Raw genomic sequence first — 55,832 nt, 5'->3', positions numbered from 1 at the left:
GGCCGTCTTGCGGGTGTGTTCGAACCGCAGGCGATGAACGGCGTTCGCTATGCACTTCTCGACTCCGGCAAGCGGCTATTGTGTGGTGTGCCAATCCCGGCGGCTGGTAACCAGACGCTCACCCACGGCGGCACCGCCGTGTACCTGCTCCCAGGTTCCGGCGCGCAGCTCGAGGTGACCGGGCAGACGGGCTATATCGCTCGCGCCTTCTTCCCTACCCAATTCCTCGCAGCATCCGCAGAACCAAGCGGCGTGACGCGCGACTACGGCCTCTCTATCGCGGCCGGTGAAACCTCGCTGGAGTTGCGGAAGCTCGGCGGCAACAGCGCGCTCAACCGACGCGAGTCGCAGCGGGTTGATCTCGGCGTACAGGGACTGTCGCTTGAGATGACGGTGGCCAGCGCACCAATCACCTCGTCGATGGTCATCGCCGCGCTCTCTCCCTTCCTGATGTGGCTGCTGGCCGCGGGAATCGCGTGGTTCGTGGTCGATCGCCTGCTGATCCGTCCGCTCCGCCGTCTGAGGCGAACAGTCAGCGCCTATCAGCCCGGCGAGATCATCGACCCGCAGGCGGGCAGCGATATTCCCGCGCAGGAAATCCGTGAGCTGGGCGAAACCTTCCGCGGCCTCAGCCGCACCGTACAGGCACACGAGCTCGATCTCGCCGAAGGTCTGGCCCGCCAGACCAAGCTAACGCGTGAGGTGCATCACCGGGTCAAGAACAACCTCCAGGTGATCGCGAGCCTGATCAACTTCCACGCCCGGGGTGCCAAATCGAGCGAAGCACTCGGCGCCTATGCATCGATTCAGCGTCGCGTCGATGCGCTCGCAGTGGTCCATCGGCACCATTACGCCGGATTCGAGGAAACGCTGGGCATCGAGATTCGTCCGGTGATTGGCGAGCTGGCATCGAACCTGCGGGCGACCGCGCCTGAAGACTCACGGATCGGCATCGTGCTCGACGTCGACCCTTGGCTGGTGTCACAGGATAATGCCGTGGCGATCGCGTTCCTCATCACCGAGATCGTCGAGCTGGCGATGAACGTCAGCCCGTCGGCGCAAATCCACATCGCGATGAAGGATGCCGAGGACCCCGGCCAGGCACTCTTGCAGATCAGCTCACCGGCGCTAACCGACAGCGCCAATTTCTCGGGCCTGTTCGACAATCGCTATGGCCGCGTGATCGCCGGACTCGTCCGCCAACTTCGTTCACGCCTCCATCACGACACGCTGGCCGGGATGTTCGAACTTCCGATCGCGGTAGCAGGTCGTCACTAAAATAATTCCAAAAAAGTTGCGCGGGCACGGAACCGGCGGGTTTCGACCGCGTTCTGCACCTCGGATAGCGACCTTTTGCCCCCCCGCTCTCGCTATCCACGAAACAGGCCCGGACGCATCCACCTCCCCCCCCCCCGGTGATGCGTCCGGGCCTAATTCGTTCTGAGGGCAAGCGGGTTCGACATGCGGCGATTGTGGAACGAAGCAGCTTGCCGCACATTGATCCCCAGCAATCCAAGACGGAGACTGAAGATGCGTAAGCTGCTTGCGATGGCGCTGGTCGGGCTGGCCCTGTCGGCGTGCAACACGATCGAGGGCGTGGGCAAGGACGTCAAATCGGCGGGCGATACCGTCGCCAAGACCGCCGACGGCGCCAAGTAACTCAGGCCGAGAGGCCTATTCTCCAGCGGCGGCTTCGGTCGCCGCTTCCTTTTCGTCTTCCTTCTGACGGCGGCGGCGCGTGAACCAGATCGCGACCAGCGAGAGGAAGTAGAGCCCGCACAGCGGGATCGCGAGCAGCAGTTGCGACCCGATATCGGGCGGAGTCAGCACCGCGGCGATCGCGAACGCCGCCACCACCGAATAGCGCCACGCTCCCTTGAGCTGTTCATAGGTGACGATGCCTCCGCGCTCGAGCAGCATCAGCAGCACCGGCAGCAGGAACGAGATGCCGAACGCGAACAGGAACTGCATCACGAAGCCGAGATATTTCTCGGCATCCGGCAGGGCGATCTGCTCGACCCCTCCACCCAGCTGACCCTGATAGCCCAGCAGGAAATGCAGCGCGGTGGGGATGGTCACCCAATAGGCCAGCGAGGCGCCCGCAATGAACAAGGCCGGCGTTGCCAGCAGGAAGGGCAGCAGCGCCTTCTTTTCCTTGCGGTACAGGCCCGGCGCGACGAACTGCCACAGCTGCACCGCGACGATCGGGAACGCCACCATCACCGCGGCGAAGAACGCCACCTTCAGCTCGACGAAGAATCCGCCCATGATGCTGGTGAACACCAGCTTGTCCTGTCCCGCCTGTGCAAGCGGATGGACCAGGAAGCCGTAGATCGGCTTCACGAAGTAGAAGCAGACCGCGAAGGCCGCCACCAACGCGAGGACACAATAGAGCAACCGGCGGCGCAGCTCGATCAGATGTTCGAGCAACGGCGCTTCGGTGCCTTCGAGTTCGTTGTCGCTCACGATGCGGCCTTTTTGCGCGGTGCGCGCGGCTTGCGGGCGGGCTTGGCTTCGGCAGGCGCCTCGAGCGCGGCGTCCGCCGCTTCGGGCTTCAGCGCGGGCGGCTCGACCGTCGCGGGCAGCGCATCCTCGGGCTCCACCACCGCGGGCGCCGTGCCCTCGGCATTGGGGTCATAGACCGGCGCGGGCAGTGCCTTTTCGGGCGGATAGTCGCGCATGATCCGCGCATTCTCTTCCGCCCATTTCTTTTCCATCTCGGCCAGCTCGGCCTCGCGGACCATGTTGTCGAAGCCGCTGCGGAACTGGCGCGCCACGCCGCGCGCCTTGCCGACCCAGTGGCCGACGAAGCGCATCGCCTTCGGAAGATCCTTCGGCCCGATCACCAGCAGGGCGACGATCGCCACCACCAGGAATTCAGGCGCGTTGAAATCGAGCATCTATCGACCGGCCCGGAAGGCCGCGGCACCAGGCCGCGGCGTTGAACTCAACGCTCTTCCGGAGTCGAGCGCGTTTCGGCCTGAGCCTGCGGCTGCGGGTCGGCGACACGCTTCGCCTCGATCTCGGCGGGCTTGGCCGGCGTCTCTTCCTCTTCCGCCATGCCCTTCTTGAACTGCTTGATGCCCTTGGCCACGTCACCCATCATGTTCGAGAAGCGGCTGCCCCCGAACAGAAGGATCACGAGAACACCGACGATCAGCCAGTGCATCAGACTCATACCACCCATCGGAACTCTCCGTTGATTCCCGGCCCATCTAGTCTTCTTCGTCGGCGGTTACCATGGTTTCCGCACCGGAATGCGCGGCCTCGAACGCCAGATCGACCGGGTCGAGCAGGCCCGCCGCGCGCAGATCGTCGATTCCGGGCAGGTCACGACGGCTGGAAAGCCCGAAATGCGTGAGAAATTCGGGGGTTGTCGCGAACATCAGTGGCCGACCCGGCACCTCGCGACGGCCCGCCGGTCGAATCCAGCCCGCCTCCATCAGCACGTCGAGCGTGCCCTTGCTGATCTGCACGCCCCGGATCGCCTCGATCTCCGCGCGCGTCACCGGCTCGTGATAGGCGATGATCGCCAGCGTCTCGATCCCGGCACGGGACAGCTTTCGGCTGTCCTCGCGGTCGCGGCGCAGGAAATTGGCGAGATCGGCGGCGGTCTGGAAATGCCAGCGCCCGCCGCGCTCGACCAGTTCGATCCCGCGCCCGGCATAATGGTCGGCCAGTGCCGACAGTGCCGCCGCGAGATCGACCTCCTCACCGACATAGGCGCTGATGTCCGCCAGCGTCATCGGCTGCTCGGCGGCGAACAATACCGCTTCCACCGCGCGCATCGTTTCGTCGGGCCGGGTCATATCTGCGCAGCCTTAAGATAGAGCGGCGCGAACGCCGATTTCTGCTTGAGTTCCACCCGCCCCTGCCGCGCCAGCTCAAGCGCCGCGACGAAGGACGAAGCCAGTGCCGACTTGCGGTACAGCCCCTTGGCCTCGGCGGGGAGAAAGCTTTCGATCGTGCTCCAGTCGATCCGCTCACCGACCAGCTCGGAAACCCGCGAGATCGCATCCTCCAGCGTCATCACCGGGCGTACCGCAACGACGTGGAATACCGGCCGGGTCCGCGCGCTGATCTGGCCATAGGCGGAAATCAGGTCGTAGATTTCCGCCTGCCAACGTGACTTGCGGACGACCTTCAGCCCCTCGGGCGCGCCGCGCGGAAACACGTCACGGCCCATCCGGTCGCGCGCCACCAGCCGCGCGCCCGCCTCGCGCATCGCGTTCAAGCGCTCGAGCCGCAACTGCAGCCGCAGCGCGAGGTCCTCGGGACTCGGCTCGATCTCCGGGTCGCGCGGCAGCAGCAGCGCCGATTTGAGATAGGCGAGCCAGGCGGCCATCACGAGATAGTCGGCCGCGACCTCCAGCTTCAGCTCGCGCGCCTCATTCACATAGGTGAGATACTGGTCGACCAGTTGCAGGATCGACAGCTGGCGCAGGTCAACCTTCTGGTTCCGCGCCAGCGCGAGCAGCAGGTCGAGCGGCCCTTCCCAACCGTCGATATCGATCGTCAGGGCTTCGGCCGCGTCGCTCATCGGACGACGCCAAAAGTCCCAAAAGTCACGCTCCTACGCGCGCGCGAGTCCCGGAAGCGCGCTTGCGGCCTCCCGACGCGCGAAGGACTAAGCGAGCGCAAGCAGTTCGTCCCGCTTGGCGATCAGCGCGTCCATCGGCGTTCCCTCGGGCCGGATGCTGGCCATCGCGCGTTCGAGGCGCGCGAGCGTCGCGGCGGAGGCGTCGCCCAGCCGCCCGACGATCTCGACCATCTCGTCCATCCGCGCCCAGCAATCGAGCGCGACGTCGCAGCCCGCGGCGATCGCCGCCGCCGCCTTCTCTCCGGCCGTGCCCGACAGCGCCTTCATGTCGATATCGTCGGTCATCAACAGGCCGTCGAAACCGATGCGACCGCGAATGACGTCCGCGATCACCGTTGGCGACAGGGTCGCGGGATGCTCGGCATCCCATGCCTCGAACACGACATGGCAGGTCATGCCCATCGGCGCATTGGCGAGGGTGCGGAACGGTTCGATATCGCGCTCCAGCTCGGCATCGGACGCCTTGACCACCGGCAGTTCGTAATGGCTGTCGACCACGCCGCGACCATGGCCGGGCATATGCTTGACCACGCCGACCACACCGCCCTTCGCCATGCCATCGAGCATCGCGCGACCGAGCGCCGCGACCTGCATCGGGTTCGAGCCGAAGGTCCGCTCACCCACCGCAGGGGTTGTTTCGGGCTGGCGCACGTCGAGCAGGGGCGCGCAGTTCACGTTGACGCCGACCTCGGCCAGCATCAGCGCGAGCGCATGGCCATTGGCGCGCGCCGCCTCGATCGCCGAGGACGGGGCTAGATCATAGAGCTTGTCGAACGCCGGCCCCGCCGGGAAGGCGGGCCATTCGGGCGGCTGCATCCGTGCGACGCGTCCACCCTCCTGATCGATCAGGATCGGCACATCGGCGCGTCCCGACAGGTCGCGCAGGCTGTCCGTGAGCGCCAGCATCTGCGCGCGCGTCTCGCAGTTGCGCTTGAACAGGATGTAGCCGAGCGGATCGGCGTCGCGGAAAAAGGCGCGCTCGTCAGCGGTGAGTTCGGTGCCGGAGAGGCCGAAGATAACGGGCTTCATGCCGCACCTCCGACGTGACGGGCGGTTGACATGGTTGACACAAAGGCGCGGTTTTTCGCGCGGACACCGGAACAGCTAAGCATCCGCCGACTAGATCAGGCGAAGTCCAACATTTCCAGCGGAAAAGGGTAACGGGCCGACGCGTCGAGGTCATTCGAGGCGGTGTCTGTGCCTCAAGGGCTCAACCCGAGAACTTTCTTCCGTCGCCCCGGCTCTGTGCCGGGTTCCCCCGCAAAGCAGGGGCAGGACAAGAGGCTCCAGCTTCTGCCGGCGACGCAGAGTGGACCCCGGCACAAGGCCGGGGTGACGACGACGGGTTATGCCCTCAATTCGGCGCGAGGAAGCAGGCTTCGCCGGCCGCGCGCAGCTTGCCGCACAGTTCGCTCGCCTGGCTGTTGCTGCCGGTGTTGACGCGCAGGCGATAGACGGTCTTGCCGTTCACCTCCGCCTTCTCGACCGACTTGCCCAGCGGGGCAAGATAGTTGAACCGCTTCGACAGGCGCGCCCAGGCGGCGTTCGCGCCGCCTTCCGCCGGGAAGGATCCGAGCTGGATGATCGAGCTGCCCGCCGACGGCCCCGGCGCGCGCTGCGACGATGCGGCGGCTTTCGCGGCTGCCGGTGCCGTCGGCACCGTGGCGGTGACGCGGCTCGATCCGGTGACCGGCGCCGGCGTCGCCTTGGGCGCCGCCTTGCCCGCGACCGGTGCCTCGGGCATCGCGCCGACATTGATCGATCCGTTGGTGGTCGCGCCTTCGCTCGCCGCGAAGACGGTATCACCCTCGCCATCGACCTTCATGCCGCCGGGATCGTCGGGCTTGACCTTATAGTCGCCCTCGGCGGCGTTGATCAGCGCGCCGCTGCCTTCGCCACCACCGCCCTGGCGTTCGAGCAGCCACCAGCCGCCGCCGACCGCCGCGGCGATGACCGCGAGTCCGGCGGCGACGGGCAGAAGCTTGCCCAGGATCGCCGGCTTTTCCTCATAATCGTCATCGGCCGTTTCCAGCCACGGCAACCGGTCGCCGGTCTCGACGCCTTCCACCGCGGTCTCATCGACCTCGACCGACTTATCCTCTCCTGCGTTCATCAGTTCAGCTCCTGAACCGCCTCCACGCCCATGATGCTGAGGCCATTGCGGATAACCTGCCCGATCGCGTCGGCGAGGGAAAGCCGTGCGCATGTTACGGGTTGATTGTCGGTCAGCAGGAAGCGGCGCGACGGATCGTCATTGCCCATGTTCCACAGCGAATGGAATTCGGCCGCGAGATCATAGAGATAGAAAGCGATCCGGTGCGGCTCGCGCGCCGCCGCCGCGCCCTCGACCGTGCGCGGGAACTGTGCCGCGAGCTTCACCAGCGCGAGCTCGCGTGTATCAAGCAGGGACAGATCGGGGGTGCCGCAGGCGATCCCGGCCTCCGCCGCGCGCCGATGGAGCGAGGCGATTCGCGCATGCGCGTACTGGACGTAGAACACCGGATTGTCCTTCGACGCCTCGACCACCTTGGCGAAATCGAAGTCCATCTGGGCGTCGGCTTTCCGCGTGAGCATGGTGAAGCGGACGACGTCCTTGCCGACTTCGCTCACCATGTCGGCGAGCGTGATGAAATTGCCCGAGCGCTTGGACATCTTCACCGGCTCACCCGCGCGGAGCAGGCGGACCATCTGGACCAGCTTGACGTCGAAGCGGGTCTTGCCTTCGGTCAGCGCGGCGACCGCCGCGACGATGCGCTTGACCGTGCCGGCATGGTCGGCGCCCCAGATGTCGATCAGCTGGTCGGCCGCCTGTGCCTTCTGGAAATGATAGGCGAGGTCGGCGCCGAAATAGGTCCATTGCCCGTTCGACTTCTTGATCGGGCGATCCTGATCGTCGCCGAACCGGGTCGAGCGGAACAGCGGCAGCTCGACCGGCTCCCAATCCTCGGGCGTCTCGCCCTTGGGGGCTTCGAGCACGCCATCATAGACCAGGTCGTGCGCGCGCAGCCACGCCTCGGCCGCCTCGGGCTTGCCCGCCGCCTGAAGCTCGGCTTCCGAGGAGAACAGGTCGTGATGGATGCCGAGCTGGGCGAGATCGTCCTTGATCATCACCAGCATCGCGGCGACCGCCTCCTTGCGGAACAGCGCGAGCCACGCTTCCTCGGGCTGGCCGACGAACTGGTCGCCATATTCGGCGGCGAGCTTCGCGCCGACGGGCTTCAAATACTCGCCGGGGTAGAGGCCTTCGGGGATCTCGATGCTCTCGCCCAGCGCCTCGCGGTAGCGCAGATGCGCCGAACGGGCGAGGACGTCGACCTGGCCGCCCGCGTCATTGACATAATATTCGCGGACGACCTTGTGCCCGATCGCCTCGAGCAGGCTGGCGAGCGCATCGCCCACCACCGCGCCCCGGCAATGGCCCATATGCATGGGGCCGGTCGGGTTGGCCGAGACATATTCGACGTTGACGGTGATGCCGGCGCCGGTGTCCGAGCGGCCGTACTGGTCACCATCGGCGTTGATCGCGGCAAGCTCGTCGCGCCAGGTGGCGTCGGTGAGGCTCATGTTGATGAAGCCGGGGCCGGCGACCGACACTGCGGAGACCTCGTCGAGCTTCTCAAGCTCGACGGCGATCTTCTCGGCCAGGGCGCGCGGGTTGGTGCCGGCGGGCTTGGCGAGGACCATCGCGGCGTTGGTCGCGAGATCGCCATGGCTGGCGTCGCGCGGCGGCTCCACGGTCACCGCGCGTCGCTCCAGCCCCGCCGGCAGGTCGCCCGACGCGACGAGCGCATCGAGGGCAGCATCCAGATGGGCGGCGAAACGGGTGTAGAGCGTCATTTGCTAGTCCGGTGATTGAAGGAGGCGGGCGCTCTAGCGCAACGCCACGCGTTCGTCACGCGGCGCGGGATTCCGCGAGACGGCGGCGGCGCGCGGTGATCGTGCCGTGCGCGCCGAAGATGATCAGCCCGGTCCAGATGAAGGCGAAGCAGATCATGTGCGCGGTGGTCATCTTCTCGCCGAAGAAGGTGATGGCGAGGATGAAGCCGATCGTCGGCGCGAGATATTGGAGCAGGCCCAGCGTCGAGTAAGGCAGGCGGCGCGCGGCGGCGGCGAACAGCAGCAGCGGGACGGCGGTGACCACGCCCGAGGCGATCATCAGCAGCGTCGGCGCCCAGCCGGTGCCGAAGGTCAGCCCCTGCCCGCCGCCCAGCCAGAAGAGATAGCCGAGCGCGAGTGGCGCCAGGATCAGCGTCTCGAGCGTCAGCCCCTCGAGCGCGCCGACCGGCGCGACCTTGCGGACGAGGCCGTAGAAACCGAAGGTGAAGGCGAGCGTCAGGCTGATCCAGATGCCGCCGCCCGCACCGACCGCGAGGACGGACACGCCGACCGCGGCGAGCGCGACCGCCGCGATCTGGGCCGTGTTGAGCTTCTCACGCAATACCACCACGCCGATCAGGACGTTGACCAGCGGGTTGAGGAAATAGCCGAGGCTCGATTCGAGGACGTGATGGTTCTGGATCGCCCAGATATAGACCAGCCAGTTGGTCGAGATCAGCAGCGAGCTGGTGGCGAGGTAGAGCATCGTGCGCGGGGTGCGCAGCACCTGCAGGATCGCCGGGCCGCGCCGCAGCGCGACGATGACGGCGGCAAGGAACGCCACCGACCACAGCACGCGCATCGCCACGACTTCGCCGACATCGCTGCCGGCGAGCAGCCAGTAGAACAGCGGGAGCACGCCCCAGATGCCGTAGGCGCCCAGCCCCTGGATCAGCCCGGTGCGGTCGAGGCGCTCGGGCGCTGGGGCGGGATCGGCACGGGCCATAACCGGGAAGTAAGTACGATGCTGCGCTGCGCCAAGGCGTTGCGCGCCGCTATTTCGCCAATCGAAACTGTTGTCGCAGAAAGCTTACTTGCCCTTGCGCGCGGCCTCGACCTCTGCCGGGGTGACGCCAAGCAGCTTGGCCCAGTCGACGCGGACCAGCGCGATCAGCGCGGCGAGCATCGTCACCTGCAGCAGAATCCCCCAGGGGCTGGAGAGCGTCTCCATGAAGGCGTCTCCGATACTCGACTGCTGGATCTTGCGCGCGGTCCAGCCATAGAGGCTGTAGGTGATCAGCCGCCCGACGAAGAAGGCCGCGGTGAAACCGAGCAGAGGCACCCTCGCCAACCCGACCGCCATGAACAGCTGCGCCGACGGCAAGGGCGAGAGCAGGAACAGGCCGAGCGCGAGGATGACGTTATGGCTGCGACGGTGCAACGCGATCCGTGCCGCCTCCAGATTGTCGCGCAGATGCTGCGGCAGGCGCGAGGCGAAGATGCGACAGCCCCAGGCGAGCGTGAACCGTCCCAGCGATGCCGCGACCGCCGCCGTCACCACCAGCGCCCACAGCGGAAGCTGGCCGTTGAGGCCGTAGAGCACGACGATCGACCAGGTCGGCGGCGCGAAGGCCGGCAACAGGTTCAGGCCGAAGACGAGGAAGAACAGGCCCACATAGGTCATGCCCCCTGCGTGACGCCGGAGCGGCGCTCACGCAAGCGGAAGCTTCAGGCGCGGATGAGGCCGCCGATCGGCTTGGCGGACTGGCCGGGGAACAAGGCGGGCATCGCGCGCTGCGGATCGATCCCGAAATGCATCGCCACCGCCCCGCCGATCACGCTGTCGAGACCGGCCGTCGGTTTGAGATCGCGGCCTTCGTACAGCGCGGCATCGCCGAGGCCCGGCCAGTCGGCGGCGACCCGCCCGCCCTGCGCCGCGCCGCCGAGCAGCCAGGCGACCGAGGCGGTTCCGTGATCCGTGCCCTGGGTGCCGTTGATCTTGACCGTGCGGCCGAACTCGGTCGCGACCAGCACCAACGTCTTGCTCCACAGCGGCCCCAGCCCGGTCTTGAGCGACGCGATCATCTGGTCGAGGCCGTTCAATTGCCCGGCGAGCCGCCCGCGCTGCTGGGCGTGCGTGTCCCAGCCGCCGGTCTCGATCATCGCGATGCGCGCGCCATTGTCGGGTGCGAGCAATTTGGCCGCGAGCGCACCGGTCGCGGCGGCGTTGCGGCCATTGTCGCCGGCAAGATCGCTGGTCAGCGCGCGCGTCGCCGTCGCCTGCTGCCAGATCGCATGAAGCTGCGGATCCTCGGCATAGAGACCCGTCACCCGCGCGAGCAGATCGTCCGACGCGTCGGGCAGGTTGGACGGGGCATAGGACGACACCTCGACCCGCCCGCGCATCGCCATCGGGATGCTCGCCGCGACCGCGATCGCCTTGCGCTCGTCGTCGGGCAGTACGACGAGCAACCGGTTGAGCCAGCCGTCCTTGAGCTGGTAGGCCGCCGTGCCGCCGCTTTCGAGCACGTTCTGCGCATCGAAATGCGAGCGGTCGCGATAGGGCGAGGCGACCGCGTGGACGAACATCGCCTCCTTCGCCGCATACAGCTGGGCCACATTCTTGAGACTGGGATGCAGCGCGAACATGCCGTCGAGCTTCACCGCATCCGCAAAGTCCTGTGCCAGCACGCCGCGTTGCGCGGCGAAGGCGGGATCGCCCACCGGCGCGACGGTGGCGAGGCCATCCGCCGCGCCGCGCTGAATGATGAAGACGAAGCGCTTGTCGGTCGCCGCCTGGGCAAAGGCGAGGCGCGGAGCGAAGCCGAGCAGCGCGCCCGTAGCGGCGGCGGTCCGGATGAAATGGCGGCGGTTGGGCATGACCTATCTCCGCAGGAATTCGGGCGAAACGAGCATCAGCGCGACGCTCTGCGCCGGGCTTTCGGCGCGGGCGATCGCCTGGGCGGTCGTCGCGCTCAGCGCGTCGGGAAAGAGCTGGGCAGCGCGGGTGCGACCATCGATTGTCTCTCGCGTGCGCGAGGCGAAGCGCTCGGCGGCTTCGACCCGGCGCATCACCGCGTCCGGCCCCGCCCAGCTCGCCGCGATATCGTCATAGCCGGCGGGCGATCCCGGCCGCCATACCGGCTGGCCAAGCTGGGTCAGCAGACCGAACACGCCCTGTGCCGTCACCTCCCGCGTGCCCAGCGCGCGCATCGTCGAGACCGACCATTCCCAGGGCGTCTTGAACTTGACCGGCTGGGGCACCCAAGCCTCGGGCGCATCGATCAGCGCGCGATAGACGGTGGGGAGATCACCGCCCGATTTGAGGAACACGGTTTCGAGCCTGCCGACCAGTGGCGCGGGCGGATCGTCCCCGGCGAAGTGGCGCGCCAGTTTGGTCGCGATATGCTTCGCCGTCGCGGGATGGACGGCGAGATCGTCGAGTACCGCAGAGGCCTGTTTCTCCCCCTGCTGATCGTAGCGCTTGCCGATGATCGTGCGCGGTCCCGCTTCATGGATACGCGGTGCGAAGGCAAAGCCGCCTGCGCTTCCGTCCGCCTGCGCCAGCCGCGCGCCCTGCCCGCGCCCCAGCCCCGCGACCGTCCATCCGGTCAGCGCGCGCGCGAATTCGGTAACGTCGGCCTGGGTATAAACCGTGCGGACGCCGAGCGTGTGCAACTCCATGATCTCACGCGCGAGATTCTCGTTGAGGCCGATGCGCTGGGGACCCTGCTGGCGCTGTGCGAAGCGCTGCCCCACGGGGCTGTTCGGCCCGACCGATTGCGCCTGATCGAGATAGAGCAGCATCGCGGGGTGCCGCTCGACCGCGTGGAGCATGTCGCGGAACCTGCCCAGCACATGCGGGCGGATCGCGTCGAATTCGAACCCGCCGGTCAGACCGATCATGATCTGCTTGTCGGCCGAGACCGCGAAGTGATTGGCCCAGAAATGCACCAAGCGCTCGACAAAGGACGTGTCGCTCGCGACCGCAGCCTGCGCGCGCGCGCCGACCGCCTGGAGATAGAATTCGCGGCCTTGCTGGCGAGCGGCCTGGCGCAGCGCCTGAGTCGCGGCGTCGGCCTTCTCGCCCTCGCGCCGCGCCGCCCGCGCCTCCATCTGCACGGCATCATAGGCGGCGGCGAGATCGGCGGCGAGCGCCGGGGTGCGCGGATAGGCGGCGAGCGGCGCGGGCAGGACCGCAAACCGCTCCATCTGATCGATCAGCATCCGGCGCGGGTTGGCGGGAACCGGTTCGCTGACGCGCGCGCCCATGCCGAAGCGATTGAGCGCGATACTGGCTTCGGACATGGCACTCTCCGACCGTTCGCGGCGACGCTACGCGCGCTTTGTCGCAAATCTTTGCCAGTCGCGCGGTTTCATCGTGCCGGGTGAACGCTCCGACGGCTGCGTCGGACGCAATCATGGGTGCATCCTTCGCGTTAGGAAGATGTTGCGACGCAACATAGTCTCGCCGGCAGAACATAAGGGGATGCCGATCTGGCCCTTCAACAAGGGAGAAAGATCGTGATCAAGACCTTCATCAGCGCCGCCGTCCTTCTAAGCCTGCCGGTCGCCGCCTATGCGAGCGAAAGGACCTTCAACCGCGACGGCGTCACCTATGTCTACACCAGCGAACAGCGCGGCGAGGTCACCGTCCTCAGCGGCCGCGCCCTGCCCAGCGGCGCGCCGTACACGCTCAACGTCCGTGGCCGGAAGGTGACGGGCCATGTCGATGGCACCCCGGTGGCCTTCACCATCGCCAAGCCGCTGACACAGAAGGTGGAAACGGCGCTGCGCTGAGACTGACGAACACCCACTACGTCGTCATTCCCGCGAAGGCGGGGATGACGATCGGGGTGAGTGGATTGGGCCGTCCGAAGGGAGGCCGGGCTCCTAGAACCCCTCGGGCAGGTCGATCGGGCCGACCGCTTCGCGATAGCGCGTGATCGCATAGCGATCGGTCATGCCGGCGATGAAGTCGGCGATATGGCGGCTGCGCCACGGCTCCTCGGCGGGCAGGCAGTCGCCCCACCCCTCCGGCATCAGCGCCGGATCTGCCGAATAGGCCGAAAACAACCCTGCAACGATCTCACGCGCCGCGTCTGCAGCCGCAAGCTGGCGGGGGTGGTGGTAGAGGTTGGCGTACATGAAGCGCTTGAGCGCGCGCTCCTCGTCGCGCATCGCATCGGAGAAACCGGCGAGCGCGCGGCCCGCAGCGCGGACGTCGTCGACCGTCTCCACGCCGGTTTCGGCGATACGGCGGCGCGTTTCGGCGAGCAGATCGTTGACCATCGTCCCGATCTGAGCGCGCACCAGTTCGCGCATCAGCCGTTTCACATCGGCATCGGGGAAGCGGGCACGCACGGCATCCCAGCCGCGTGCGACCAGCGCGACTTCGAGCAACTGGTCGAGCGTCAGCAGCCCCGCGCGCAAGCCGTCGTCGATATCGTGATTGTCATAAGCGATGTCGTCGGCGATCGCCGCGACCTGCGCCTCGAGCGACGCATGGGTCGAAAGCTCGAGCGGGAACGCCGCGTCCGCCGCCGCCAGCGCCCAGCCGGCATGGCGCACCGGGCCATTGTGCTTGGCCAGCCCCTCCAGCGTCTCCCAGCTGAGATTCAGCCCGTCCCAGCCGGGATAGGGGCTGTCGATCACGGTCAACGCGCGCAGCGTGTTGCCATTATGGTCGAACCCGCCCTGCCCCATCAGCGCGGCCTTCAACGCATCCTCACCGGCATGGCCGAAGGGCGGATGGCCGATATCGTGCGCCAGGCACAGCCCCTCGGTCAGATCCTCGTTCAGCCCCAGCGTGCGCGCAACGGCGCGGCCGATCTGCGCGACTTCAAGGCTGTGGGTCAGGCGGACGCGGAAATGATCGCCGTCGGGCGCCATGAACACCTGGGTCTTGTGACGCAGGCGGCGAAAGCTGATCGAATGAATGATCCGATCGCGGTCACGCTGGAATGCGTCACGCGGCCCGCGCGCGGTGCCGCTGCCCTCGTCGTGCAGGCGTCCGCGACTGAACGTCGGATCGCTGGCATAAGGGGCCAGGGGCCTCATGCGGCGCGGCGCTGCGATACGGCTCGAATCGGCATCGCCGCGCGATAGATCATTTGACCGAAAGTTTCTCGATCTTCTGCCCCGCCTCACTGCTCCAGGCGAAGGCCGAAAGCCCCTTCTTGCCGATCGTGTTGACGAAGGCCTGCGCCTCCGCCGGAGTCTTGAACGGCCCGACCAGAAGCCGATTGGTGAAGCGCAGCGGGGTAGTCCAGGTCTGGCGCCCCTTGAGCTCGGCCGGCGCCTTGGCGAGCAATGCGCGCCATGCCTTGGGCAGATCGCTCACATTGGCGCCGCCCGCGACCTGAACCCAGTGACGGGCAGGATCGGTCTTGGCGGGATCGGGTTTCGCCGGCTCAGGCTTGCCCTTGCCCTTGGCCGGCGGCTTGACCGCACCCTTGGCGGCCGGCGCCTTGGGATCGCCGGGCTTGGCGGCCCCGGCCTTGGGGTCGGCCGCCTTCGGATCCACAGGCTTGCCGCGCGCGCCGGGCTTCGCCGGCTCCGGCTTCGTGATTTCAGGCTTGGTAGGCTCAGGCTTGGGTTTGGCGGGTTCGGGACGCGGCTTCTCCGCCACCGGGCGGGGCTTGGGCGGCTCGACCTTCGCAACCTCGACCGGCGGGGCCGGTGTCGGCTCAGCGGTGACAGGCTCGACCTTGCCCGGCATCGGTTCGACACCCAGCTCGGACGCGGGGATGGTGATGCCCGCGATGATCCGGGCGATCACATTGTCCTCGCCGCCCACGCGCGGCGTGTGGGGCTGCGCTTCCGCCGTGCGGACGGGCGCGGGATCACCGGCTGGCGGCATCGCGGGTGTCTCGGCGGGTTGGACAGCGGCGGTCTGGGCCGGCGCGGGCTGGGCCGCCGCCAAGCGCTGAGCCTCGGCGAGGCGTTGGGCTTCGACCTCTCGCTGAGCCGCGGCAAGGCGCTCGGCCTCAGCAACACGACGGACCTCCGCCTCGCGCGCGGCAAGCTCGGTCGCCGCGCGTTCGCGTGCCTGGAGTTCAGCGACGCGACGCGCCTCGGCCTCACGCGCAGCCAGCTGCTCGGCGGCGATCCGCTGATCCTCGCGCTGCTTCGCGGCGAGTGCCTCGCGCTCCTGCTGCGCCTTGAGATCGGCGAGGCGCTTCGCTTCCCGCTCCTCCGCCTGGCGAGCCGCAGCACGACGGGCTTCGGCGCCGTCGCGCGTCTGCCAGCTGAGCGGCACGCGCTCGCCGGTTCGGCCCGACGCGCTTCGGCGACCGGTGCCTGGTTCAGGCTTCGCATCGGTCGATGCGGGTACGGCACGGCGTGGTAAATCCGCTGCGGCCAATGCGACGCCCGGTTCGTGCCCGAGCCGCGGGAGCGGGGGTGCGAGCTGCGCATCGGCGATCCGGGCCGTGGTTCGGCGCAGTTCGCCAAAATGCACCGCGAACGCCTTGTCGGAAGCGGACAATGTCGGCAGCCGCCGGAAGAACGGGGCCAGCGCGGAGCCGACGCCGCCCATCATGCTCGCCGCGATCTTGTCCGCACCGGGCGCGTCGCCGTTCATCGCCAGGATGAAGGCGCGTGCACGCCAACCGGCGCGATCGCTGCGGCGGAGCAACGGATCGAGGACGCGCATCGCCTCGGTCTCCTGTCCGGTGATGCCAAGCGAGAGCGCGTAACGGCGGACGGTCTCGTCATCGGGATCGCCGCGCATCGCGATGCGATACTCGCGCTGCGCATGCGCCTGTGCGCCGATCAGGTCATAGGCGAGGCCCAGGTCCGACGCGTAGCTCTCCATCGCCAGCCCGCGCCGGTCAGCTTCCGCGAACAACCGCAACGCCTCACCGGGGCGTTCCTGCCGCACCATCACCATCGCCTGCCCGGCGAGGACGCGCGCGTTGGATGGGTCGATCGCCTGTGCCCGCGCGAAGAAACCGGCGGCGGCGGCGGCATCGTTGAGCCGCGCGCTCATCTCACCGGCCGAGAGCAACGCACGCACATTGCGCGGTTCGCGCGCGAGCGTGCGCATCTCCTCGGCCAGCCGGTCGGCATTGGGCGTGGGTGGGGGCGCGACCTCCTGCGCCACCACCGGAACGGCGGCACCGAGGGTCAGCGCGATCAGGGCCGAGCGAAGGCGGGTATCACGTCTCATGCGATATCGCCGCTACACGCGCGCGCGCCTGAACCCAAACTGTCGAACCGCTGCGCCATCGTCGAGACGAGGCGCCGCAGCGACGAGGCGCGCAGCTTCGCTTACTGGTTGTTCTGGCGGTTGAGGAAACGCGGGATGTCGAGCGAGTCCTTGCCGTCCTCGTCCTTCGATCCGTTGCGCGCCGCGGCCATCCGCTCGAACAGCGTGCCGCCGGTACGGGCCTTGGGCTCCTCGGCAGGCGCGGCCGGCTCATCGCCGCCACCGGTCAGCCAGCGGCGCCGGATCGTCGGCTCGGGCGGAAGGTCATCGGCGGCGGGTGTTTCCGGTACCACCGCGTCCGAACCCAGCACCAGCTCGTCGGCCTGTGCTTCAGGCTCCGCCGGGAGCGGCGCTTCGAGCGTCAGCTCGTCATCCGAAGCCAAGGGCGGCGTGGTGGAGAAGCCGGGCTCGGCAACCGCCGGGTCGGTGAAGGTCGCCACCGGCTCGGCGGGCGCTTCAGCCACCGGTTCCGGCTCGAACGAAGGCGCGAAGTCGGCGGGCGGGGGCGCCAGCGGACGACGCACCGAACCGAAGGAGAAGCTGCGCGCGGTATCGGCGGCGGGCGCCGCGACCGCGGGCTTCACGCCATCGGCCTCGATCCCGGTCGCGACGACCGAGACGCGAATCTTGCCTTCCAGTTCGTTGTTGAACGCCGAACCCCAGATGATGTTGGCGTCGTCGTCGACCAGCTCGCGGATATGGTTCGCGGCTTCGTCCACTTCGAGCAGGCGCATGTCCTCGCCACCGGTGATCGACACGATCACGCCCTTGGCGCCATTGAGCGACACGCCGTCGAGGAGCGGATTGGCGATCGCCTGCTGTGCCGCCTCGATCGCGCGGCTGTCGCCCGATGCTTCGCCGGTGCCCATCATCGCCTTGCCCATCTCGCTCATCACCGAGCGCACGTCGGCGAAGTCGAGGTTGATCAGGCCGGGCATGACCATCAGGTCGGTGATGCCGCGCACGCCCTGCTGCAGCACTTCGTCCGCCATCTGGAACGCTTCCTTGAAGGTCGTGTTCGCATTGGCGACCAGGAAGAGATTCTGGTTGGGGATGACGATCAGCGTGTCGACATACTTCTGAAGCTCCTCGATGCCGGCCTCGGCCGACTGGGCGCGCTTCTTGCCCTCGAAGGCGAAGGGCTTGGTCACCACGCCGACGGTCAGGATGCCCATGTCGCGCGCCGCCTTGGCGATGACAGGCGCCGCGCCGGTGCCGGTGCCGCCGCCCATGCCGGCCGCGATGAAGACCATGTGCGCGCCGTTCAGCGATTCCTGAACATGCTCGATCGTCTCTTCAGCCGCCGCGCGGCCGATCTCGGGCCGGCTGCCTGCGCCGAGGCCCTGGGTGATCTTCGCGCCGAGCTGGATGCGGTGGCCCGCGGTCGATTGCTTCAACGCCTGCGCGTCGGTGTTGGCGACGAGAAACTCGACCCCTTGCACTTCCGCGTTGATCATGTTGGCGATCGCGTTGCCTCCGGCTCCGCCTACGCCGATGACGGTGATCCGCGGCGTCAGCTCGTCGAGGTCGGGCGGGAGGAAATCGATGCTCATCTTACCTAGTCTCCTCAGGCTCCGCGCCCCACGAGCGTCGCCTGCTTAATCCCTGTTTCTGCACGATGCCGATGAGCGGTGCCAGCGCAATTCACCAGTCATCAACAACATTTATTCAATAATTGGCCCGAAATGCCGCGATCATCCGATGGAACATTGCTTTTGGTGTCGCACGCGTAACAAGTTGATGGTTTTGCTGGAGCGCGCGCAGATCGACCGGGTCGGCCGCCGCGAAGCTCGCCAGGCCGGCCAGCGTCGCGAAAGCGGGGCCCGCATGCGCCTCGGGCAGCGCCGAGAGGCCACGCGGGCGGCCGACGCGGACCGACCGGCCCAGCGCCTGCTGCGCATAATCTGCAATCCCCTTCAGCTCCGCGCCGCCGCCGGTAAGCACGATCTGGCGCCCGACGGGATCCTCGAAGTTAAGCTTGGCGAGTTCGCTGCGGATCTCGGCCATCAACCGGTCGAGCCGCTGGCGGATCACCGCGATCAGCTGCGCACGCGTGATCCGCCCGCCCTCCGACGTCTCCTCGTCCGTCGCGATCGGGGCGACATCGATCATGTCGTGATTGTCGCGCGGCGTCATGTTGGCGCTGCCGTAGAAGCACTTCATCCGCTCGGCCTGGCCACGGCGCGTGCCAAAGGCGCTGGCAATGTCGTCGGTAATGTCGGCCGATCCGCTGGGGATGGACGACAGGCCGGTGAGTACCCCGTCCTTGTAGACCGAGACGTTGGTCACGCCCGCGCCGATCTCGACCAGCGCGACGCCCAATTCACGCTCTTCTTCGGACAGGCAGGAAAGCCCCGTCGCGACCGGCGCGGCGATGATCGACTTGACCTCAAGATGCGCCGAGCGGACGCACAGATCGAGGTTGCGCACCGGGGCGCCCTCGGTCGAGACGACATGGATATCGACGCCCATCCGCTCGGCGTGCAGTCCCTTGGGCTGCTTGACCCCGGCCAGGCCGTCGAGCGTGTAACGCGTCGGCTGGGCGTGGAGGACCATGCGACCACCCGGATTGATCGACTCCCGGCCGGCGCGCAGCAAATCGTCGATATCCGACTGTTCGACGCGGTGGCCGCCCAGATCGACTTCGAGCCGCAGAATGTCGGAGACCAGGCCACCGGCCGAGAAGCTGACCCAGACATCCTCGATATTGGTGCCCGCGATCCGCTCGGCCTGCTCGACCGCTTCGCGCACCGCGATCTCGGTCGCGTGCATGTCCGCGATATAGCCGCGCTGGACGCCACGGCTCTCGCGCTGGCCGGTGCCGAGCACCACCAGCTCGCCGCCATCCCCCTTTTGCGCGATCAGCGCGGAGACTTTGGACGAGCCGATGTCCAGTGCGGTGATCAATCCCTCGGGCGCCGTCTTTGCCATCTTCCCTACCCCCTACTCACTCGCCGTCGCGGTTTCGATCTGCTTCGGCGCCGCCTGTCCCGGCATCCGCACCACCAGCCGCGAAGGATCGCGCATATCGAACTTCAGATACCCCCGGCCGAGCAGCCGGTCCGCACCGTCCAGCTCGGCGAATTTCTTGAGCGCCTTGGCCGCCGCCGCTTCGCCCTCGGGCAGCGCCAGCCGCTCTCCCGTGTTGAACGACAGGTCCCAGCGCCGGTTCCCGATCCAGGTCGCGGCCTTCACCATCGGCTTGAGCGCGGGCGCGGCGTCGAGCAACTGCTGATAGGCGGGCTGCTGCGCATAGGCGCCGTCGCCGATCACCAAGGGCAGATCAGGCATCGCCTCCGCCGAAACCGGCTCCAGCAACACGCCTTCGCTGTCGATCAGCATCAGCTGACCCTGATGCTGCCACACCGCCGCCGCCTTGCGCTCGACGATCTGGACGACCAGCGTGTCGGGCATGCGGCGCGAGACGCGCGCGTCCGCGATCCAGCCGATCGTCATCAGCTTGCCGCGCACCTCATCCAGATCGACCAGCGGCATCGCCTGCGACTTGGGGCCGAATGCATAGTCGAACACGGTCTCCTTGTCGGCGCGCTTGACGCCGGCGACCTCGACATTCTCGACGCGGAAGCCGGCGCGGCCGATCCCTTCCGCCACCGCCGTGCCGACGATCCCGGGCACGCCGAACAGCGTCGCGACGCCGAGCGCCGCGGCGACCGCGACCCCGGTGATGCCCCAGACGGTGATCCGGTGCAGCGTCGCTTCACTGACCGGCAGCGCCGCGACCGCCAGATCGAGGACGTTCGCCTGCTTCTTCTTGGGCTGCTGCGCGCGCCGCTTCGGCTTGACCGCGGGACGCTTGGCCGGGCTCGGCTTGCGGCTCATCCCGTCGCCTCCGCCGTCGCGGGCGCGTCCGCCATCGCCTCATCGACGATCGCCTGAACGAGCTGCGCATAGCTCATGCCCAGATGCCGGGCCTGTTCCGGCACCAGGCTGAGCGGGGTCATGCCCGGCTGGGTATTCACCTCGAGCAGAAACAGCCCTTCGACGCCGAGAGTGTCGTCCCAGCGGAAGTCGGATCGCGACGCGCCCTTGCAACCGAGCAGCCGGTGTGCATCGAGCGCCAGGCGCTTGCATGCCTCGGTGATCTCGTCGGGGATCTCAGCCGGACAGATATGATCGGTCATGCCGTCGGTATATTTGGCGTCGAAGTCGTAGAAGCCGCTCTTGGGCCGGAGTTCGGTCACCAGCAGTGCCTGGCCGCCGAGCACCGCGGTGGTCAGTTCGCGTCCGCGGATGAACGGTTCGGCAAGCAGTTCGTCGAACTCCTGCCAGGGTCCGGTCGCCTGCGGCGAGATCGGGTTGCCGTAGTTACCCTCGGCCGTGACGATCGCGACGCCGACCGACGACCCCTCATTGACCGGCTTCAGGACAAAGGGACGCGGCAGCGGGTCATGCTCGTACAGCGACGCGGTTGCGACGATGTGCCCGCCCGGCATCGGAATGCCTTGCGGCACGAGCGCCTGCTTGGTCAGTTGCTTGTCGATCGCGATGACCGACGTGACCATGCCCGAATGCGTGTAGCGCAGGCCCATCAGGTCGAGCATCCCCTGCACCGTGCCGTCTTCGCCCGGCGTGCCGTGCAGCGCGTTGAAGACGAGATCGGGGTTGGCCGCGGCGAGTTTCGCGGCAACGTCGCGGCCCATATCGATGCGGGTAACCGTATGGCCAAGCGACTCCAGTGCATCGGCGATGCCCGCGCCCGACATCAGCGACACCGGCCGCTCCGCCGACCAGCCGCCCATGAGGACCGCGATATGGAGGGGCTTCACCGATACACTCACTTGGACACTCCCACGCGCTGGATTTCCCACTCCAGCTCAATTCCAGAACTCGCCTTGACCTTGGCCCGCACTTCTTCGCCCAGTCCCTCGATATCCGCGCTGGTCGCGTCGCCGGTATTGAGCAGGAAGTTGGTGTGCTTCTCGCTCACCTGTGCGCCGCCCTTGCGCAAGCCCCGGCAGCCCGCCGCGTCGACGAGCCGCCACGCCTTGTCACCGGGCGGGTTCTTGAAGGTCGATCCGCCGGTCTTGCTGCGCAGCGGCTGCGATTCCTCACGCGCCGCGGCGATGCGGTCCATCTCGGCCTGGATCGCGGCGGGGTCGCCCGGCTCACCCCGGAGGGTCGCGCTGACGACCACGGCGCCGTCGGGCAGTTCCGAGTGACGATAGGTGTAGCCGAGCGCATCGACCGCCAGCATCCGCCGCTCGCCCGAGCGAAGAACGACCTCACACTCGACCAGGATATCCGCAGTCTCGCGGCCATAGGCGCCGCCGTTCATCCGCACGAAGCCGCCGACAGTCCCCGGGATCGAGCGCAGGAACTCGACCCCGCCGATCCCGGCATCACGCGCGGAAGAAGACACGAGGATGCCGCTCGCTCCGCCGCCGCATCTGAGCGTCGTCGCGTCCAACCGTTCGACCTTGGCGAAGGGTTTGCCCAGCCGCACCACCACGCCGGGAACCCCGCCGTCGCGCACGATGAGGTTGGAGCCGAGCCCGAGCGCCATCACCGGCACCTCCGGATCGAGGTCGCGCAGGAAATCGGCGAGATCGTCGATATCCGTCGGCTCGAACAGCCATTGCGCGGCGCCGCCGCTCTTGAACCAGACCAGCGGCGCCAGCGGTGCGTCGGCGGAAAGCTTGCCGCGAACCTTGGGGAGGGTGGCGATCACGCCGCGACCTTTCGCCGCGCATTGACCGCATCGGCGAGGCCGGCGGCCCATTTGGTGATGTCGCCGGCGCCGAGGCAAACGATCAGATCGCCCGGCTGCGCGATCTCGGCGACCTTCTCCGCCAATGCGACGGCATCCTCGATGGTTGCTGCCGAGCGGTGGCCGCGCTCGCTGGTGCGTGCGACCAGCGCGTCGGCGTCAACGCCCTCGACCGGCGCTTCGCCTGCGGCATAGACCGGGGTCACGAACACCATGTCGGCGTCGTTGAACGCCTGAGCGAAGTCATCCATCAGATTGCCGAGGCGCGAATAGCGATGCGGCTGGACGACCGCGATCACACGGCCCTCGACGCTCTCGCGCGCCGCCGCCAGCACCGCCCGGATCTCGACCGGGTGGTGGCCGTAATCGTCGATCACGATCGCCGGGTTGGCGCCGTCGAAGCCGATCTCGCCGACCTTGGTGAAGCGGCGCTTGACCCCGCCGAACTTGGCGAAGCCGTTCTGGATGGTCGCGTCGTCGATGCCCATCTCGAGCGCTACGCCGATCGCGGCGAGCGCGTTCTGGACATTGTGACGGCCGGGCATCGGCAGATCGATCCCCTCGATCGAGCGGGTCGAGCCGTCGCGCGACCGGATGATCGCCTCGAACCTGTTGCCGCCGGCGTGCGACGTCACATTGACTCCGCGCACGTCGGCCGAGGCCGCGAAGCCATAGGTCACGATGCGCCGGTCGCGGACGCGCGGGATGATCGCCTGCACCTCGGGATGGTCGAGACACAGCAGCGCCGCGCCGTAGAAGGGCACGTTCTCGACGAACTCGACATAGGCGTCCTTCGCCTTGTCGAAGCTGCCATAATGATCGAGATGCTCGGGATCGATGTTGGTGACGACCGCGATCGTGCCGTCGAGGCGCAGGAAGCTGCCGTCGCTCTCGTCGGCCTCGACCACCATCCACTCGCTGTCGCCGAGGCGCGCGTTGGAGCCGTACTGGTTGATGATGCCGCCGTTGATCACGGTGGGATCGACCCCGCCCGCGTCGAGCAGCGCCGCGATCATCGAGGTCGTCGTGGTCTTGCCGTGCGTCCCCGCCACCGCGACGGTGGACTTGAGGCGCATCAGCTCGGCGAGCATCTCGGCGCGACGCACCACGGGGATGCGGCGGGCATAGGCGGCCTGGACCTCGGGATTGTCGCGCTTGATCGCGGTCGAGGTGACCACCACCGCCGCATCGCCGAGATTGTCCGCCGACTGGCCGATCGCGATGTCGATACCGCGTTTGCGCAGTCCCTCGACGACATAGCCTTCCGCGCTGTCGCTGCCCTGAACCTTGTAGCCCAGATTATGCATCACCTCGGCGATGCCGGACATGCCGATCCCGCCGATGCCGACGAAATGGATGGTGCCGATATCCTTGGCGACGCCCTTCATGCGTAAACTGCTCCTTCGATCTTCTGAGGCTTGGCGTGCCCCTGCCCGGCCGAGGCCCAGTCGGCATCGATCGATTCAACAAGGTCAGCCAGGTCGCGCACCGCATCGGGCCGGCCGACGCTGCGCGCGCAAGCGGCGGCATTGGCGAGCGCATCGGGCTCGAGCCCAAGCTTCTGCATCTGCTTGGCCAGTTCCTGCGCGGTGAAGGCGCGCTGCTGGATCGTCCGCGCGCCGCCCGCCTCGCTGATCTCGCGCGCGTTCGCGGTCTGGTGGTCGTCGGTCGCGCTGGGCAGCGGCACCAGGATCGCCGGTCGCCCCGCCGCGGTCAGCTCGGCGATGGTCGAGGCGCCCGCGCGCGCGATCACCAGATGTGCCCAGGCCAGCCGCTCGGGCAAATCGGGCAGATAGGTCGCGATCTCCGCCGGGATGCCATGCTCGGCATATTTGCGGCGGACCTCGTCGATGTCCTCGAGCCGCGCCTGGTGCGTCACCTGAAGCCGGCGGCGGAAATGGACGGGCAGCAGGGCGAGGCCGTCGGGCACGACTTCGGACAGGACCGACGCGCCCTGGCTGCCGCCCGTGACGAGCACGCGGAAAATGCCGTCCTCGTCCAGCGCCGGATAGGGTTTCATGCGCAGGTCGAGCACCGCCTGCCGCACCGGATTGCCGACCAGATGCGTCCTGGGTTCGTAGCTTTCCTTGAGCCGCTCGACATCGGCATAGCTGGTCGCGATCGCCGCGACCTTGCCCGCGACCAGCCGGTTGACCCGGCCAAGCACGGCATTCTGCTCGTGGATCACCGCCGGCACCTTGGCCGAAAAGGCGGCCATCAGCGCAGGGAGCGAAGCATAGCCGCCGAACGCGATCACCGCCGAAGGCCGGAACTCGCTGTACAGCGCGCGTGCCTGCGCGCGGCCCTTGCGCATCGCGTTGGCGGCCTTGAGCCAGCCGATCGGCCCGCCGGAGAAGCGCGATGCCGGAACGACGCGCGTCTCGATCCCGTCGAACAGGTCGGGAAAGCGCACCCCGCGCTCATCCGAAACCAGCGCAACCTTGTGCCCGCGCCGCATCAGCTCCGTCGCCAGCGCCGCTGCGGGGACCATATGCCCGCCCGTGCCGCCGGCCGCCAATACGTAACGCTTTCCCGAACTCATCAACCGCTTCCCCGAACCGTGTAAGGCGAACGCTTGAGATACGGATTCCGCCGCGTGAACGCGAGCAATAGTCCCATGCCAATCGACAGCGCGACCATCGACGAGCCGCCATAGGAAATGAAGGGCAAGGTCATGCCCTTGGAAGGCGCGAGGCCCGTATTCACCGCCATGTTGATCAGCGCCTGAATCCCGAATTGGGCCGCCAGGCCCGCCGCCGCGAGCAGGCGGAAATTATCTTCCTCGTCGAGCAGCTTGACCAGCACGCGCAGGATGATCGCCAGATAGAGGATCGCGATGCCGATGCACGCGATCAACCCGAACTCCTCACCCACGACCGAGAAGATATAGTCGGTGTGCGCCTCGGGCAGCTTGAACTTGACCGTTCCGCCACCAGGACCGGTACCGGTCGCGCCGCCGCCGGTCAGTACCGCATGGGCCATATCGGTCTGGTAATGCTCGGCCGCCGCCTTTTCGGGATCGGGGAACAGGAAGCTGTCGATGCGGGTGCGTGCGGTATCGTAGAACAGATAGGCTGCGACCACGCCCGCGATCGCGCCGCCGCCGAGCACGCCCATCGCGCGGGTCGAGATGCCCGCCAGCATCAGCAGCACGATCCAGACCAGTCCGAACACCATCGTCTGGCCGAAATCGGGCTGTTTCATCAGCAACGCCGCGACGATCGCGGTCAGCATTCCCGTGAGCGGGATCACCGGCAGATCCGCATCCTTCGAGCGCATCGACAGCAGCCAGGCGACCGTGACGATGAAGAAGGGCTTCAGGAACTCCGATGGCTGCACGCTTGCGAAGCCGAAACCGATCCAGCGCCGGGCGCCGTTGATCTCGGCGCCGAAGAAGGCGGCGACGGCGACCAGTACGATGCAGACCGCGGTGCCGACGATCGCCATGCGTCGCGCGAAGCTGACGGGCAGCATCGAAACCACGAGCAGCACCGGCACCGACAAGCCGACCCAGACCGCCTGCCGCCAGAAATAGTGCATCGATGCGAACTGGGTGTTGCCATCCGAATAGCGCACCGCCGAAGCGGGCGAAGCGGCCGCGACCGCGACCAGCCCGATACCGATCAGCAGCACCGCGAGCAGCAGCAGCATGCGGTCGATTTCCCAGAACCACAGGCCGAAGCTGGAATTGCTTCCGCGGCTCAGCTTGTCCTCGACCTTGGCGCGCCAGCCCTTGCTGCGCACCACGGGCAGGTTCCGCCTCACATCGGTCATCGCAGCGCCCCCACCGCTTCGCGGAACTGCGCCCCGCGATCCTCGAAATCCCTGAACTGGTCGAACGAGGCGCAGGCGGGCGACAACAGCACCGTCTCTCCGGGCCGGGCCTGTGCCGCCGCGGCCTTCACCGCCGCCGCCAGCGTGCCCGACTGCTCGATCGGAAATTCACCGTCGAGCAACTGCGCAAACCGCTCGGTCGCATCGCCGATGGTATAGGCGCGCACGACATGGCCGAAGCCGGGCCGGCAAGCGTCGAGATCGTCGGTCTTGGCGAGGCCGCCGACAATCCAGTGAATCCGGTCGAACGCCTGCAGCGCTGGTGCGGTCGAGGTCGGGTTGGTCGCCTTGCTGTCGTTGACGAACAGCACGCCGTTCACGGTCGCCACCCGCTCCATGCGGTGCGGCAAGCCGGGGAAGCTGCGCAACCCCGCCTCGATCGCGTCCTGCGAAACGCCAAGTGCCTCGCACGCGGCAATGGCGGCGAGCGCGTTCTGGGCATTGTGCGGCCCCTGCAGCGCGGGCCAGCGCGACTGGTCCATGCACATGCCGGGCGCGATCTTGGTCAGGTCCTCGGCCCGCCCTGCGCGCGCGACCTGTTTCGCGATCGCCTGCGAGGCTTCGTCGCCGATCCCGATGATCGCGGCGCCCCCCTTTGACTGCATCGCGAACAGCCGCGCCTTGGAGGCGGCATAGCCGTCGAAGCCGTCATAACGGTCGAGATGGTCGGGGGTGATGTTGAGCAGCACCGCGACATCGCAGTCGAGGCTCTGGGTCAGATCGAGCTGGTAGCTCGACAATTCGAGCACATAGACGCCGCCTTCGGGCAGCGGCTGCTGCCCCAGGATCGGCAACCCGATATTGCCGCCAAGCCGAGCGGGCACGCCCGCGGTCTCAAGGATATGGTGGATCAGCGCCGTCGTGGTCGACTTGCCGTTGGTCCCGGTGATGGCGACGACCTTGTGCGCCGGAAGCTCGCCGCGCGCCTGCGCGAACAGCTCGATATCGCCGATCAGCGGCACGTTCGCGGCGCGAGCCTTCGCGGCGATCGGATGCTTGTTGATCGGCACCCCGGGAGAGACGACGACACCCGAGAAGCCGGTGAGGTCGGACTCGACCGGATCGGCGAGTGTCAGCGTGCCCGGCGCCGCCGGATCGGGATAGAAGGTCGAACGGACCGCATCCTTGGCGTCCCACGCCGTCACCTCAGCACCGGCGCCCAGCAAGGCGCGCGCGGTCGCCAACCCGGACCGCGCCAGTCCCAGCACCGCAAAGCGTTCTCCGCGCCAGGACGCGCTGACGATCACCGCAGTTTCAGCGTCGACAGGCCGGCCAGCGCCAGCACGAAGGCGATGATCCAGAAGCGGATCACGACGGTCGGCTCGCTCCAGCCCATCTGTTCGAAATGATGGTGGATCGGCGCCATCTTGAACACGCGCTTGCCGGTGCGCTTGTACCAGAACACCTGGATGATGACCGAGAGCGCCTCGACCACGAACAGGCCGCCGATGATCCCCAACACCAGTTCGTGATGCGCGACCACCGCGATCGTGCCCAGCGCGCCGCCCAATGCAAGGCTGCCGGTATCGCCCATGAACACCGCCGCCGGGGGCGCGTTGAACCACAGGAAGGCGAGGCCGGCACCGACGATGGCGCCGCAGAAAATGGCCAGGTCGCCCGCCCCCGGCACATGCGGAATGCCAAGGTAGTTGGCGTAGATCGCGTTGCCGGCGAGATAGACGATCAGCAGGAACGCCATGCTGGCGATGATTACCGGCATGGTCGCAAGCCCGTCGAGACCGTCGGTCAGGTTCACCGCATTGCCGAACGCCACGATCGTGAAGGCGGCGAACGCGATGTAGAAATAGCCGAGATCGACGCTGAACTGGCTGAAGAAGGGCACGTACAGGACGGTCCCGTTCTGCTGGGTGATGACCCAGGCCGCGGCGCCCGCGATCACGAACTCGCCGAGAAGACGGACGCGGCCCGAGACCCCCGCGGTGCTCGCCTTGCGCACCTTGTCATAGTCGTCGAGGAACCCGATCATCCCGAAGCCGAGCGTGACGAACATGCACGCCCAGACATAGGGATTGCTGAGGTCCATCCACAGGAACACCGACAACGCCAGGCTGGTCAGGATCATCAGCCCGCCCATGGTCGGCGTGCCGCGCTTGGCGAGGTGGCTCTGCGGACCATCGGTTCGGATCGGCTGCCCCTTGCCCTGACGGACGCGCAGCCAGCCGATGAAGCGTGGGCCGATGATCAGGCCGATGATCAGCGCCGTCGCCACCGCCGCGCCGATGCGGAACGACAGATAGCGGATCAGGTTAAGGACGCTCGGAAAGCCCAGCCACTCTGCGATTTCGTACAGCACTTGCTATTGCCTTCCCGCCAGTGCCGCCACGACCCGCGACAGCCCGACCCCGTTCGAACCCTTGATGAGAACCGCGTCGCCCGGGCGGAGCATCGTCTCGATGCGCTCTCGGGCGGTTGCGGCGTCGGGCACATGGACCAATTCGATCCGCCCCTCAAGCGCGCGTGCGAGCGGCGCCATCCCTTCACCGACCAGCAGCAACGCTTCGACGCCGGCATCGGCGATCGGGTCGGCAAGCCCGGCGTGGAATTCAGCCGATTGATCGCCCAACTCGCGCATCTCGCCCAGCACCGCCAGCCGTCGCGAGGCGGGGGTCGCGGCGAGCACAGCCAACGTCGCGCGCATCGAGGCGGGGTTGGCATTGTAGCTTTCGTCGATCACCAGCGCTTCGCCGCCGGAAACCGCCGTCTTGAAGCGCGCGCCACGTCCGGCAAGTCCGCCCATCTCGGCCAGGGCCAGCCCGGCCTGTTCGAGATCGCCGCCCGCGGCGTCGACCGCCGCCAGCACCGCCATCGCATTAGCGACCCAGTGATCGCCCGGCTGCGACAATGTGAAGCCCAGCGTACGGTCAGACCCGATCTGAGCGGTGACATAGGTTCCACCCGGCTGGCCACGTACGACCTCAATCGCGCGGACGTCGGCGCCCTCGCCCAGTCCGAAGGTCACTATTTTCGCCGCATGCGGCTGCGCCGCCGCGATCAGCCGGTCGCGATGCGGGCTGTCGAACGGCACGATCGCGGTACCGCCCGGCTCGAGGCCCTGGAAGATCTCGCCCTTGGCGTCGACGATCGCCTCTTCGCTCGCGAAGAACTCGGTATGCGCGGGCGCGATCGTCGTCACCAGCGCGATGTGCGGGCGGACCATATGGGTCAGCGCCAGCAGTTCGCCGGCATGGTTCATCCCCATCTCGAACACGCCGAACTTCGCGTCGCGCGGCATCCGGGCAAGGCTGAGCGGCACGCCGGTATGGTTGTTGTAGCTCTTGACCGAGCGGTGCGCGCGGCCGGGCGCGATCCGTTCGAGGCATTCGAACAGCGCTTCCTTGGTGCCGGTCTTGCCAACCGATCCGGTGACGCCGATCACCACGCCGGCCATCCGCTTGCGGCTGGCGCGCGCCAGATTCTCCAGCGCGACCGTCGTGTCACCGACCAGGATATTGGGGTGCGACGTCTGGGAGGATACGACCGCACCCGCCGCCCCGCTCGCAAAGGCCTGATCCAGGAATTTATGGCCGTCGGTGGTCTCGCCCGAGAGCGCCACGAACAGCGCGCCCGGCCCAACCTCGCGGCTGTCGAACGCCACCGCATCGACATCGAACTCGGTGGAGGCGGTGCCGCCGGTGGCGGCGGCGATGTCGGTGGCGGTCCAGAGCGGCCCGCTCACGCCGCCGCCTCCCGCGCCACGCTGACATCGTCGAAGGGCAGCACCATATCGCCGACGATCTGGCCCTGCTCATGCCCTTTGCCGGCGATCAGCACGATGTCCTGAGACTCGGCCTTGCCGACGCCCAGGAAGATCGCGCCGCGCCGGTCACCGATATCCATTGCGCCAGGGCAACCCTTGAGGATTTCCGCGCGGATCGCCGCCGGATCCTCGCTGCGCGGATTGTCGTCGGTGACGATGATCAGATCCGCGCCCGCTGCGGCAGCCTGCCCCATCGGTTCGCGCTTGCCCGGATCGCGGTCGCCGCCCGCGCCGAAGACCAGGATGAGCCGCCCTGCCGTATGCGGCTTCAGCGCCGAGATCGCCGCCTCAAGCGCGTCGGGCGTGTGCGCATAGTCGATATAGATCGGCGCGCCGGTCCGGCTGATCGCCGCGCGCTCAAGCCGGCCGCGCACCGGCTGGAGCCGCGACAGGTTGGCGAGCGTCGTGGCGGTATCGCCGCCGGTCGCGATCACCAGCGCCGCCGCGATCAGCGCATTGGCGGCCTGATAGCCGCCGATCAGCGGCAGGCTGACGCGATGCTCGACGCCGTCCACCGCGACCACCAGTTTCTGGTCGAGCAGGGTCGGCTCACGCGATACCAGCCGGACGGTTGAGCCATGCTCGCCCACGGTCATCACCCGATTCCCGCGCATCCGGGCGATGTCGATCACCCGCTCCGAATGCGGATCGTCGGCCCAGACCACGGCGGTGCCGTCCGGATCGAGCACATCGGCGAAGAGGCGCAGCTTGGCGGTGAAATATTCCGCCATGTCGGCATGATAATCGAGATGGTCGCGCGACAGGTTGGTGAAGGCCGCCGCCGCCACCGGCAGCCCCTCGGTCCGGTATTGCGACAGGCCGTGGCTCGACGCCTCGAACGCCAGATGCGTCACGCCCTCGCGCGCCAGCCCGGCGACATTGGACAGGAAGGTCACGACATCGGGCGTGGTGAGGCCCGTCGACACCGCCTCGTCCGCGGTGGTCACGCCCAGCGTGCCAATCGACGCGGCGCTGTGCCCGGCCATGCGCCAGAGCTGACGGACCATCTCGACCGTCGATGTCTTGCCGTTGGTGCCGGTGACGGCGACCGCGGTTTCGGGGAAGGGCGCGAAAAATCTGGCCGCGATCCGCGCGAATTCGGTGCGGGGATGATCCGTCGCGATATGGACCGCGCCCTCGACCTGCGCTTCGGGGCGCGCGATCACCGCGATCGCGCCGCTCGCCACCGCTTGGGGAATGAAGTCCTCACCGTTGAAGCGCGCGCCGCGAAACGCCCCGAACACGGTGCCGGGCGCAACCTTGCGATGATCGATCGCGAACCCGGTGACGATCGTCTCTTCGGTGCCGCCAGTCAGCTCGCCCAATCTCATTTACCGCGCCTCACTCGCCCGCGCCCGGCGCGACGAGCGGGGTCGCGGCGCCTTTGGCCTTGTTCTTGGCTTCGGCCTTCCACAGCAGCGGCGTCAGGTCCGAGACATTCACGTCCCGGGTCTCGTCGGGCACCACGCCCAGCATCGCGCCGGTGCGCATGATGACGCGGTTGACGACGGGGGCGGCGGTCCAGCCGGCGGTCGAGAAACCGTGGGTCTGGGCATTTCCGACAGGCGAATCGAGCATCACCAGCACCACATAGCGCGGTGCGTCCATCGGGAAAGCCGCCGCGAAGGTCGAGACGTTCTGGTTGCGCTTGTAACCGCCCGCACCCGGCACCTCGGCAGTGCCGGTCTTGCCGCCGACGCGATAGCCGGGCGCATCGGCCTTGCCGCCGGTACCATGGGTCACGACCAGACGCAGAAGCTGACGCATCCGCGCGCTCGTCGCTTCGGAGACGACACGGCGCCCCTGTGGCGCCTTGCCCGGCTCGATCCTGCGCAGCGTCGCGGGACGCCAGACCCCACCATTGACCATCGCGGCATAGGCGCTGGCAAGGTGAAGCGGCGTCACCGCGATGCCATGGCCATAGGCCGTGGTCATCACCGTCGTCCGCGCCCAGTATTTGGGCCAGAGTGGCATGGCCTTTCCGCCCAGCTCGATATCGGGCCGCGTGTCGAACCCGAGCTTGCGGAACATCCCTTCCATCCGGTCCTTGCCCAGTTCGTCGGCGATGCGCGCGGTGGCGATGTTCGACGAATGGATCAGCGTTTCGGGAATGTTGAGCCAGCGTTTCTGGGCGTGATCGTCGCGGATGCGGAAGCCGCCGACCTGCAATGGCACCGTGGCGTCATAGCGCTTGGCCATCGAGGTAGCGACACCGCTCTCGATCGCGAACGCCATCGTCAGCGGCTTGAAGCTGGAGCCGAGTTCATAGACGCTCTGCGTCACGTTATTGCGGAAATGCTCGGGGTTCGACCCCTTGATATTGTTCGGGTTGAAGGTCGGGAGCGAGGCCATCGCCATCACCTCCCCACTCGCAACGTCGAGGATTACGCCCGCAGCGCCCCTGGCCTGGAAGGTCGTCATCGCCGCGCCCAGTTCGCTCTCCAGCGCCGCCTGCGCACGCAGGTCGAGCGACAGCGCAACCGGCTTGCCGCGCAGTGCCGGGTCGGTCAGCTGCTGATTGAGCGCCAGCTCCATCCCGGTGACGCCCTTGCCGTCGAAATCGAGATAGCCCAGCACATGCGCGCCCAGATTCGCCTGGGGATAGAGCCGCTGCGGCTCCCGCGCGAATTCGATCCCCGGCTCGCCCAGCGCATGTACGGCCGCCACCAGTTCGGGCACGGCGCGCCGCTGAAGATAGGTGAAGCTCGAATCGCTGCTCAGCAGCTTGGCATAGTCCGCGGCGCTCTTGCCCGGCAGCGTCGCCGCCAGCATCCGCGCGAGCTCCGCCTTGTCGCCGATCACTCTGCCGGGACGGACCCCGATCGACCAGGCGTCGATCGTCCGCGCCAACGGCGCGCCATTGCGATCGACCAGATCGCCGCGCAACGGCACCAGCATCGCATTGACGCTTGTCGCCGCCGCCGGCTCGGCGAACATGGCGAGCAGCGCCAGCCGTCCGACGATCACCGCGATCCCCGCCGCGAACAACAACGCCAGGACCATCAGCCGCACATGCGCGACAGCCATCGACGCCTGCCGGTTACCCGGCCGCGTGCGATTGCGGGGCGCAGGGGCGACGAGGACGGTCACCGGGCGCGACGCGCCTCGGCACGGACGCCCTGCATCAGATCACCGAAGCTCGAATCCTTGAGCAAGCTGCGGTCGAGCATCGCCACCGCCTGTTCGCGCTGGGTCTTCACCGCCGGCTTGGCGGGCTTCTGCACGACCGCGGCAACCTGCTGCGGCTTGTTCGTGGCGACAGTCGGCGCGGCCTTGACCGCCACGGCGGCGGCGATCTTTCCGGCGACAGCCTTCTCCGCAACGGCCTTGATCGGTGCCGACGCCGCCGCGGTCGAAGCGCTGGCAATCTGCGCGGTTTCGGCGGTCGCGTCGGGCACGCCCTCAGGCACCACCATCGCCGCATAGCGCTCGGCCACCCCTTCGGTTTCAAGCGAACGGAGCGAGGTGAGCTGGGTGTCGCTCGCGAGGAACTGGTGCGGGGTCGGCGCGGTGTAACGCATCACTTCGCCATTCCAGCGCTCAAGCTGGGCCAGATTGGCGCGCGTGTCGAACTCGGTCTCGAGCTGGCGGATGTCCTTGTGCGCCTTGGCAATGGCGCGCTCGACCGCCTCGACATGCGTGCGCTCTGCCGCAACCATCGATGACACAAGGTAGCAGCCCGGCGCCACGATCAGCCCCGCGGCGTACCAGCCCAGTCCGTTCAATGCCTTGATCGCCATGTCCGCCTCCTCAACTCACCCACGCCGGAGCCGCGCTGCGCCGGGCGACGCGGAGCGTCGCGGACCGGGCACGCGGGTTCGCCGCAATTTCTTCCTCGCTCGGCCGCACCGCCTTGGCCGGGGTCTCGAAGGTCGGCGCGCGTGCCGCCGTCACCGCCGGGCGGTGCCGCGAACCGGCGGGCTCGCTGCCCGATCGTTCGCGCAGGAACTTCTTGACCATCCGGTCTTCCAGGCTGTGGAAGGTCACCACCGCCAGCTGGCCGCCGGGCTTGAGCACCCGCTCCGCCGCAGCCAACCCCTCGGCAAGCTCATCCAGCTCACGGTTCACATGGATGCGGATCGCCTGGAAGGTCCGGGTCGACGGGTCCTTCTTGTCGTGCGGCTTGTAGCCCAGCGCCTTGCGCACGACGTTCGCCAGTTCCCCGGTACGCGTCAGCGGCCGCGCCGCGACGATCGCCTTGGCGACACGGCGCGCGCGCGGTTCCTCGCCATAGTGGAACAGCACGTCGGCGATCTCCGCCTCATCCGCCTCGTTGACGAAATCGGCGGCGGTCATCCCCTCGCCCGCCATGCGCATCGACAGCGGCCCGTCCTGCTGGAAGCTGAAGCCGCGCTCGGCCTGGTCGAGCTGCATCGACGACACGCCGATATCCATGGCGACGCCGTCAACCGGCGTCAGACCACGCGCCTCGAGTTCGCTGTCCAGCGCCGAAAACGGCGCCTCGATCAGCACCAGCCGGCCGCCGCTGGCAGAAACGATGGATTGGCCGCCTTCGATCGCGTCCGGATCGCGGTCAAAGGCGGCCACCTCGGCTCCCCGCTCGAGGAACGCCAAACTGTAGCCACCGGCACCAAAGGTCGCGTCGACGATGCGCGAACCGGGCTGGATCGCGAGCGCGTCGACGGTCTCGTCGAGCAGCACGGAGACGTGCGGGCGCGTACCGGGCAGAGCGGCGCTCACAACGTCACCTTCTTCTCTTCGAGGTGATAACGGCACGCCGCCTTCATGCTCTCGGGCAAGGAGGGGTGCGCGAGCAGCGTGGCCGGATCCCAGATCTCGACCACCGGACCCACGCCATAGAAGAAGGCGTAGCCCGACTTGCGGATGCCGGCATGCTGGCAGAGCATCCCGGGCATGACGAAGCGGCCCGAGGGATCGAACGCGATATTCTCGCTGGGGCCGACGCCTTCGCGCCAGATGTTCGAATCCGCACGCCCGCGATCGCCGGCATATTCCAGCGAACGCGCGTTGAGCCGCTCCATCAGGGCATCGAAATAGGGCTCGTCATAGGCGATCAGGCAGCGGTCGCTCTCATGGCTGGAAAGGATCGCGACGCGGGCGTCCTTGGTATCCGCGGGAAAGCCGCTGTTCTTCTCGAGGGTGGCACGCAGGGTCGAGGGGATGGCGACACGACCCTTGTCGTCCACCAGCTGCAGCCCAACGCCTCTGTACCCCGTTCGGTTCACTCCCGCCCTCGCTTACGGCAGGCAAACCTTTCCCGTCTCCGGAAGCGCACGATGCCGCGCGCCCCGGACCCGATTCCGGCTGACGATAAGGTTGCCCTGTTAACCAGCGGCGTATCTTAAGCGCCAATGGTTTTCAATGCCTGAACGCGGGAATCTACGGTACTCAGCCCCACTTTCTGCCTCAAATCGGGGATGTACCAAAGTTATTCGATCTTTGGCCTCGCTCTGTTCCAAGGCAGTCGATGAACGCGAGACGCGTGAAACCGGCCGCTACGCTGCGGATCGGCCGGCTTGGGATCGAAGTGGGGCGATTTCCCGCGACGTGCCGCTGCGCGAGCGGCACGACCCGTCACTTGGCGGGAACGGGATAGGGCGTGATCGCGGGCGCGGGGGTTTCGGCGGTACGTGGCGCGATGCCCAGTTCGGCGATCGGCTCGTCCTTTTCGAGGGCCGCGTCGTTGATGATGACGCCGTCGGTCATGTTGGCGACGACCTCAGGCTTCGACCCGCCTTCCGCGACAATGGGGTCTTCCTTGTTGGCGAGCGAAAAGATCGCGCTGGCCACGCCGATCAACAGCAGGACGCTCGCGAGACCGGTCACGCCGACAAGGACGCGCAACATGCTTTGTTTGGGATCGGTCGGGAGCGACTTCATAACGGTGTGGCATAAATGTAACGCCTTTACCGCCGAATGTCGAACCCTTGTTTTACGTCAGCGTCAGGCTGAAGCGAGCCAGGCAGGCACTGGCAGCCCCTTGGACCGCAACCAGTCGCCATTGTACAATGTTGAAAGATAACGAAATCCGGTATCGCACAGGATCGTCGCGATGCGCTTGCCCGGCCCCAATTCGCGGCCCAGCCGGATCGCGCCGGCGACGTTGATGCCCGATGACAAACCCAGGCACAGCCCCTCTTCGGCCAGCAGCCGCTCGACCCATTCCAGCCCTTCCTCATCGGAGATTCGGTACTGAGTGTCGATCGGCGCGCCTTCGAGGTTGGCGGTAATTCGCCCCTGCCCGATCCCCTCGGCGACCGAGCTGCCTTCTGCCTTGAGTTCGCCATGCGCATAATATTCGTAGAGTGCCGCGCCGTGCGGATCGGACAGCGCGATGGTGACGCGCTCGTCCTTTTCCTTGAGGCCAAGACCGACGCCCGCAATGGTCCCGCCGGTGCCGGCCGCGCAGGTGAAGCCGTCGATCCGGCCGTCCATCTGGGTCCAGATCTCCTCGGCGGTGGTGACGATATGCGCCTTGCGGTTGGCGATATTATCGAACTGGTTGGCCCAGATCGCGTTGGGCGTCTCTTCGGCGATGCGGCGGCTGGTGTGCACGAAATGACCGGGGTTCGAATAGGGCGCGGCGGGGACCAGAACGAGTTCGGCACCCAGCGCGCGCAGCGTGTCCATCTTCTCGCGGCTCTGCGTCTCGGGCATGACGATGATCGTCTTGTAGCCCTTGGCGTTGCCGACCAGCGCCAGGCCGATGCCGGTATTGCCCGCCGTCCCCTCGACGATCGTGCCGCCCGGCGCGATCAGTCCGCGCGCTTCCGCGTCCTGGACGATGAACAGCGCCGCGCGATCCTTCACGCTCGCACCCGGATTCGCGAATTCGCACTTGCCGAAGATGTCGCAACCCGCAGCCTCACTTGGCCCTCTCAGCCGCACCAGCGGAGTGTTGCCGATCAGTGCGATGGTATCGTTTGCGACATGCATGGCGCGACCATTTGCACGCCCCGCCCCGCGCGGCAAGCAAGCGATGCTTCGCGCATGGCAACATCCTGACGCACTCGCTTGACCCGATGCCGGCCACTGACTACAACTGTAGTCGTAAGGTTAGGAGAAGCCGAATGACCCGTATCGCGTCCATGATGATCCTGTCCATCGCCGCATTCGCCGCCGCTCCGAGCAGCGCCCGTGAGACTGCTGAAGCACGGCTGTCCAATGCCGTCGAGCGCGAGATGGCTGCGCAAGGCCCCATCGTCACCGCCGAGGATCGCGCGCTGATCGCCAGGAAATGCGGCTACGGCCCGAACGAGACCCGGAACGACAACATCAACATCGGCAACGACATGATGCATTGCGCCAATGGCAAGCGCGTCCCCATGGACAGCGAACTCCGCGCGATGTCGAAGCGCGTCTCGGACCGGGCGAACCGCCATGTCGAGCACGCGATGAAGAGCGCATCGGTCGCGTTGGCAACGGCCGAAATCGCGCAGGAAGCGTCGGAACGCGCGGTGAAGGAGTCGGCGCGTGCGCTCAGGGAAATGCAGCGGTCGCGGAAGGAACGCTGAGCATCCCCGGAAGCGCTAGGCGACGCCCGCCCTTTGTAGGTGCGGGCCGAGCCGGCCGCTCAGCCACAGGAAGAACATGCGATAGTCGCTGACCAATGACCACAGCGGGTAGGTGAAGGTCGCCGGGCGGTTCTTCTCCACCCCGAAATGCGCGGCCCAGGCAAAGCCGTAGCCGGCGAGCGGGATGGCAAGGAACCACCAGCTGTTGAGCCAGAGTCCCGCCGCCAGCGCCGCGAAGGTCAGAATCGTCCCGGCATAGTGCAGCGCCCGCGTCTGCGCCTTCGCATGTTCGCGAAGATAATAGGGCCAGAAATCGGCATAGCGGGTGATCGCGCGCGCCATGGGCGGATGCTAGGACGGCGGCGTGGCGCAATCAACTCCCCGCAAATCCAGCTTCCCGCCGGTCGTTAATCGCGGCGTCCGCCTGCTGATCTGCGGCAGCCTGCCGGGCGACCGATCGCTCGAGGCGAGGCAATATTACGCGCATCCGCAGAACCAGTTCTGGCGGCTGATGTCGGCGGTGGTCGATCGCGACCTCGTCGCCCTCGCCTATCCCGACCGCCTCGCAGCACTCCTCTCTGCCCGCGTCGGACTGTGGGACGTCGTCGCCACCGCGCACCGCCCGGGCAGCACCGATGCCGCGCTCAGCGACGTCGCCCCCAACGACATCGCCGCGCTCGCCGCGACCTTGCCCGATCTGCGCGCCATCGCCTTCAACGGCGGCACCGCGCTCAAGCACGGGCTGAAGCAACTTGGGTCCACCGGCTACGCGGCCGTCGCCCTCCCCTCGTCCAGCCCGCTCCACACCGTGGGCTTCGACGCGAAGCTTCCAGGCTGGCTGGCGCTGCGGAATCATCTGGGCCATTGACCCGGGAACGGCGCCGGTTGCGCCGACAGGAGAGAGACAATGACCCCACCCTTCGCGATGCGCGGGATCGACCATATCGTGCTGCGCGTCGTCGACCTGCCCAAGATCCTGGCCTTCTATCACGACGTGCTCGGCTGCACCGACGAGCGTGAGCAGGCCGAGATCGGCCTGTATCAGCTCCGCGCGGGCGCCTCGCTGATCGACATCGTCCCGATCGACGGCAAACTGGGCGCCAAGGGCGGCGCCGCGCCCGGCGCGGAAGGTCGCAACCTCGACCATTTCGCGATCGCCATCGAGCCGTTCGACCGCGAGGCGCTGGGCGCGCACCTCACCGCCCATGGTGTCGAGATCCTCGAGGAAGGTCCGCGCTACGGGGCCGAGGGCGAAGGCCCATCAGTCTATATCCGCGACCCCGAAGGCAACATCGTCGAGCTCAAGGGCCCATCAAACAATTAAAGATATAAAGAAGTCTTTATATCATGCTTGACACCCGGCCCCATCGGCGCGATGCTGATGGGGTCGAAGGTGCTCCGGTCGGCTTGTCCGCGCCGGAGCTAAGATGGGAAGCCGGTGCAAATCCGGCGCTGCCCCCGCAACTGTAAGCGGCGAGCGGCGGTCGATACGTGTCACTGGGAGGCTCGCTTCCCGGGAAGGCCAGACCGTCCGTGTTGACCCGTGAGCCAGAAGACCTGCCCGCGACACGATAACGTCCACCGGCGGGGTGCCCGGTCTGGCCGCATGCGCCATGCGCGGCCGGTCCCCACCGTCCGTGCAAGCCCGCACGCGTCCGGCTTCTCCCCGCCTTCTTCGGGGTAGAAGACCAATGACCGTCACCATCGCCACGCTCGGCTTTCCGCGCATCGGCCCGCGCCGTGAACTCAAGCACGCACTCGAATCCTTCTGGTCGGGCAAGTCCGACGAAGCCGCCTTGCTCGAATCCGCGGCCGGCCTGCGCACCGCCGCCTGGGCGCGCCAGACCGCGCTCGGCGCCGACTGGCTGCCGTCGAACGATTTCTCGCTCTACGACCATGTCCTCGACTTGAGCGTGATGCTCGGCGCGATCCCTTCCCGCTATGGCGCGGCGGACGGCGAGGCGACGCTCGCCACCTATTTCGCGATGGCTCGCGGCACGACGGGGTCGCACGAAGGCTGCGCCCATTCGCACAGCCTGACCGCGTGCGAGATGACCAAATGGTTCGACACCAACTATCACTATATCGTCCCCGAGCTGTCCGCCGGACAGAAGCTCGCGCTCGGCCGCCTCAAGATCGTCGAGGAATATCGCGAAGCGAAGGCTCAGGGCTATGAAACCCGCCCCGTCCTGCTCGGCCCGGTCACCTGGCTCAGCCTGGTCAAGGCCAGCGGCGTCGATCCCTTCGACTATCTCGACGAACTGCTCGGCCTCTATGGTGTGATCCTCAACCATCTCGCCCATGCCGGCGCCGAATGGGTGCAGATCGACGAGCCGATCCTGGTCACCGACCTCAGCGAACAGCAGCGCCGCGCCTTCACCCGCGCCTATGCCCGGCTCGCGCGTTCGACGCCGCAGATCATGCTGACCACCTATTTCGGCGGGCTCGGCGACAATCTCGGCCTCGCCACCGCGCTGCCGGTCGGTGGCCTGCACATCGACCTCGTCCGTGCGCCCGAACAGCTCGACGCGGTGCTCAAGGCCGCGCCGAAGACGCTCGCCCTCTCGCTCGGCGTGATCGACGGCCGCAACATCTGGCGTGCCGACCTCGCGACCCTGCTCGACCGGATCGAGCCGCTGGCCGCACAGCGCGACCTGATCCTTGCCCCGTCCTGCTCGCTGCTCCACGTGCCCGTCGATCTCGGGCTGGAGAGCAAGCTCGACACCGAGGTGAAGCAATGGCTCGCCTTCGCCGTGCAGAAGGTCGAGGAACTGGCGATCCTCAAGCGCGCGCTCAACGAGGGCCGCGCCAGCGTCACACCGGAACTGGAGGCATCGTCACAGGCCGCCGCCAACCGCCGCACCTCGCCGCGCATCCATGACGCCGCCGTCGCCGCGCGCATCGCGGCGGTCACCCCGGATATGCGCGAGCGCCGCTCGGATCACCCGACCCGCATCGCCGCGCAGGCCGAGGTACTGGGCCTCCCGCTCTTCCCGACGACCACGATCGGCTCCTTCCCGCAAACCGCCGAGGTCCGCAGCGCGCGCGCCGAATATAATCGCGGCAATCTCGACGCCACGGCGTACGAGGCGTTCCTGCGGGCCGAGACGCTGCGCGCGATCCGCTGGCAGGAGGAAGCCGGGATCGACATGCTCGTCCATGGCGAGTTCGAGCGCAACGACATGGTCCAGTATTTCGGTGAGCAGCTCGCCGGCTTTGCCTTCACGGTGAACGGCTGGGTCCAGAGCTACGGCTCGCGCTGCGTGCGTCCGCCGGTGCTGTATGGCGATGTCTCGCGCCCGAACCCGATGACGGTCGAATGGTGGCGTTATGCCCAGAGCGTCACCGACAAGCCGGTCAAGGGCATGCTCACCGGCCCGGTGACGATCCTCAACTGGAGCTTCGTGCGCGACGACCAGTCGCGTGAAGCCTCTTGCCGCCAGATCGCGCTCGCGATCCGCGACGAGGTCCAGGATCTCGAGGCCGCGGGCTGTCAGGCGATCCAGATCGACGAAGCGGCGCTGCGCGAAGGTCTGCCGCTGCGTCGCAAGGACTGGCAGCATTATCTCGACTGGTCGGTCGACTGCTTCCGCCTCTCCGCCGCCGGGGTTGCCGACGCGACCCAGATCCACACGCATATGTGCTATTCGGAGTTCAACGACATCCTGCCCTCGATCGGCGCGATGGACACCGACGTGATCTCGATCGAGACCGCGCGCTCGCAGATGGAGCTGCTCGAGGGCTTCGCCGCCTATGACTATCCGGCCGCGATCGGGCCGGGCGTGTACGATATCCACGCCCCGCGCGTGCCGGGCGAGGAAGAGATGGTCGCGCTGATGCGGCTCGCCCAGGCGCACCTCAGTCCGTCGCAGCTCTGGGTGAACCCCGATTGCGGCCTCAAGACCCGCAAATGGGAAGAGGTCCGCCCCGCGATCGACGCGATGGTCGCCGCCGCCCGTACCCTGCGCGCTGAGGTAACGGTGGCGGCGTAAGCCTCTCCCCCTTCCCCTCGTCATTCCCGCGAAGGCGGGAATCCATTCAGGCTGACCGATCGGATCGAGCCGCGACGTCAGCCCCAATGGATCCCCGCCTTCGCGGGGATGACGGCGGGACTTAGGAATACGAATGACAAACACCCCCACCGACGAACCCATCGTCCGGCTGATCGACATGGTCTTTCCAGGCGACACCAATCACCATGGCACGCTCTTCGGCGGGGTGGCGCTCGCGCATATGGACAAGGTCGCGTTCCTCGCCGCCAGCCTCCACGGCCGCGCGCCGTTCGTCACCGCCGCCTCGCAGCGCATCGACTTCGCCGCCCCGGCGCGGGCGGGTGAGATGGTCGAGGCATCGGGCCGCATCGTCCGCGTCGGCACCTCTTCGCTCGATGTCGAGATCGCGCTGGTCGCCGAAGCGCCGGTCAGCGGCGAGCGGCGGCTATGCACCCGTGGCGTCTTCACCCTCGTTGCGGTCAAGGGGCCGGACACCCGTCTGCCCTTGCCCCCGCTCGCGGCGGGGCCGGACTCCGAACCCGGCGTGCTGCGCATGGCCGAGATGGTCTTCCCGCCCCAGACCAACCATTACGGCACCCTCTATGGCGGCGACGCCCTCAAGATGATGGGCAAGGCCGCCTTCATCGCCGCCACTCGCCATGCGCGCGCCGTCATGGTCATGGCCGCGTCCGACCGCATCGACTTCACCTCGCCGATCCGCGCGGGGGAAATGGTCGAGCTGGTCTCGCGCATCCGCATGCAGGGCCGCAGCTCGGTCGCGGTCGCCGTGGAACTCTGGGCGGAAGACCTGCTCACTGGCGACCGCCGCCAATCCGCCGCCGCCACCTTCACCATGGTCGCGGTCGGCCCGGATGGCCGTTCGACGCCGATCCCCGCCTGACGTCGCCAACTGGTCATCGCGCTGTAACCGCGCGGTCATCGACCCGCCGCCATTGTGAAACCGGTTACCCCTAGGGCGCCCCGGCAGCCTCGCTGCCCGTAACATCCAAAGGGGACGACCATGACCATCCGCAAGGCGCTCGCCCGCGCCAGCGTTTCCGCGCTTCTGCTTTCCGTCAGCCTGCCTGCCATGGCGCAGGATCAGGCGACCGACGCCGCGCCCGAAGCCCAGGATGGCGAGATCATCGTCACCGGCCGTGCGGGCGCGGGGAATCGCACCAAGCTCGACACCAGCTATGCGGTCACCACGCTTTCGAACGACCTGCTGCGCTCGCGCGCGCCGTCGAGCGTGACCGAGACGCTGAAGTCGGTCCCCGGCTTCTGGGTCGAGGCGTCGGGCGGCGAGGGCTCGGGCAACGTCCGCGCGCGCGGCATCCCCGTCGATGGCTTCGGCTCGATCAACCTGCTCGAGGACGGCCTGCCCGTTCAGCACGACCCCGCGCTGGGCTATCTCAACGCCGACCAGGCCTTTCGCATCGACGAATCGATCGACCGGATCGAAGTCGTGCGCGGCGGTCCTTCCTCGGTGTTCTACTCGAACGCACCGGGCGGCGTGGTCAACTACATCACCCGCCGCGCGATGACCGAGACGACGGGCAATGCCCGCCTGCTCTACGGCCCGACCGCCGATCTCTACCGCTTCGACGGCTGGGTCGGCACGCCGATCGCCGAGGGCTGGTCGGTCGATGTCGGCGGCTTCTACCGCAGCGAGCGCGGCGTGCGCGACCCGGGCTATATCGGCAACAAGGGCGGCCAGATCCGTGCGGCGGTGCATGGCGAGTTCGCCGGCGGCCGCACCTCGATCAGCTACAAGCACCTTGCCGACAATGCGATCTTCTACACCGGCATCCCGCTGACCAAGGATGCGCAGGGCAAGATCGTCGGGCTGCCCGGCTTCGACCCGCATTACGGCACCACCGCCAGTGTCCAGACCCGTCGCCTGGCACTCAAGAGCGCGACCGGGCCGGTCGATTTCCGTCAGGAGAACGGCTCGCGCATCCGCCTCGACCAGTTCAGTTGGATCACCGACTGGGAATTCGGCGACGGCTGGAAGCTCAGCCACAAGCTGCGCTACCGCGACTCCAACACTGTGCGCAACGGCGTCTATCCCGCCTCGATCAGCACCGCGACGGCGCTCCTCAACACCTATCGCCCGCAGCTCCTCGCCGCCTTCCCCGGCGCGGCCAGCGTTCAGCTTCGCTATGTCGATGACGGTAGCGCGTTCAACGTCACCGGCCAGAACGGCAATGGCGATATCTTCATCAACGCCGCGCGCCCGGTGACGATCGAAGAGAGCGAGCTGCTCAACGACGTGCGCATCGCGCGCCGGTTCGAAGCGGCGGGCACGCACGACGTCGCGGTCGGCGTCTATTACGCCTATATCGACGAGACCTTCCGCCGCTACTCGGCTTCGACCGTGCAGGACGTGTCGAACAACAGCCGCCTGCTCAACCTGGTCGCACTCAACGCGGCGGGCCAGGTGGTCGGTTCGCTGACCGAGAATGGCGTCGCGCGCTACGGCTCCGAATTCGCCAACGGCTATGGCACGCAGAACACCGTCGCCGTCTATGCCTCGGACGAATGGCAGATCACCCCGGCGCTGCGCATCGACGGCGGTCTGCGCTGGGAACAGGTGACCGCACGCGGCGCGCAGGAGGGCAGTCGCACCGTCAACCTCGGCAACGCCGCGACACTGGCCGACGACAGCGTCCTTACCGGCAACGGCGTGTTCACGCCGTTCGACCGCAAGTTCGAGAAGCTCGGCTGGACGCTCGGCGTCGACTGGAAGTTCATGGACAATGCCGGCGTCTTCGCGCGCTACACCTCGGCCTTCCGCCTGCCCAGTGTCGGCAGCTTCATCACCAGCGCCACCGCCCAGCCGGTGACGCAGGGAATCGACATGTGGGAAGCCGGCCTCAAATATAATTCGCGCTTCCTCAGCCTCTACGCGACCGCCTTCCTCACCGATTTCGACTCCTACGGCATCGGCAACACGCGCTTCGACACGGCGACCAACGGCTATATCAACCAGACCGTCTATACCGACACGCGCGCCTATGGCGTCGAGTTCGAGGGCGTCGTGCGCCCGGCACCGTGGTTCGACTTCACACTCAACGCCACGTGGCAGGAACCGACCTTCCGCAACCTGCGCTATGCCGAGCTCGGCAGCGCCAACGGCCAGCCGACGCTCATCAACCGTGACTATTCGGGCAACCAGCTGCTGCGCGTCCCACGCCTCGCGCTGCGCGCCACCCCGGCGGTAACCCTGTTCGGCGATCGCCTGCGCGCGCAGGCCGATGTCGAGCATTACAGCAAGCGCTATGCCGACGCCGCCAACACCTCGACGCTGCCGGCCTATACCGTCGTCAACGCCAGCGTCCGCCTGAAGGTCACGGAGAATATCCAACTTTGGGCCTATGGCGACAACCTGACCAACACCATCGGCCTCACGGAAGGCAATCCGCGCGCGGGTGAGCTGACCAGCGGCCAGGCCAACGACCTGTTGTTCATCGGCCGCCCGATCCTCGGCCGCAACTTCCGCTTCGCCGTGGACTTCAAGTTCTGATGCGCCTTCGCCTCCTGCTCGCGGCACTTGCGTGCCTGGCCACACCCGTCGCGGCGCAGGAGGCGGACCGCATCGTCACCGGCGAGATCACCGGTGCCGATCATCAGACCTACAAGGCGATCCCGTTCGACGTCCCCGCGGGCGTCGAACGGATCACCGTCCGCCTGACCTATGACAAGGCGAACAAGACCGTCGTCGATCTCGGCGTGTTCGATCCCGAGCGCTTCCGTGGCTGGAGCGGCGGCACCCGCGACCGCTTCACCTTGAGCCCAAGCGACGCAACCCCCGGCTACCTCCCGGGCGCGCTGCCCGCCGGCCGCTGGCAGATCCAGTTCGGTATCCCCAACGCGCGCAAGGACGCCCACAACCCCTACCGCGTCGACATCTTCTTCGACCGCGGCACGATCCGCAACGCCAGCGCCGCCATCGCCGACGCCCCGCTCAAGGCGGGCCCCGGCTGGTATCGCGGCGATCTCCATATGCACAACGCGCATTCGGACGGCAGCTGCGACAGCCAGAGCGGCAAGCGCGTCCCCTGCCCGCTCTACCGCACCGTCGAAGCCGCGACGCAAGCGGGCCTCGATTTCATCGCGGTCACCGATCACAATACCAGCTCGCACTTCTCCGCGCTGCGCGAGCTTCAGCCCTTCCATGACACGCTGCTGCTGATCCCGGGCGCGGAGATCACCACCTTTGGCGGCCATGCCAATATCTTCGGCCAGTCGCGTTGGGTCGATTTCCGCGTCGGCAGCCCGTCGGTCCCGGACATTGCCGCGCTCCAGAAGGATGTCGCGGCGGCGGGTGCGATCCTCTCGGTCAACCACCCCGCCCTCCCCTCGGGCGAGGCATGCATGGGTTGCGGCTGGGTCTGGCCGGACACCGACTGGAGCAAGGTGACGGCGATCGAGGCGATCAACGGCCTCACCACCCAGCCGCCGCTCGCCGGGCTCGACTTCTGGTACGACAAGCTCAACCGCGGCTTCCGTATCACCGGCATCGGCAGCAGCGACAATCACGACCCCGCTGCCGCGCGTCCGGGCAGCGCGCCGATCGGCCGCCCCACGACCGTCGTCCACGCCCGCGACCTCTCCCAGTCCGCGATCCTCGACGGCATCCGCGCCGGCAACGTCTTCATCGATGTCGAGGGCAGTCGCGACCGGATGCTCGAGGTCGCCGTCATCTCGGGCAAGACGCGCGCGGCAATGGGCGAAACCGTCGCCGCTCCCGCCGCCACGCTCTCCGTCGAGGCACGCGTTACCGGCGTCGCGGCAGGCACGGCGCACCTGATCGCCAACGGCAAGGAACTTGCCCGCGCGCCCTCAGCACCGGCCATCAGCTTCAACATCCCTCGCGCCGCCGCCTGCGGGTGGGTTGCCGTCAATATCCTCGGCCCGAACGACCGCAAGCTGCTGATCGGCAACCCGGTCTATATCCAATGCAAGGCGGCGCCCCGGCGCTGAGGGCCGGGACACCGCCGCGCGTCAATATTCGTCGTGCAGCCGCACCCAGCTCATCGTGCCGCCGGCCTCGTTGCGGCCCTTGGGGGCAAGGTCGAGCCAGTTCATCGCGCCCATCAGCAGTTCGGTGCCACGATGATAGGTCGAGTAGCTGTGGAAGATCTCGCCCGCGTCGTTCTTCGCGAACACGCTGACCCCGAACATGTCGGCGCTGCGCTGGATCGTCGTCAGCCCGTAATTGTAGCGCGCCGTCCCCGCCTCGCGCTCCTCGGCGGTGAACGAGACGCAGAAGTCGTAGTTGAAGTCGTTCTCGCCCGACGACACCCAGGGGAAGGTCCACCCCATCCGCGCCTTCGCCGCCTCGATCTGCGCGACCGGCGCGCGTGACACCGCCGCGAAGGCAAGGTCGGCATGCTCGAAATGCTGCCGCGCCGGATCGACATGATCCATCGTGTAGGAACAGCCCGGGCAGAGGTGATCCTTCCCCGGCGTCAGCATGAAGTGATAGACGGCGAGCTGGCTGCGCTCTCCGAACAGGTCGCCCAGCGTGCGCGGCCCGTCCGGCCCCTCGAACACATAATCCTTCTCGACCTTGACCCAGGGCAGCCCACGCCGCTCCACCCGCAGTTCGTCGAGCGCATGGGTCATCGCGCGCTCCTTCTCGAACAACGCCTTGCGCGCGCTCATCCATTCCTCGCGCGATACGATCTCATGTTGCATCGTCTTGCTCCTTCTTGAAGTCAGCCGCGCCGGTTCATCCAGGGCGGCAGGTGAAACAGGCTCATCAGCAGGTACATCGCGGTCATGCCGTCGACCGGCAGCACCGTGGCGCCCGCCGCGCACAGCGACAGCGGCGGCGCATCGGTGGCGGAGATCAACGCCATCGCCGCGAACACCGGCGCGGCGGCCAGCCGCAGCACATGCGCTCGCTTGTCTGCTGCCATCGCCCTTGCCATGTTCGCGTCTCCGTCGGTTCGATCCTGAACCTAGGTCCGCGCGGCGCCGGGGTGAGAGTTACAAGTGTGACGCGATTATGGACTCGCTGATCAACGCCGCCGCCCGCGCGCTCGCCGCCGGCAATCCGCTCGCCGCGCTCGACCGGGTCGCGCTGCGCGAGGACCCGCCCGCGCTGGCGCTGCGCGGCATCGCGATGGCTCAGCTCGGCGACCTCACCCGTGCCCGTGATCTGCTCCGCCGCGCCGCCCGCGCCTTTGGCGCCCGCGAGCCGGTCGCCCGCGCCCGCTGCATCGTCGCCGAGGCCGAGATCGCGCTGGTCTCCCGCGACTTGGGTGAGCCGGCGCGGCGGCTGGACGACGCGCGGGCAACGCTCGAAGCCCATGGCGACCGCGCCAACGCCGCCCATGCCGCCTATCTCAAGGCAAGGCGATTGCTGCTGATCGGACAGCTCGACGCGGCCGCGCGCGCGCTCGAAGCGATCGATCCGGCCGCGCTGTCTCCCGCCTCGCGCGCCGCCGCCTGGCTCGTCGCGGCCGGCATCGCCATGCGCCGCATCGAAGCCGCCCCCGCACGCGCGGCACTCAACCGCGCGGCCACGGCGGCGAAGCAGGCAGGCATCCCCGGACTGGCAGCGGAGGTCGAGCGCGCCGCCGAAGCCCTTGCCGCACCGGCCGCCCGACTGCGCACATCACACGGGGAAACACAGATCGATCTCGCGGGCGTCGAGAACGTGCTGACTTCGAACACGCTGGTGATCGATGCCTGCCGCAACGCCGTTCGCACCGGAGGAACGACCGTACCGCTCGGCAATCGCCCAATCCTCTTCGCCCTCGCCCGCGCCCTTGCGGAAGCATGGCCGCGCGATATCACCCGCCTCGCCCTGCTCCAGCATGCATTCCACGCGCGCGAGGCAGACGAGTCGCATCGTGCACGGCTCAGGGTTGAGATCGGGCGGCTGCGCGCCGAACTCGACCCGCTGGCGCAGATCAGCGCCACCGAGGACGGCTTCATCCTCCAGCCCCGCGACAACCGCCCCGTCGCCATCCTGATGCCGCCGGAGGAGGAGGCACATGCCGAGATCCTCGCGCTGCTCGCCGATGGCGAGGCGTGGTCAAGCTCCGCGCTCGCGCTCGCGCTCGACGTCAGCCCGCGCACCGTCCAGCGCGCGCTCGAGGGGCTGGCGGCCTCGGGCAAGGCCGACAGCGTCGGGCGCGGCCGCGCATGCCGCTGGATGGCGCGACAGGTGCCAGGTTTCCCGACAAGCTTGTTACTCCCGGCGCTTTCGGGCGGCGGATAATCGTGGCTCCGCAAACACGGAGCCACGACATGACCACACCCTATACCGGCGGCTGCGCGTGCGGCGCGATCCGCTATTCGATCGTCGGTGAACCCGCGACGATGAACCTGTGCCAATGCCGCACCTGCCAGCGTGAGAGCGGAACCGGGCACGGCGCGCACCTCACCTTCGCCGGGGCCGACGTGACGCTCACCGGAACGGCGACGCGCTGGGAAACCACCGGCATCGACGGCACACGCAAGCAGCGCGGCTTCTGCCCCACCTGCGGCGCCCCGGTCTTCATCGCCCTGCCCGATATGCCGCAAATCTTCATCACCAGCGCCGCCAGCCTCGACGATCCGTCACGCTACCGGCCCGAAGTCGTGTACTGGGCCAGCAGCGGCCATGTTTGGGACACCCTCGATCCCGCGCTCACCCGGTTCGCCAGACTCCCGCCGGAACTCACACCGGCCACGACAGGAGAGATCGCATGAAGCACGCCTCAGCCGAAATCCTCCGCGAATACGGCCCCTTCTCCGGCGATGTCGGCGGCGTCAGCTTCGACGGCACGAAAGTGTGGTTCGCCGCTGACGGTCGGATCAACACACTCGATCCTGACAGCGGGGAGATCACCGGCGCGCTAGACGTGCCCGCCGATGCCGGCACCGCATTCGACGGCACCCATCTCTGGCAGATCGCCGAGGCCGTGATCCGCAAAGTCGATCTCGCAACGGGAGAGGTCCTCGCCACGATCCCTGCACCGGGCAATGGTGGCGATTCAGGCCTCACCTGGGCGGAAGGATCGCTATGGGTCGGCGAGTATCGCGCCGGGCGTATCCACCGGATCGACCCGACAACCGGCGCGATTCTGCGCACCATCCAGTCGGACCGCTTCGTCACCGGCGTCACCTGGGTCGATGGCGAGTTGTGGCACGCCACCTGGCAGGATGATGAAAGCGGCCTGCGCCGGATCGACCCAGGAAGCGGCAAGGTGCTCGAACAGCTCGATATGCCCGCCGGCACCGGCATCTCCGGCCTCGAATCCGACGGCGCGGGTCGCTTCTTCTGCGGCGGCGGTGGCAGCGGCAAGGTGCGCGCGGTACGCCGCCCGGGCCATGCCCTGGCCGCCTGAAGCCATCTTCCTGCTTTGCTAATGCCAAAGCGTACCAATCGCCGTCGAAACCTAATGGCGCCGCCCGCTATCTGAAGCGGGCGGCGCAAGGTGCGTCGCGCCACGCGGCCGGTTTCGCGCCGCAGGACTCCAACCCATGAGCGACGACCATGAATGTCGCACTTCTCCAATTCGGGCTGCTCGCATTGGGCATCCTCAATCTCGCGCTGCTGTTCCGGCTCGGCCGGCGGCAGCGGCGACAGGCACGGACCCACGCCGCGCTGGTCGAGCGCCTGCTGCGCCGCCGGTCGCGGCTGGCCCGCGACGACGCATTTCCGGGCCGCTTTCGCTGACCAGCTTCTGGCGCGCCGTCGATGGCGACGTCACGCCCCGTTCCTGACCTCCACTCCATCGGAGTCACATCCATGTCATACCGTTTCGCCCCGCCGCTCGCCGGTATGGGTTCCGCCGACTCGCGCCCGGCCAGCGCCCGCCACGCCGCCGACGCCTATGACGCGACCGGCACCGCCTATCTTCATTATGCCGATGGCCCGAACGATCAGCAGGGCCATTTCTCAAGCCGCTACGCCTTTGCCGACCGCACGCTGTGGAACCGGATCGAGGCGAGCCTCATCGCGCTCCACGCCAGCGGACGCCGCGCGATCCGCATCCTCGACATCGGCTGCGGACCCGGCACCTGGACGATGCGCACCGCCCGCCGTGCCGCGCAGCTCGGCTTCACGGGCATCGAATGCCGCGGCATCGATCCATCGCCGGGCATGATCGCGCTGGCGACGCAGGCGGCGACCGGCGTCGAAGGCGCTGCGATCGGCCTCAGCTTCGAGGTCGCCGATCTGCACGGCGCGCTCGCATCGGAAGATGATCACGGCGCCGATCTGGTGCTGTGCCTCTATGGCGTCTTCAACCACCTTGCCGCTCCGCTCCGCGCTTCGGCGGCAGAGGCGCTGGCTCGGGTCAATGGCGGCACGCTGATCGTCACCGCGCGCAGCGTCGGCAGCCTGCCGACCATCTATGTCGCGGGCATGGAGCAGGCGGCACATTATGTGCAGGACAATGACGCCGATCGGATGGAGGTCGATCTGGCCGATGGCACCCATCTCGCCTTCGATTCACACCTCTTCCGGGCGAGTGAATTGGCCGCGCTGTTCGCCCCGCATTGCCCGGTCCGTGAACTGACCGGTCTCGACCTGTTCCACAGTCGCTTCGCATACAACCCCGCCTGGAATCCGTCGGGCGCGAATGGTGCCGAGACCGCCGAGCGGCTCGCCCGGCTTGAACAGCTCTGTGCCGCGGACGAGGTGCTGATCGACAGCGCCGCGCACATCATGCTGGTGGCTGAGCCGCACCTCTAGCCGCCACCCCCACCGACATCCCGGCCTCGTGCCGGGATCCACCGGGAGGCAGACGCAGGACTGGAGCCTCATGCCCGGCCCTCGCGGCATGGTGGACCCCGGCACAAGGCCGGGGTGACGGATAGAGGGGCGCGTGCGGCCGCCTCAAACAACTTTCCTACACGCATCCGGCATGCCTATCCTTGTCCCGCTTCGGCCGCTCTTTGACAGTTTGCATCCCGTTTCGGACTCGCGCACGCGTAGGAGCGTGACTTTTGGGACTTTCCACGCGGCGCGCGGCACGTGACTCTCCCGCGCCGTTCCACTATTGTTCCGGCATGGCCACGGCCCCGCTTCTCGACCTTCCCCCGCGCCCGCTGCGCTGGCTGTATCTCGACCTCAACAGCTTCTTCGCGGCGGTCGAGCAGCAGCTGAACCCGGACCTGCGCGGCAAGCCGATCATCGTCGCGCCGGTCAACAGTGACACCACCGTCGCCATCGCCGCGTCGGTCCAGGCGAAGAAGTTCGGCATCGGCACCGGCACCCCGGTGTGGGAGGCGAAGCGCCTGTGCCGCGACCTGATCGTCACCCCCGGCCAGCACGAGAAATATGTCGAGTTCCACAATCTGATCGTCGAGGAGATCTGGAAGCACATCCCGGTCACCTCGATCGGCTCGATCGACGAGGTCGCGTGCCGCCTGCTCGACAACGAGAATGATCCCGAAACCGCGATCGCCCTGGCCAAGCGGATCAAGGCCGGCATCCGCGCCAATGTCGGCGAATGCCTGACCAGCTCGGTCGGCATCGCCCCCAACCGCCTGCTCGCCAAGCTCGCCAGCGACATGCAGAAACCCGACGGCCTGACCGTGCTGACGCAAGACATGCTCCCCCACCGCCTGTTCTCGCTCAAGCTGCGCGACATCGCCGGGATCGGCCCGAAGATGGAGAAGCGGCTGGCGCAGCAGGGTATCCTCGATATCGGCCAACTGTGCGATCGGCGGCCGCGCGACGCCGGCTCGGCCTGGGGCGGGGTCAATGGCGACCGGCTCTGGTATCTGCTCCACGGCTTCGACCTGCCCGAAAAACCGACGCAGAACCGCACGATCGGGCACAGTCACGTCCTCAGTCCCCGCAAGCGCGGCCTGGAGCCGACCCGCCTCACCGCCCGCCGCCTTGCCCTCAAATCGGCCAGCCGGCTGCGACGCAAGGGCTATGTCAGCCGACTGCTCGTCCTCCACGCGCGGTTCGAGGATGACAAATCGACCTGGCGCACCTCGATCAAGCTGCCTTCGACCCAGGACAGCTTCACCGTCCTTCACGCCCTCGACTCGATCTTCCCGCGCCTCGCCGAAGCCGGCCATGCCCGCAGCCATGGCTTCGCGATCCGCATGATCGGCGTGACGCTGGCCGAAATCGCGCCGCTGGAGGGCGAACAGGAATCGCTGTTCGCCGCGCTCGACCCCAATGATCCGCTGGCCCGCGAGACCCGCACCCTGTCGCTCAGCAAGGCGATGGACAGAATCAACGAGAAGTTCGGGCGGCACGCGGTATCGGTCGGGCCGATGGACGGCAGCCGTGTCGACCGGGTGGGAACAAAAATTGCGTTCGGCCGCATCCCCGATCTCGACGAATTTCACGAATGAATCCGAAGCCTTCGCGATTGCACCGGAAAACGCTTTCAGCCGGGGTACGATGTATCCCTTGACGTTAATTGCCGCATAAGCAAAGGAGCGCGCGCTATGAAAATGCGCCCCCTCTCCGCCGCCATCGCGATCGCGCTGCTGCCGCTCGCGGCCTGCAAACCCGAGCCCGAAGTCGTCACCGACCGCGCGCCCGACCCCATGGAAACCGCGCTGAAGAACGCACCGGCCGTCGAACTGCCGCCGTCGATCAAGGCGTCGGTGTCGATGCGCTGCCAGCCGGGCAACGCGCTGGTCTTCGCCGAGTTCTTCCAGGGCGACAAGCTGGTCAAGGTCCGCACCGACAAGGCTGCGCCGTGGACCGACCTCAAGGCCCCCGAAGCCGGCCAGCCCTTCGTTGCGGAAGGTGGCTACAAGCTTACCGGCAACGAGAAGTCGGCGACCGTCGAGCTGCCGGGCAAGGGTTCGCTCAGCTGCAAGGGCTGATCGTCCAGCCATTCCCCAATTCAAGGGGCCGGCGGCACAAACCGCCGGCCCCTTTTACATTCTGATCTTTTTTTTGCGGCCGATGTCACATCCGCCAAGTGCCGCTCGTCATGTCAGTGCAACCCAAGAAGGAGCACCTGCCATGACCCCGAAACTCGATCCGTTCGCCGCCGCCCCCAGCGTCATGAAGTCCTGGTTCGCGGCCTCGACCGCCATCCAGAACAGCCTCGAGCCGTCGCTGATCGAACTGGTCAAGATCCGCGCCTCGCAGATCAACCAATGCGCCAACTGCCTCAACATGCACACCGTCGAGGCCCGCGCGCTGGGTGAGACCGAACAGCGCATCTACCTTCTCTCCGCATGGCGCGAGGCCCCCGTCTTCACACCGCGCGAGCGCGCCGCGCTGGGCTGGGTCGATGCCTTGACGCGGCTCTCCGAAGGCCACACGCAGCGCGATGCCTATGACGCGCTCGTCGCCGAGTTCACGGAGGAAGAACAGGTGAAGCTGACCCTGATGATCAACATCATCAACGGCTGGAACCGCCTAGCGGTCGGTTTCGACCTGTGGCTCGAGCCGGCGGCGGCCAAGTCGCTTCAGGCTCATGCCGCGTGAGGATGAGCGATCAAGAGGGCGCGGCGGCGAGTTTCGACCCGCTGCGCCCCAAGCTCATCCGCGTCGCCTACCGCATGCTCGGCTCGGTCGCCGACGCCGAGGATGCGGTGCAGGAGGCGTTCGTGCGGTGGATGGGCACCGATCGCTCGGCGGTGCGCGAGCCAGAGGCGTTCCTGCGCCGCACCGTTACTCGCCTGTGCCTCGACCAGCTCAAATCGGCGCGCCACCAGCGCGAAACCTATATCGGCCCCTGGCTGCCCGATCCGGTGGTCGAGGAAGAGCCGGAAGAGGATGTCACCCTCCCGCTGATGCTCGCACTGGAGCGCCTGTCCCCGCTCGAGCGCGCCGCGTTCCTGCTTCACGACGTGTTCGGCGTCGAGTTCGAGGAGATCGCCAAGACGCTCGATCGCGACGCCGCCGCCTGCCGCCAGCTAGCGGCCCGTGCCCGCGCGCACGTCCGTGCGGGGCGCCCGCGCTTTCAGGTCGAACAGGCCCGCGGGCTGGAGATTGCCGAGGCGTTCTTTAACGCTTCCCGCACCGGCGACATGGCCGCGCTCGGCGCGATGCTCGCCGCGGATGTCAGCATGCATTCGGACGGCGGCGGAAAGCGCCCAGCCGCGCGCATGGTGATCCTCGGTTTCAACCACGTCATGAAGCTGCATAAGTCACTCGCGGTGCTGTTCGGCAAATACGGCTCGAAGCTGGTACGCACCTGCTTCGTCAACGGCCTTCCCGGCTTCGTTACGCTCGAGGCCGACGGCGAGATCCAGACCACCGCGCTGGAGATCGAGGACGGCCACGTCGTCGGCATCTACCAGATGCGCAACCCGGACAAGCTGCGGCATCTGCACTAGGCGCCGATACACTCCGTCACGAACCGCACCCGCTCCGCCACGCTGGCGAGCGGTAGCGGCACCAGATCATAGCCCAGCTCGGTATAGACCCGTGCCATCATGTCATGGGTCGCCGCAGCTTCGACCTTGTTCTGCCGTCGCTCGGCGTCCTGCGCGTAGATCGCCGGCCAGTGCGGCGCGATGAACACAATGCGGTTGTAGCGGAACGCCGCCCCGGCGCGCTCGACATGCGCGGGCACCGGTAACCCGCACAGTCGCAGATAGCCGATCACATCCGGAATGCCGCGATCCAGCACGACCGGCCCCGGCAATGCCAGCGCCTCCCGATGCGAACGCAATTCCCATCCGAGCATCTGTTCGGCAAAGGCCGTACGGTCACCCCAGGGCAAAGCATCCCCACCGATCGCCACCTGATCGCGGATGATCGCGCGCCCGGCCTCCGGCATCGTCACAACCCCTTCAGTCGACAGCGCGGCGATCAGACTCGACTTGCCCGACCCTGGGCCACCGGTGATCACGAACAGATGGTCTGTCGTCATCTTGTTATCTCCCTCAGGAACATTGATGATGGTCGCGCCGGACATCCGGCGCGTTGGATTTCTCGGGCGGAGGCAGGGTTTGGCGGCAATCGCGATCTACAGCCTGAAGGGCGGCGTCGGCAAAACCACGCTGGCGGTCAACCTAGCCTGGTGCGCCGCCACATTGTCGGCCCGTCGCACGCTGCTCTGGGATCTCGACCCCCAGGCCGCGTCCACCTTCCTGCTCGGCGGCACACGGGGCAAGGTCCAGGCACAGTCCGTCTTCACCAAGGATGTCGAACCGTCGAAGCTCGCCCATGCGACATCCATCGACCGGCTCGACCTGATCGGCGCCGATGCCTCGCTGCGCGGGCTCGATCTACTGTTCCACGAGCTCGACAAGAAGAAGCGTCTCGCCAAATTGCTCGGCCAGCTCGATAGGGCCTATGACCGGATGCTGCTCGACTGCCCACCCGGCCTCACCGAGACCAGCGAACAGGTCATGCGCGCAGCCGACCTGATCGTCGTCCCGGTCATTCCCTCCCCTCTGTCCGAGCGCGCGCTGGCGGAGGTCGAGGCGCATCTG

The 55,832-nt window shown here is 67.4% G+C and carries 56 protein-coding genes and 1 riboswitch (2 of these 57 running past the window's edge); of the genes, 20 read left to right on the top strand and 36 right to left on the bottom strand.

Annotated features, from left to right (window positions below):
• Nucleotides 1-1,278, top strand: the 3' portion of a protein-coding gene (locus AC07M1_RS05755; protein ID WP_495161607.1) for a sensor histidine kinase. 291 nt of this gene lie to the left of the window's left edge; the window shows 1,278 of its 1,569 coding nt (coding positions 292-1,569); the start codon falls outside the window, past its left edge; its stop codon occupies nt 1,276-1,278.
• A 252-nt stretch (nt 1,279-1,530) separates the two neighbouring features.
• Nucleotides 1,531-1,659: an entericidin A/B family lipoprotein gene (locus tag AC07M1_RS05750; RefSeq protein ID WP_495161606.1), complete on the top strand. Its 129-nt coding sequence runs from the start codon at nt 1,531-1,533 to the stop codon at nt 1,657-1,659.
• Between the two features lie 15 nt (nt 1,660-1,674).
• Here AC07M1_RS05750 and tatC read toward each other — a convergent pair whose 3' ends face one another.
• The 12 genes from tatC to AC07M1_RS05690 all read right to left on the bottom strand — a co-directional run bounded on the left by tatC (nt 1,675) and on the right by AC07M1_RS05690 (nt 12,724).
• Entirely contained in the window at nt 1,675-2,469 is a 795-nt protein-coding gene (gene tatC, locus AC07M1_RS05745; protein WP_495162816.1) for a twin-arginine translocase subunit TatC, read from the bottom strand.
• Complete coding sequence (tatB, locus tag AC07M1_RS05740) at nt 2,463-2,900, bottom strand: Sec-independent protein translocase protein TatB (protein WP_495161605.1); 438 nt, start codon at nt 2,898-2,900, stop codon at nt 2,463-2,465. The genes tatC and tatB overlap by 7 nt, the downstream gene beginning before the upstream one ends.
• A gap of 47 nt (nt 2,901-2,947) precedes the next feature.
• The gene (locus AC07M1_RS05735; protein WP_495161604.1) at nt 2,948-3,187 is read right to left on the bottom strand and encodes a twin-arginine translocase TatA/TatE family subunit; all 240 of its coding nucleotides are present in this window, start codon (nt 3,185-3,187) and stop codon (nt 2,948-2,950) included.
• 28 nt (nt 3,188-3,215) lie between these two features.
• Entirely contained in the window at nt 3,216-3,809 is a 594-nt protein-coding gene (scpB, locus tag AC07M1_RS05730) for an SMC-Scp complex subunit ScpB (protein WP_495161603.1), read from the bottom strand.
• Entirely contained in the window at nt 3,806-4,540 is a 735-nt protein-coding gene (locus AC07M1_RS05725; RefSeq protein ID WP_495161602.1) for a segregation and condensation protein A, read from the bottom strand. The genes scpB and AC07M1_RS05725 overlap by 4 nt, the downstream gene beginning before the upstream one ends.
• Nucleotides 4,541-4,627: 87 nt before the next feature.
• Nucleotides 4,628-5,629 carry a beta-N-acetylhexosaminidase gene (gene nagZ, locus AC07M1_RS05720; protein WP_495161601.1) on the bottom strand — a complete coding sequence of 334 codons (1,002 nt, stop codon included), beginning with the start codon at nt 5,627-5,629 and terminating at the stop codon, nt 4,628-4,630.
• A gap of 325 nt (nt 5,630-5,954) precedes the next feature.
• Entirely contained in the window at nt 5,955-6,713 is a 759-nt protein-coding gene (locus AC07M1_RS05715) for an SPOR domain-containing protein (RefSeq protein WP_495161600.1), read from the bottom strand.
• A complete protein-coding gene (argS, locus tag AC07M1_RS05710; protein WP_495161599.1) occupies nt 6,713-8,437 on the bottom strand; it encodes an arginine--tRNA ligase in 1,725 nt (574 codons plus the stop codon). Before argS ends, AC07M1_RS05715 begins: the two co-directional genes overlap by 1 nt.
• A 55-nt stretch (nt 8,438-8,492) precedes the next feature.
• Entirely contained in the window at nt 8,493-9,422 is a 930-nt protein-coding gene (gene rarD, locus AC07M1_RS05705) for an EamA family transporter RarD (RefSeq protein WP_495161598.1), read from the bottom strand.
• Between the two features lie 84 nt (nt 9,423-9,506).
• Entirely contained in the window at nt 9,507-10,100 is a 594-nt protein-coding gene (locus tag AC07M1_RS05700) for a hypothetical protein (protein WP_495161597.1), read from the bottom strand.
• A 44-nt stretch (nt 10,101-10,144) separates the two neighbouring features.
• A complete protein-coding gene (locus AC07M1_RS05695; RefSeq protein ID WP_495161596.1) occupies nt 10,145-11,296 on the bottom strand; it encodes a DUF1501 domain-containing protein in 1,152 nt (383 codons plus the stop codon).
• A 3-nt stretch (nt 11,297-11,299) separates the two neighbouring features.
• Nucleotides 11,300-12,724 carry a DUF1800 domain-containing protein gene (locus AC07M1_RS05690; RefSeq protein ID WP_495161595.1) on the bottom strand — a complete coding sequence of 475 codons (1,425 nt, stop codon included), beginning with the start codon at nt 12,722-12,724 and terminating at the stop codon, nt 11,300-11,302.
• A 216-nt stretch (nt 12,725-12,940) separates the two neighbouring features.
• Between AC07M1_RS05690 and AC07M1_RS05685 the strand changes: the two genes are divergently transcribed.
• The gene (locus AC07M1_RS05685; protein ID WP_495161594.1) at nt 12,941-13,216 is read left to right on the top strand and encodes a hypothetical protein; all 276 of its coding nucleotides are present in this window, start codon (nt 12,941-12,943) and stop codon (nt 13,214-13,216) included.
• Between the two features lie 93 nt (nt 13,217-13,309).
• Here the strand turns inward: AC07M1_RS05685 and AC07M1_RS05680 are convergent, their stop codons facing one another.
• From AC07M1_RS05680 to AC07M1_RS05585, 20 genes are all read right to left on the bottom strand, one after another.
• On the bottom strand, nt 13,310-14,476 hold the full coding sequence (locus AC07M1_RS05680; RefSeq protein ID WP_495161593.1) for a deoxyguanosinetriphosphate triphosphohydrolase: 1,167 nt from the start codon (nt 14,474-14,476) through the stop codon (nt 13,310-13,312).
• Nucleotides 14,477-14,525: 49 nt separating this feature from the next.
• The gene (locus tag AC07M1_RS05675) at nt 14,526-16,589 is read right to left on the bottom strand and encodes an SPOR domain-containing protein (RefSeq protein WP_495161592.1); all 2,064 of its coding nucleotides are present in this window, start codon (nt 16,587-16,589) and stop codon (nt 14,526-14,528) included.
• 101 nt (nt 16,590-16,690) lie between these two features.
• Nucleotides 16,691-18,181, bottom strand: a complete 1,491-nt coding sequence (ftsZ, locus tag AC07M1_RS05670; RefSeq protein WP_495161591.1) for a cell division protein FtsZ — start codon at nt 18,179-18,181, stop codon at nt 16,691-16,693.
• A 115-nt stretch (nt 18,182-18,296) separates the two neighbouring features.
• On the bottom strand, nt 18,297-19,559 hold the full coding sequence (gene ftsA / locus AC07M1_RS05665; protein WP_495161590.1) for a cell division protein FtsA: 1,263 nt from the start codon (nt 19,557-19,559) through the stop codon (nt 18,297-18,299).
• A gap of 12 nt (nt 19,560-19,571) precedes the next feature.
• Entirely contained in the window at nt 19,572-20,468 is an 897-nt protein-coding gene (locus tag AC07M1_RS05660; RefSeq protein ID WP_495161589.1) for a cell division protein FtsQ/DivIB, read from the bottom strand.
• On the bottom strand, nt 20,465-21,427 hold the full coding sequence (locus AC07M1_RS05655; RefSeq protein ID WP_495161588.1) for a D-alanine--D-alanine ligase: 963 nt from the start codon (nt 21,425-21,427) through the stop codon (nt 20,465-20,467). The genes AC07M1_RS05660 and AC07M1_RS05655 overlap by 4 nt, the downstream gene beginning before the upstream one ends.
• The gene (gene murB / locus AC07M1_RS05650; protein ID WP_495161587.1) at nt 21,424-22,368 is read right to left on the bottom strand and encodes a UDP-N-acetylmuramate dehydrogenase; all 945 of its coding nucleotides are present in this window, start codon (nt 22,366-22,368) and stop codon (nt 21,424-21,426) included. The genes AC07M1_RS05655 and murB overlap by 4 nt, the downstream gene beginning before the upstream one ends.
• Nucleotides 22,314-23,744 carry a UDP-N-acetylmuramate--L-alanine ligase gene (gene murC / locus AC07M1_RS05645; RefSeq protein WP_495161586.1) on the bottom strand — a complete coding sequence of 477 codons (1,431 nt, stop codon included), beginning with the start codon at nt 23,742-23,744 and terminating at the stop codon, nt 22,314-22,316. Before murC ends, murB begins: the two co-directional genes overlap by 55 nt.
• The gene (murG, locus tag AC07M1_RS05640; RefSeq protein WP_495161585.1) at nt 23,741-24,898 is read right to left on the bottom strand and encodes an undecaprenyldiphospho-muramoylpentapeptide beta-N-acetylglucosaminyltransferase; all 1,158 of its coding nucleotides are present in this window, start codon (nt 24,896-24,898) and stop codon (nt 23,741-23,743) included. The genes murC and murG overlap by 4 nt, the downstream gene beginning before the upstream one ends.
• Entirely contained in the window at nt 24,898-26,130 is a 1,233-nt protein-coding gene (locus AC07M1_RS05635; protein WP_495161584.1) for an FtsW/RodA/SpoVE family cell cycle protein, read from the bottom strand. The genes murG and AC07M1_RS05635 overlap by 1 nt, the downstream gene beginning before the upstream one ends.
• A complete protein-coding gene (gene murD, locus AC07M1_RS05630; RefSeq protein WP_495161583.1) occupies nt 26,127-27,437 on the bottom strand; it encodes a UDP-N-acetylmuramoyl-L-alanine--D-glutamate ligase in 1,311 nt (436 codons plus the stop codon). Before murD ends, AC07M1_RS05635 begins: the two co-directional genes overlap by 4 nt.
• Entirely contained in the window at nt 27,434-28,504 is a 1,071-nt protein-coding gene (gene mraY / locus AC07M1_RS05625; protein ID WP_495161582.1) for a phospho-N-acetylmuramoyl-pentapeptide-transferase, read from the bottom strand. Before mraY ends, murD begins: the two co-directional genes overlap by 4 nt.
• A 3-nt stretch (nt 28,505-28,507) precedes the next feature.
• On the bottom strand, nt 28,508-29,887 hold the full coding sequence (locus AC07M1_RS05620) for a UDP-N-acetylmuramoyl-tripeptide--D-alanyl-D-alanine ligase (RefSeq protein ID WP_495161581.1): 1,380 nt from the start codon (nt 29,885-29,887) through the stop codon (nt 28,508-28,510).
• Nucleotides 29,884-31,299, bottom strand: a complete 1,416-nt coding sequence (locus tag AC07M1_RS05615) for a UDP-N-acetylmuramoyl-L-alanyl-D-glutamate--2,6-diaminopimelate ligase (RefSeq protein WP_495161580.1) — start codon at nt 31,297-31,299, stop codon at nt 29,884-29,886. The genes AC07M1_RS05620 and AC07M1_RS05615 overlap by 4 nt, the downstream gene beginning before the upstream one ends.
• A 10-nt stretch (nt 31,300-31,309) precedes the next feature.
• Nucleotides 31,310-33,058 (bottom strand): peptidoglycan D,D-transpeptidase FtsI family protein, encoded by a 1,749-nt coding sequence (locus AC07M1_RS05610; RefSeq protein ID WP_495161579.1) that lies wholly within the window; start codon nt 33,056-33,058, stop codon nt 31,310-31,312.
• Entirely contained in the window at nt 33,055-33,708 is a 654-nt protein-coding gene (locus AC07M1_RS05605; protein ID WP_495161578.1) for a hypothetical protein, read from the bottom strand. Before AC07M1_RS05605 ends, AC07M1_RS05610 begins: the two co-directional genes overlap by 4 nt.
• Nucleotides 33,709-33,718: 10 nt before the next feature.
• Entirely contained in the window at nt 33,719-34,669 is a 951-nt protein-coding gene (gene rsmH, locus AC07M1_RS05600) for a 16S rRNA (cytosine(1402)-N(4))-methyltransferase RsmH (RefSeq protein ID WP_495161577.1), read from the bottom strand.
• Nucleotides 34,666-35,136 carry a division/cell wall cluster transcriptional repressor MraZ gene (locus tag AC07M1_RS05595; protein WP_495161576.1) on the bottom strand — a complete coding sequence of 157 codons (471 nt, stop codon included), beginning with the start codon at nt 35,134-35,136 and terminating at the stop codon, nt 34,666-34,668. The genes rsmH and AC07M1_RS05595 overlap by 4 nt, the downstream gene beginning before the upstream one ends.
• Before the next feature lie 388 nt (nt 35,137-35,524).
• Nucleotides 35,525-35,830, bottom strand: coding sequence for a hypothetical protein (locus AC07M1_RS05590; protein WP_495161575.1), 306 nt, complete (start codon nt 35,828-35,830; stop codon nt 35,525-35,527).
• A 63-nt stretch (nt 35,831-35,893) separates the two neighbouring features.
• Nucleotides 35,894-36,886 carry a cysteine synthase A gene (locus AC07M1_RS05585; RefSeq protein WP_495161574.1) on the bottom strand — a complete coding sequence of 331 codons (993 nt, stop codon included), beginning with the start codon at nt 36,884-36,886 and terminating at the stop codon, nt 35,894-35,896.
• Between the two features lie 134 nt (nt 36,887-37,020).
• On the opposite strand from AC07M1_RS05585, the gene AC07M1_RS05580 reads away from it, so the two are divergent.
• Nucleotides 37,021-37,464: a hypothetical protein gene (locus AC07M1_RS05580; protein ID WP_495161573.1), complete on the top strand. Its 444-nt coding sequence runs from the start codon at nt 37,021-37,023 to the stop codon at nt 37,462-37,464.
• A gap of 15 nt (nt 37,465-37,479) precedes the next feature.
• Here AC07M1_RS05580 and AC07M1_RS05575 read toward each other — a convergent pair whose 3' ends face one another.
• On the bottom strand, nt 37,480-37,806 hold the full coding sequence (locus tag AC07M1_RS05575) for an Mpo1-like protein (protein ID WP_495161572.1): 327 nt from the start codon (nt 37,804-37,806) through the stop codon (nt 37,480-37,482).
• A 22-nt stretch (nt 37,807-37,828) separates the two neighbouring features.
• Here AC07M1_RS05575 and AC07M1_RS05570 point away from each other — a divergent pair, with 22 nt between their 5' ends.
• From AC07M1_RS05570 to AC07M1_RS05545, 6 genes are all read left to right on the top strand, one after another.
• A complete protein-coding gene (locus AC07M1_RS05570) occupies nt 37,829-38,332 on the top strand; it encodes a DNA-deoxyinosine glycosylase (RefSeq protein WP_495161571.1) in 504 nt (167 codons plus the stop codon).
• Nucleotides 38,333-38,371: 39 nt separating this feature from the next.
• Nucleotides 38,372-38,788 carry a VOC family protein gene (locus AC07M1_RS05565; RefSeq protein WP_495161570.1) on the top strand — a complete coding sequence of 139 codons (417 nt, stop codon included), beginning with the start codon at nt 38,372-38,374 and terminating at the stop codon, nt 38,786-38,788.
• 50 nt (nt 38,789-38,838) lie between these two features.
• Nucleotides 38,839-39,043: riboswitch (cobalamin riboswitch) on the top strand.
• Nucleotides 39,044-39,155: 112 nt separating this feature from the next.
• Nucleotides 39,156-41,456 (top strand): 5-methyltetrahydropteroyltriglutamate--homocysteine S-methyltransferase, encoded by a 2,301-nt coding sequence (gene metE, locus AC07M1_RS05560; RefSeq protein WP_495161569.1) that lies wholly within the window; start codon nt 39,156-39,158, stop codon nt 41,454-41,456.
• A 133-nt stretch (nt 41,457-41,589) separates the two neighbouring features.
• Nucleotides 41,590-42,357, top strand: coding sequence for an acyl-CoA thioesterase (locus AC07M1_RS05555; RefSeq protein ID WP_495161568.1), 768 nt, complete (start codon nt 41,590-41,592; stop codon nt 42,355-42,357).
• 120 nt (nt 42,358-42,477) lie between these two features.
• Entirely contained in the window at nt 42,478-44,982 is a 2,505-nt protein-coding gene (locus AC07M1_RS05550) for a TonB-dependent receptor (RefSeq protein WP_495161567.1), read from the top strand.
• Nucleotides 44,982-46,442: a CehA/McbA family metallohydrolase gene (locus AC07M1_RS05545; protein WP_495161566.1), complete on the top strand. Its 1,461-nt coding sequence runs from the start codon at nt 44,982-44,984 to the stop codon at nt 46,440-46,442. Before AC07M1_RS05550 ends, AC07M1_RS05545 begins: the two co-directional genes overlap by 1 nt.
• Before the next feature lie 21 nt (nt 46,443-46,463).
• Here AC07M1_RS05545 and AC07M1_RS05540 read toward each other — a convergent pair whose 3' ends face one another.
• Nucleotides 46,464-47,159 (bottom strand): DUF899 domain-containing protein, encoded by a 696-nt coding sequence (locus AC07M1_RS05540; RefSeq protein WP_495161565.1) that lies wholly within the window; start codon nt 47,157-47,159, stop codon nt 46,464-46,466.
• Nucleotides 47,160-47,179: 20 nt separating this feature from the next.
• The gene (locus AC07M1_RS05535; protein WP_495161564.1) at nt 47,180-47,383 is read right to left on the bottom strand and encodes a hypothetical protein; all 204 of its coding nucleotides are present in this window, start codon (nt 47,381-47,383) and stop codon (nt 47,180-47,182) included.
• 89 nt (nt 47,384-47,472) lie between these two features.
• Between AC07M1_RS05535 and AC07M1_RS05530 the strand changes: the two genes are divergently transcribed.
• The 9 genes from AC07M1_RS05530 (at nt 47,473) to AC07M1_RS05490 (ending at nt 54,728) form a co-directional block, all read left to right on the top strand.
• On the top strand, nt 47,473-48,693 hold the full coding sequence (locus AC07M1_RS05530) for a helix-turn-helix domain-containing protein (RefSeq protein ID WP_495161563.1): 1,221 nt from the start codon (nt 47,473-47,475) through the stop codon (nt 48,691-48,693).
• A gap of 29 nt (nt 48,694-48,722) precedes the next feature.
• Complete coding sequence (locus AC07M1_RS05525) at nt 48,723-49,166, top strand: GFA family protein (RefSeq protein ID WP_495161562.1); 444 nt, start codon at nt 48,723-48,725, stop codon at nt 49,164-49,166.
• Entirely contained in the window at nt 49,163-49,804 is a 642-nt protein-coding gene (locus AC07M1_RS05520; protein WP_495161561.1) for a Vgb family protein, read from the top strand. Before AC07M1_RS05525 ends, AC07M1_RS05520 begins: the two co-directional genes overlap by 4 nt.
• Nucleotides 49,805-49,953: 149 nt before the next feature.
• A complete protein-coding gene (locus AC07M1_RS05515; RefSeq protein WP_495161560.1) occupies nt 49,954-50,136 on the top strand; it encodes a hypothetical protein in 183 nt (60 codons plus the stop codon).
• 72 nt (nt 50,137-50,208) lie between these two features.
• Nucleotides 50,209-51,156, top strand: coding sequence for a class I SAM-dependent methyltransferase (locus AC07M1_RS05510; protein WP_495161559.1), 948 nt, complete (start codon nt 50,209-50,211; stop codon nt 51,154-51,156).
• Between the two features lie 317 nt (nt 51,157-51,473).
• The gene (locus AC07M1_RS05505; RefSeq protein WP_495161558.1) at nt 51,474-52,778 is read left to right on the top strand and encodes a Y-family DNA polymerase; all 1,305 of its coding nucleotides are present in this window, start codon (nt 51,474-51,476) and stop codon (nt 52,776-52,778) included.
• Nucleotides 52,779-52,874: 96 nt separating this feature from the next.
• Nucleotides 52,875-53,261, top strand: coding sequence for a hypothetical protein (locus AC07M1_RS05500; RefSeq protein ID WP_495161557.1), 387 nt, complete (start codon nt 52,875-52,877; stop codon nt 53,259-53,261).
• Nucleotides 53,262-53,403: 142 nt separating this feature from the next.
• Nucleotides 53,404-53,874, top strand: coding sequence for a carboxymuconolactone decarboxylase family protein (locus tag AC07M1_RS05495; protein WP_495161556.1), 471 nt, complete (start codon nt 53,404-53,406; stop codon nt 53,872-53,874).
• A 2-nt stretch (nt 53,875-53,876) separates the two neighbouring features.
• Nucleotides 53,877-54,728 (top strand): sigma-70 family RNA polymerase sigma factor, encoded by an 852-nt coding sequence (locus tag AC07M1_RS05490; RefSeq protein ID WP_495161555.1) that lies wholly within the window; start codon nt 53,877-53,879, stop codon nt 54,726-54,728.
• On the opposite strand, the gene AC07M1_RS05485 is transcribed toward AC07M1_RS05490, so the two are convergent.
• Nucleotides 54,725-55,267 (bottom strand): AAA family ATPase, encoded by a 543-nt coding sequence (locus AC07M1_RS05485; protein ID WP_495161554.1) that lies wholly within the window; start codon nt 55,265-55,267, stop codon nt 54,725-54,727. The two genes, AC07M1_RS05490 and AC07M1_RS05485, sit on opposite strands and share 4 nt — an antisense overlap.
• A 79-nt stretch (nt 55,268-55,346) precedes the next feature.
• Between AC07M1_RS05485 and AC07M1_RS05480 the strand changes: the two genes are divergently transcribed.
• On the top strand, nt 55,347-55,832 hold the 5' portion of the coding sequence (locus tag AC07M1_RS05480) for a ParA family protein (RefSeq protein ID WP_495161553.1). 261 nt of this gene lie beyond the right edge of the window; 486 of the gene's 747 nt are visible here — the first part of the coding sequence; its start codon is at nt 55,347-55,349; its stop codon lies beyond the right edge, outside the window.

This window comes from Sphingomonas sp. GW821-FHT10C01, from assembly GCF_059415525.1.
The sequence above is the reverse complement of the archived record's forward strand: the minus strand, read 5'-3'. Positions and strand labels throughout refer to the sequence as shown.

Bases quoted from the DNA above. Each gene is read 5' to 3' on its own strand.
- AC07M1_RS05750 (WP_495161606.1), top strand. From the start codon at position 1,531: ATGCGTAAGCTGCTTGCGATGGCGCTGGTCGGGCTGGCCCTGTCGGCG.
- tatB (WP_495161605.1), bottom strand. From the start codon at position 2,900: ATGCTCGATTTCAACGCGCCTGAATTCCTGGTGGTGGCGATCGTCGCC.
- AC07M1_RS05735 (WP_495161604.1), bottom strand. From the start codon at position 3,187: ATGGGTGGTATGAGTCTGATGCACTGGCTGATCGTCGGTGTTCTCGTG.
- scpB (WP_495161603.1), bottom strand. From the start codon at position 3,809: ATGACCCGGCCCGACGAAACGATGCGCGCGGTGGAAGCGGTATTGTTC.
- AC07M1_RS05725 (WP_495161602.1), bottom strand. From the start codon at position 4,540: ATGAGCGACGCGGCCGAAGCCCTGACGATCGATATCGACGGTTGGGAA.
- nagZ (WP_495161601.1), bottom strand. From the start codon at position 5,629: ATGAAGCCCGTTATCTTCGGCCTCTCCGGCACCGAACTCACCGCTGAC.
- AC07M1_RS05715 (WP_495161600.1), bottom strand. From the start codon at position 6,713: ATGAACGCAGGAGAGGATAAGTCGGTCGAGGTCGATGAGACCGCGGTG.
- argS (WP_495161599.1), bottom strand. From the start codon at position 8,437: ATGACGCTCTACACCCGTTTCGCCGCCCATCTGGATGCTGCCCTCGAT.
- rarD (WP_495161598.1), bottom strand. From the start codon at position 9,422: ATGGCCCGTGCCGATCCCGCCCCAGCGCCCGAGCGCCTCGACCGCACC.
- AC07M1_RS05700 (WP_495161597.1), bottom strand. From the start codon at position 10,100: ATGACCTATGTGGGCCTGTTCTTCCTCGTCTTCGGCCTGAACCTGTTG.
- AC07M1_RS05695 (WP_495161596.1), bottom strand. From the start codon at position 11,296: ATGCCCAACCGCCGCCATTTCATCCGGACCGCCGCCGCTACGGGCGCG.
- AC07M1_RS05690 (WP_495161595.1), bottom strand. From the start codon at position 12,724: ATGTCCGAAGCCAGTATCGCGCTCAATCGCTTCGGCATGGGCGCGCGC.
- AC07M1_RS05680 (WP_495161593.1), bottom strand. From the start codon at position 14,476: ATGAGGCCCCTGGCCCCTTATGCCAGCGATCCGACGTTCAGTCGCGGA.
- AC07M1_RS05675 (WP_495161592.1), bottom strand. From the start codon at position 16,589: ATGAGACGTGATACCCGCCTTCGCTCGGCCCTGATCGCGCTGACCCTC.
- ftsZ (WP_495161591.1), bottom strand. From the start codon at position 18,181: ATGAGCATCGATTTCCTCCCGCCCGACCTCGACGAGCTGACGCCGCGG.
- ftsA (WP_495161590.1), bottom strand. From the start codon at position 19,559: ATGGCAAAGACGGCGCCCGAGGGATTGATCACCGCACTGGACATCGGC.
- AC07M1_RS05660 (WP_495161589.1), bottom strand. From the start codon at position 20,468: ATGAGCCGCAAGCCGAGCCCGGCCAAGCGTCCCGCGGTCAAGCCGAAG.
- murB (WP_495161587.1), bottom strand. From the start codon at position 22,368: ATGGGCCGCCGGCCTCGCCGATGCGGTCAATGCGCGGCGAAAGGTCGC.
- murC (WP_495161586.1), bottom strand. From the start codon at position 23,744: ATGAAGGGCGTCGCCAAGGATATCGGCACCATCCATTTCGTCGGCATC.
- murG (WP_495161585.1), bottom strand. From the start codon at position 24,898: ATGAGTTCGGGAAAGCGTTACGTATTGGCGGCCGGCGGCACGGGCGGG.
- AC07M1_RS05635 (WP_495161584.1), bottom strand. From the start codon at position 26,130: ATGACCGATGTGAGGCGGAACCTGCCCGTGGTGCGCAGCAAGGGCTGG.
- AC07M1_RS05615 (WP_495161580.1), bottom strand. From the start codon at position 31,299: ATGAGATTGGGCGAGCTGACTGGCGGCACCGAAGAGACGATCGTCACC.
- AC07M1_RS05605 (WP_495161578.1), bottom strand. From the start codon at position 33,708: ATGGCGATCAAGGCATTGAACGGACTGGGCTGGTACGCCGCGGGGCTG.
- AC07M1_RS05590 (WP_495161575.1), bottom strand. From the start codon at position 35,830: ATGAAGTCGCTCCCGACCGATCCCAAACAAAGCATGTTGCGCGTCCTT.
- AC07M1_RS05585 (WP_495161574.1), bottom strand. From the start codon at position 36,886: ATGCATGTCGCAAACGATACCATCGCACTGATCGGCAACACTCCGCTG.
- AC07M1_RS05580 (WP_495161573.1), top strand. From the start codon at position 37,021: ATGACCCGTATCGCGTCCATGATGATCCTGTCCATCGCCGCATTCGCC.
- AC07M1_RS05575 (WP_495161572.1), bottom strand. From the start codon at position 37,806: ATGGCGCGCGCGATCACCCGCTATGCCGATTTCTGGCCCTATTATCTT.
- AC07M1_RS05565 (WP_495161570.1), top strand. From the start codon at position 38,372: ATGACCCCACCCTTCGCGATGCGCGGGATCGACCATATCGTGCTGCGC.
- metE (WP_495161569.1), top strand. From the start codon at position 39,156: ATGACCGTCACCATCGCCACGCTCGGCTTTCCGCGCATCGGCCCGCGC.
- AC07M1_RS05555 (WP_495161568.1), top strand. From the start codon at position 41,590: ATGACAAACACCCCCACCGACGAACCCATCGTCCGGCTGATCGACATG.
- AC07M1_RS05550 (WP_495161567.1), top strand. From the start codon at position 42,478: ATGACCATCCGCAAGGCGCTCGCCCGCGCCAGCGTTTCCGCGCTTCTG.
- AC07M1_RS05545 (WP_495161566.1), top strand. From the start codon at position 44,982: ATGCGCCTTCGCCTCCTGCTCGCGGCACTTGCGTGCCTGGCCACACCC.
- AC07M1_RS05540 (WP_495161565.1), bottom strand. From the start codon at position 47,159: ATGCAACATGAGATCGTATCGCGCGAGGAATGGATGAGCGCGCGCAAG.
- AC07M1_RS05535 (WP_495161564.1), bottom strand. From the start codon at position 47,383: ATGGCAGCAGACAAGCGAGCGCATGTGCTGCGGCTGGCCGCCGCGCCG.
- AC07M1_RS05530 (WP_495161563.1), top strand. From the start codon at position 47,473: ATGGACTCGCTGATCAACGCCGCCGCCCGCGCGCTCGCCGCCGGCAAT.
- AC07M1_RS05525 (WP_495161562.1), top strand. From the start codon at position 48,723: ATGACCACACCCTATACCGGCGGCTGCGCGTGCGGCGCGATCCGCTAT.
- AC07M1_RS05520 (WP_495161561.1), top strand. From the start codon at position 49,163: ATGAAGCACGCCTCAGCCGAAATCCTCCGCGAATACGGCCCCTTCTCC.
- AC07M1_RS05515 (WP_495161560.1), top strand. From the start codon at position 49,954: ATGAATGTCGCACTTCTCCAATTCGGGCTGCTCGCATTGGGCATCCTC.
- AC07M1_RS05510 (WP_495161559.1), top strand. From the start codon at position 50,209: ATGTCATACCGTTTCGCCCCGCCGCTCGCCGGTATGGGTTCCGCCGAC.
- AC07M1_RS05505 (WP_495161558.1), top strand. From the start codon at position 51,474: ATGGCCACGGCCCCGCTTCTCGACCTTCCCCCGCGCCCGCTGCGCTGG.
- AC07M1_RS05500 (WP_495161557.1), top strand. From the start codon at position 52,875: ATGAAAATGCGCCCCCTCTCCGCCGCCATCGCGATCGCGCTGCTGCCG.
- AC07M1_RS05495 (WP_495161556.1), top strand. From the start codon at position 53,404: ATGACCCCGAAACTCGATCCGTTCGCCGCCGCCCCCAGCGTCATGAAG.
- AC07M1_RS05490 (WP_495161555.1), top strand. From the start codon at position 53,877: ATGAGCGATCAAGAGGGCGCGGCGGCGAGTTTCGACCCGCTGCGCCCC.
- AC07M1_RS05485 (WP_495161554.1), bottom strand. From the start codon at position 55,267: ATGACGACAGACCATCTGTTCGTGATCACCGGTGGCCCAGGGTCGGGC.